The following is a 57,671-nucleotide window of genomic DNA, read 5'->3' on the forward strand; positions in this document are numbered from 1 at the left end:
GAGGCCTGGACCCGCCACCGTTGGGACACTCGACCGGCCCGACGACCCTGACCTACCGGCGGAACCTCTTACCCCCAAACCGGTGTAGCTGATCGTGGCCGTGTGCCGGCTAGGCAATTCCGCGTCATGCCGGAATCGTGCCGAGTCCCAAGTTGTGCGCCACTCCTGACCCGGGACGAGAACAGGCATGACCTCGGGGAGTTGCAGGTCCTTGAGCTCATCCCCACCATTCCAGGGAGCGCGTTGCGGTGCTGGGTCGATGCTGACTTCGACGTCATGGGCTGCGGTCTCTCCCACGTTCCGGAACGCAAGCTCCAGCATTTCGGGCATGTGGGGGTTGGACTCCATCACGGCCACTACATACGGTTGCGACTTCTCGTCCTGGAGGCGTCTTGCCTGAATAATTGCTACTACTGCTATTGCGGCAGCGATGATCGCTCCCATCCCGGCAACGACGGTCGCTACGTTCGCCCAGTCCTCGAGAGTCATGACAGCGTCTGTCCCTCATCGCCTTCGACACGCTCAAGGGCGCTGAGCAGGTAAGTGCGTATCTCGCCCGTATCTTGATCGGCGAGGGAGACCACGCTGACGTTGAGCTCTTCGGCGATGGTTCGGTACTCGGCGGGGTGGCCCATGTGGCCGTGGCGGGCAACGGCGTCCATAACCTGGCCAGTAGCCCTAACCCGAAATTTGAACGGCCCCTCATTGGGGCCGTCGTTGATGACTCGAAGGTGGGGGGACATGGGGGTGTCCTTTCGTGGGGGACTCCCATCGTCCTCCGGGGTGGGGGTACTGGGAAGTCCTCCACAACGGGGACGGCCTCGGTCCGACCGTCCTGGTCCCTGGGCGACATGGCTGCCTCGCAAGGCATGGGATGCAAGACGTCTCGTCCGGAAAATTTGCACTCGCATGATTGCGCGGTTCGGCCTGTCTCGCATCCTTGTGCTTTATCTGTGCCCCTAGAATCGGATACTCAACGTTAGTTGCGAGACAAGTGAGGTGGACATGGGGAAGCTGATCGGGTATGCGAGAGTGTCGACGCGGCAGCAGGATGCAGACCGCCAAGTGTCTGACCTCCTGAACGCCGGCGTGCGGCGTGATGACCTCTATGTCGACAGTGGAGTGTCTGGAGGCCGTGCCTTGCGTCCGAAGTTCGACAAGGCGGTGTCTGCACTGGAGGAGGGCGACACGTTGGTCATCACCACGCTGGATCGGCTGGGGCGGTCGACGCAGAACATGCTGGTTTTCGCCGAAGCGCTGCGAGGGAGAGGTGCTGGGCTACGGGTACTCAACCTCGGTGGGGGAGACGTGGACACAGCCACCCCTATGGGCTCGATGGTTTTCACGGTCATGGCCGCCCTGGCGCAGATGGAGCTGGAGATCAAGCGGGAGCGGATCACCGACTCGGTGGCCAAACGCCGGGCCGCCGGCAAAGACCTCGGCGGGCGCCGCCAGACCTTCACCGACTCTCAGATCCGCAACGCTCTCCGGTTGATCGAGGGCGGGGAGCCAGCCACTCAGGTTGCCCGCGACCTCGGCATGTCCAGGGCCACTCTCTACCGGCGGATCCGGGAGCTGCCGCAGGCGACGACCATCTAAGGCCGTCGTTGCCTGGGGACGGTGTGATGCACATGCCGCGCCACCGCTACTACCAGCAGACGAAACATGACGCTCTAAACAAGTGCGATAGCAAAAACTGCTACGTTCGGGTCTGATGGTGCGGAGCCGGAACGTATCGAGAGGAATCTTCGAAGGTGACCTCACGACACGTTGCGGCTGAGGCCCAACGACGCCCCGGCTACCATTCGCCCCACTCTGCGGCCACAGCACGTGCGTATCGTTCGGATCTGCGCGATGTGTGTGACTTTTGGGAGGGTCTCGGTGTCACCGGCGGCCTCGAAGAGCTAGATGAACGGCACGTGTTCGCTTACCTTGTAGGCCTGGTCAAGGCAGGACGTTCGCCGTCCACCATCCGGCGTCGGTTGACAGCTCTCCGAGCTCGGGTGGCCGACCAAGGGCATCCGGTCATCACAGTGGACGGTCTTCACGGGATCGAGGATCGGCTCCTTCGTGCTGCAACGAGTCGAACCGCAGTGATGGTCGCATCCGACGACGCGATCGTTCGGGAGGGTCTGGCCGCTATCCTCTCGCAGCAGGGAATCCTCACGTGGGCGGGCCACACCCGTGAAGCCCTCCTAGGGTCCATGGCTGTTTGGGATTACGTCCTCGTCTGGTTGCCTTCGCGGCAGGGCGTCGACCCATATTCCAGTGTCAACTGGATCGCCGAGGCCGCCGCTTCGGGAGTTGTGGTCGTAGCTCTCTACCCCAGTCGAGTCACTGATCTATTTCGCCTACGCCTGGCCGAGGCCGGGGCTCGATATGCACTGCCTCAGTGGTGGCTCTCGGACCGGGTTGAGGATCTTCCGCAGATGATTGCTACTGCCACTCTTCCCACTCGTTTCCATCTCGAGACGCCGCTTGCCCTACGACAGGAGCTCGGACTTCAACTCTCTGGGCAACTAGCCCCTCTGTTGGCCGCTGCGATGGAGGTGCCGGACCGGATTTGGCGATCGTCTGGCGCGGATGAAGATTCGGCGCTGACTCGATCCGAGATCCAAAGATTTCGGAAGATTGCCGGGTTTGAGGCCGGCATTCCACCCTCAGCTGATCGCTACTCGACTGGCCTGCGAAACGCGCCCAGAGTCCCCGACTGGCGCGAGGTGCGCAGGGTTGTTCGCCAGTCCTTCAACATCCAGCCCTAGATCGCTAGTACCACAGGTGGGTGAGCGGCACCAGGTGTAGTAATGCGTCACTGTCCCGGGAAAAATCTGGACCGTAGTCACACTGTGGTGTCCCTTCACATGAGGAGCGTTGGAATGTCGAAGCAGGAAGAAAGCTGGTACTCGACCAGCCTCGATCTTGGCCAGATCAAGCAGGTTCTCGGGTCGGTGCTGGCACGGGCTGAGATCAGTCAGTTGCAGGGCGGACCCTTGAACGACATGCCCGAGTTCGCGATCCTCGCCGAACAACCGGGGGGGCTTTTCAAGAAGCCCAACTTCGGCAAGGGCTTAGCTGCAACTCAGATTCTCGTTCATGACAACGGCGACCACCGTCGTATCCAAATGATCGCTTTGGGAACGAGCGCTGGTGCCACGCTGAGCATGGCGTGGCAGGTCCGCAACGAGGGCATCATGGACAGGCAGGCGGCGGGGGCCTCTCAGCCCGTTCTTAGGTCCAGCCAGAACATGGTTGCAGCAGTGGTCGAGGGCTTGAACGCAGTTGACCCGCAGGTTCAGCGCGTCGGCTGACCGGGGCCGCAGACATGGCAAAGGCGATCGGCATCGATCTCGGCACGACCTATTCAGCGGTCGCGGTGTTGCAAGACTCGGGGGAACCCAAGATTTTGTCCAACCGCGACGGTGAGGACATCACGCCCTCGGTCGTTCTCTTTCAGGCCTTCGGTGCAGGTGACGAACCGCTGGTGGGAACGATGGCGAAGCACTCGGCTGCCAGCGCGCCGGATGACGTCGTCCAGTTCGTCAAACGCCACATGGGCGACTCGTCGTGGAGATTCGACTCCACTGCTGGTTCCTCTTACACCGCTGAAGAGGTGTCGGCCATCATTTTGAAGCGCCTCAAGGAAGACGCCGAACTGGCACTGGGTGAGCCGGTCGTTGACGCCGTAATCACCGTACCCGCCTACTTCGATGACGCCCGCCGGACGGCAACCAAGCACGCTGGAAAGATCGCAGGACTCAACGTGCTTCGTGTGCTGAACGAGCCGACGGCAGCGGCACTGTCCTTCGGTCTCGACACCGCGGCCGAAGGGACAGTACTTGTTTATGATCTCGGCGGTGGAACGTTCGACGTCACGCTTATGAAGGTTCACGCCGGCGAGTTCGAGGTGCTCGGGACCGACGGTGACCGGAACCTGGGGGGGTTCGATTTCGACAATCGGCTCATCGAGTACATCGCCGAGAAGATCGAGGACGATGGCGGCCCCGATCTTCTGAGTGACCGGGCCCAGGTCCCGGTCCTCCGGGAGAAGGCCGAGATGGCCAAGCGAAGTCTGACGACCGTCGCGACCACCATGGTCCACGTCTCAGCCAATGGGCAGCACTTTCGTGTGCAGGTCGAGCGCAGTGAGTTCGAGCGCATCACCGCTGACTTGTTGCGCCGTACGGAGGACCTCACCGAGCTCGTTCTGGAGGAAGCCGGGGTTTCGTGGCCGGACGTTGACCATGTCGTGCTGGTGGGGGGATCCACCCGTATGCCGATGGTGCGAGCCCTTGTCGAGGGATTGGCCGAAAAGCCTGCGGACCGTTCGGTCCATCCGGATGAAGCGGTGGCACTCGGCGCGGCAATCCAGGCCGCGGTGGAGCAGTCGTCGTCTGTGGTGGGTGATTTGGCCATCTTCGAGGGCAAGCCGCTTGTAGTGGAAGACGTGACATCGCAGTCCCTGGGGGTGATCACTGTAGGGGACGACCTGCGGACGAAGATCAACACGATCGTGATTCCGCGCAATACAAAGATCCCCGCAAAACTGAGTCAAGACCTGCAGACGATTCGTGACAACCAACCGGCACTTGATGTCGAAGTCACTCAAGGCGATGACACGAACCCGGATTATGTCGTCGTCGTCGGGACAAAGACTTTGCCCATCCCGCCCTATCCAGCAGGTGCTCCTGTTCGTGTCACCTACGCCTACGACATCGATCAGACAATTTTTGTGGAATTGACTGACCTCACGACGAACCAGTCCCTCGGCACCGTTGAGATCGACCGCCTGGCTAACCTCAACGACGAGCAGTTGAACGCAGCCGTGGCCAAAGTCTCCGGCTTGCCCGTTTTGTAGCACCAATCACTGAATTATCTAGAGGGAAAACACCGTGGCTTTCGTCAACTATTACGAGCTTCTGGACATTCCGCATGGCGCGGATAGTGAGTCTGTCAGGCAAGCTGTGCGCAAGCATCGTCGTGAATGGCGCAACCGTTCTGCGCATCCGAAGGCCGAAACCCGGGCGCTTGCCGAGAAGATGACTCAGCACATTTCCGACGCCGAAGGAGTGTTGGTCGATCCTGCGCGTCGCGCCGACTACGACCGGCAACTGGCTGCGCAACTGGCCGCCCCGGAGCGCCAAGACACGGGGCCGGTCCCGGCATCGGGTGGCCGCGACTGGGCGTCCATCATTCGCCAGTATCTAGCCGCCGGCGACCCGTCCCGGGCGAACTACGCGGCGCGTGAAGCAACCATCCAAGAGCCGGACAACGCTGAAGTGTGGTATCTGCGTGGTGCTTCGTCTGCGCTGCTCCAGAACCAGGACGAGGCGAAGTTCGAGCTGGGTGAGGCACTACGTCTGGATCCGAGCAACGCCGCATATCACGCGGAGTTGGGGGACCTGTACGCATCAGCGGAGCAGTGGGGTCGCGCTCAGGAGCACTATCAAAGGGCGAGCGAGTTGGAGCCGCAGAATAAGTACTACCAGGTCGGTGTGGCGTCGATGTACAGCGCCCAAGGCAGGCCGGACCTCGCATTGCCGACCCTTGAGGCGGCTGTCGAGGAGAGCCCCGATACCGAGTTCTTCCGTTATCACCTGGCTGTCGCGCTGACGGACCATGTGACCGACCAGTGGTCGAAGTTCGGCGACGGTTCCCGGACCATCCTTACCGAGGCTCAACTTCAAGCGAGCAAGAAGGCGTTGGCTCGTGTCGAGGCGTTGCACGTCGATGACCCGCAACTACGCGTAGAACTCTTCGATATCCGTCGGCTTGTTGAAGATGCTGAAGAAGTCAGATGGCGGTGGGAATCCAACTCCTGGATTGCTTACCTAGTAGGACTGTGGATTTCGTTCGCGCTTACGTTTGCTATCGTCGAGTCCTTTCTTGTTGGTTTAGTCGGTCTCGCGGCGGGCGCGGCAGTCGTTTACTTCGCCATCCAGCGGCATCGAGGGCCAGGCTGGCAATGGAACCGCCGTGGAGCGTCCGACTTCGTCCGATCCACTGGGCTTCAGTGATGACGGCACCTGATTCACCTGCCAGCCAGGACACGGCACTCGAGGACATTCGAACTGAGCTAGCCAACCTCACCGATCTGTTCCGACGGCGCCTCATGGACGACAAGGCACGGAACTCGCTGTACGAGTCCCTTCAGGAGCAGGTGCGCGTGTCGCAGGACCTGCTGAGGTATCGCGCCTTCGAATCCCTTTTTCGAGAGACCCTGCTGGCGATCGACAGGCTCCAGTCCGAGCCCACAACCCGGGAGCTGGTCGAGTCGGCCGTGGAGGAGCTGCTGGAAGTCTTCGCACGTCGCACTCTCCTGCCGATCGATGACGCTGAGGACTTCGATCCACGCCTGCACGAAGCGGTCGGAACGATCCCCGCGACTGAACGAGCGCCGGCTGGTTCGATCGTCGCCGTGCATCGAACGGGCTACACCCTCGACGGCCGGCTGTTGCGGCCAACGCAAGTGACAGTGGCGGCAGCGGGCAACGTAGCTGACGTCAGTGTCTCCCAGGAGCCTGATGACAACGAGGGTTGAACTAGCCGCCGAACAGTTGAAGCGGGCCCACGCCAGCGCACTCGGTGCACTGGACGCTGCCTCTGCTCTTGTAGCCGGCGCACGGGCAGAAGCAGAACGCGCTGCGAAGACCGCGTATGAGAGACAAGTTGCGATTGCTCGAACGCGTGCCGCCCAGCAGGTCGCCCAACACAGCAGTGCAGCACGCGATCTGGGGATCGAGTTGATCGGCAATGCCGGCAATCTTCTGGCCGTGGCGGATTACGTGACAGCTGGCACTTTGTGTCTTCCCGGGGCTGACAGCGGCGTCAACCGGGACATCGTGGCGCCATGCATATTGCCCCTGATCGGCCGGGGCAACGTTGTGCTCGACCTCGCCGGGGAGACAGGCACCCACCTCATCCGGCACTTGATCTGGGGGGCTTACTCGGGAACTGCACCAGGGCAAGTGGACGTCATCGGGTACGACCCTTCCCTCACCGGTTTGCTGTCGCCGTTCGCGGGAATCAAGGCCGGGTCCGAGTCCGCTTTCACGGTTCTGAACCGCCCACAAGAGCTCTCACAGGTCGTGGATCGACTTGTCGGAGATGTTCAACGGGTGAACGACCTCCTTCGCGGAACGGGTGACACGCTGCTCGACCTCCGCGCCCGCACGGGGCACCCCGTAGAGCGCTGGCAGGTCCTTGTCCTGCTGGATTCCCCCGAGGGGATCGATGAGCAGGCTTACCGGCAGTTACTGTCGCTGGGCAAGGTGGGACCATCAGCCGGTATCTCTCTCGTGTGGCTCACAAATCCGGAGGCGGACAAGCCTGACTGGTGGAACCAGGGAAGCGTGGAAAAGTCCGCCCACGTTCTCGAGGCAAACGACGGGGAAGTCCGGTGGCGTGCGCATCCCCAGTTCACCCTGAAGATCGCCCAGCCCGCAGCCTCCGACCTGGTGAGCAAAACCGACTCCCTCGTTGCCGACATCACCTCGGCCTCAGCGCTGAGTGTCCCCTTCGAGCGCGTCCAACAAACCGAAACGCGCTGGACCGAATCTTCTGCCGACGGTCTGACCTTCGCTGTCGGCATGTCAGGACCGCGGGTCGTTGAGATCACACTGGGCGACGAACGCCAGCAGCGCCACAACGTCCTCGTCACCGGTGCGGTCGGTCAAGGCAAGTCCAACCTGCTCAAAGTCATCGTCCATAGCCTGTGTCAGCGCTACGCGCCGGGGGAGCTTCAGCTGTACATGCTGGACTTCAAGGCAGGGGTCACGTTGTTCCCCTTCGCCTCCACGCCAGGCGCCGTTGACTATCTGCCGCACGCGCGAGTACTCGGGCTGGAAAGCGACAGAGACTTCGGGCTCGCGGTACTGAAGCACCTGGATGACGAGCTCGGGAGACGATCAAGGCTTTTCCGGCCCTATGGCGACAACATCTCGAAATACCGGGCCGCAGTTCCTGAGCCGCCCCTGCCTCGCATCGTGTTGATCATCGACGAGTTCCACATGATGTTCGAGCCGACAGACAAAAACGCCGAGGACGCGGCGCAACTGCTCGAAGGGCTGGCGCGGCGAGGCCGGGCCTGCGGGATACACACCATCTTGGCCTCTCAAACGATCTCAGGGATCACTGCCCTCATGACACGTGAGAACGGTATATTCGCTCAGTTTCCCATCCGCGTTGCCTTGAAGAATGCCTTGGCTGAGTCCTTCGCCACGCTCAGCCAAGGCAACGACGCGGCGGCTCGGCTCCGCGTGCGCGGCGAAGCGGTTCTCAACCAGGACTACGGAGTCGACTCTGCCAATCAACAGGCTGTCATCGCTGTGGCTGACGACTCCGTGCTGGCTGATCTGCAGCGAGCATGGTGGGAAGCTGCCCGCCAGTCCATCACGGCGCCGTTGGTGTTCGACGGCGCTCATCTCATCCGCCCGAGCGAAGCAGTCCCCGCGATCCAGGCTCTGCGGCGCCGCGTGGTGAACGAGGGCACGGCCCCGGCAGCACTGGTGGGCTACCCAATCGACGTCTCAGGGGCTCCGCTGGCAATCTCGTTGCCTGACGATCCCGGCAGGCACCTGGCGGTGCTGGGTGCCGGAGAAAGAGGCGGTGGCATGGAAGGAGGCGAGGACGCCGCCAACAACGCCGTCGGAATCCTGCAAACGGCCAGCGTCAGCCTGGCGCTGCAACACCCCGACGGGGACGCGAACTTCGTGTGCTTCGACCTCCTCGATCCTGTCACCGCCCGACGCAACAACCACTCTGAGTGGCTGCATCTGATGGAGCGTCTGGGTTACCCGGTACAACGTGTGGAGAAGGCCGATGTTGGTACCTATCTCCAGAGACTCGCAGGCGAACTGCTTGAGGGAGCCGCAGTACAGCGGACATATCTCGTCGCGTTCGGTTTAGATCGGGCACCCAACCTGGAAGTGCCCGACAGTTTTGCTCACAGGCCGGTGGAGGACCTTCAGACGATTCTGCGGGATGGGCCGGTTCGGGGCGTCCACCTTCTCGGGTGGTGGTCCAACGCCGCAACCCTCAAGAACCACCTGGGCTTCGGTGGTGAGGGCTTCATCGAGAGCATGATCATGCTGAGACTTGATCAAGCAGCCGTGCAGGAGTTTCTTGGCCCGTTCGTGACGTGGTCTGTGAGAGACAACCGCGGCCTCGTGGCAGACCGGACGCAGCTGTCTGAACCGACCACTGTGGTCCCGTTCGCGCCGCTACTCCCTCGGGACTCCAAGACCTTGCTCAAAACGGCCTGGGAGAGCTGAGATGGATACTCCAGCACCCATGGACGGGAACGAATTCTTCGCCAGGTATGAGGCCGCGCTGGCCGGGCTTCTTCAGGTGTCTGATCGGCTGGAAAGCGAGTTGTCTTCAGCACGGGATTCGCGTGAGGCAGCGCTGTCCTCCGCGGCCGCTTCAGTGGACAGCGAGGACGAACGTCTCGCCAAGCTCCGCCGGACGATGCTGACGAGATACCGCGCCTCAGCCGAGGCTCTCCAGGCAACCAACGTACTGATACCGGTGCACGTTCGACCAGCGGCAGGACAAAGCGGCGACGCCAACTCACTGTCCACGGCGATCAAAGCGCAGCAGAAGGCGGAGGAAGCCGTCGCACTGGAACTCCAGGCCGTCGCCAACGCGCTAAAGCAGCAGGCAACCGATGACCAGGCTCGCGCAACAGCCGGCCATGAAGCGACAGAGGCTCTCAAGAAACGACAAGAGCAGCTGCGGAAAATACGACAGGAGGCTGAGCGCAGACGTGGCGAAGAAGAGCGCGCAAAGCGTTCCCGTCAATTGCTCATCGGCGGAGGCAGCGCAGTGCTCGTCCTTCTCGTTGTCGTTGTACTCCTACTCAATCCGTAAGCATTCCCACCCCCGGAAGAAAGAAGATCGACAATGTCTCAGCTCTCTCAGGTGAAGCAACAGCTCACCTCCATCGGCAGCGACGCCAAGACCACAGCCGCTGGCCTTCAGGGATTCAAAAGCAAATTCTCGCAGGCCATCAACCAGGTCCAGGCAACCATCGGTGGAAGCGCTCAAGGCGTGGACAAGGACATGATCCAAACCCTGCAGGCCGCCGAGAAGCAGGTCGACGCCGCCGTCGCAGCCCTCCAGCAAGCATCACAGGCCGCGACTCGATTTGCCTCGTCCATATAACGACGCCCCACCCACTCTCGTGACTCCAATTACGCCTCCTCTCTCCGAGGCCTTCGGCCACCGAAAATATCCACGGACATGCGGAGCGGGGTTGTTCACCACACCGTTTCCTTCTACTGCAGGGCTGCCCATGGCGACAGCGCACTATCACCACTCCCCGGAGGGTGTGTAGTGAGTGATCTCCTGCAACTGTGCCAGACGCTGGAAACTATGAATCAGGACGCGGACCGACTTGCGGCCGAACTGAGTCAGCGCGCTCAACGCCTGAGTCAGGCCGCAAGCCAAGCGGCAAGTGTCGGTAACGGAGCAAAGCGAGTGGAAAGCGCGCAGACAGCTCAAGCCCTCCATGCTGCCTCCAAAGCCACTCGCCAGGCCGCACAGATGCTCCACCAAGTCGCGGTCGCAGGCAGGGGCTTCGTGTCCCGCTATGCGGGCGCGGGAACCGGAAGCCCACAAAGTCACACGCAGGGTGACGTCGGTTCCACGCCTGGTCTCGGAGGGAACTCGCGCTATGTTCCCCCGACCCCCGAAATTGAGTCGACATATCAGCAACTCGTAGAAGAATTTGGTCCTGACAATCCCGAAAGGTGGATCGCTGCCGGAAACCCTCACTACGCGACGGGGCTCAAAATGTGGACCAATAACTGCGGGCCGTGCTCACGATCTTTCGCAGACACATTCCATGGCAAGAGCGCCAGGCCGGCACTGGGAGACTCAGAAATACCTCCCGGTGAGTACCAAGAAATGTGGGATGCCGTCGGCGTACAACCAACATCCAAAATGACGAACCGGGGGTTGGATTCAGCCGGCTTCACCACAAATGCCTACGCTGCTCTCGAAGCCAATCTCAGGCGGGAGGGGCCAGGTGCCGTTGCCATCATCGGGGTCGACTGGGACATTAGCGGGGTTTCACGTAAAGATAGCGGGGGACACTGGTTCAATGCCTATGTCGACCGCGAGGGTAACGTGCGGTGGGCAGACGAGCAGAGCGGCGAAACCACAGGGTGGCCACCTGGTTACGAGACCGCCATCTGGCAGATCGAGGCAGTGGTAAGGCCATCGGCTGACTCAAATTGGAAGGAAATTATGCTGTGAATGATCGATTTCAGGCTTTAGCAGTTCTCAACGTTTGGCTCTCTGACCAAGGAAACGACACTTCCGCATCTACGGAAGAATCATGGAACATCTCCGAGTATCGCGATGCCTATCTGTTCAGTCCATCAGGGGGGCGCCGCTCCAATGTCCTCTACCTCGTCCTTGGAGACTCCGTGGCGTGGTTCTCACCAGCACGCACCACCATCGAGAAGACGTACTCGGCGCTCTCCAAAGCCCCTGACACGAACGGTTAACTGGAGCTGACTATTTTTTCGGCCATTGACACCCAAGTGTTCGCGGACCATGGCCCCATGCCGCAGAACATGGCGCGCCTATACCGGGACACCGTGGGACGTGGCAGATTCGGCAGGCGATTCCCCGGCATTGCTCCGTGTTTTTCGCTAGCATGAGTTTCGGACGACCGCATCCAAACGTGAGGAATCTGATATGGCATACACCGACAAGGTTCAACGATTCATCGACGATCCGCTGTGCGGATTCACCGCGGAGCAGCTCCAGGAGCGAGTCTCCGGCGAGCTGGCGAAGGTAGCCTTGGCGCACGAGCCTGAGGACTTCCTGATCGAAAAGTTCTGTCAGGATTACGGTCATAGCGAGGCCGACGCCCGTAGCCTTTTCGAGGACGTCAAGAAGTTCCTCTTCCTCGGCAGCATCGTCGCCGCTTCTCCTGCACCCAGCTACTGGATCGACCAGATGTGGCACGCTTTCATCCTCTTCACAAAAGACTACGCGGACTTTTGCAACAAGGTCGGCGGATTCATCCACCACCGCCCGCTGCCCCAGACGAGCGAGGCTCAACCGCCGCTTGATCCCACACTCACTCTCATGACGGCGGCGTACGGACCGCTCTCCGAGCAGCACTGGCCTGCGCCGATGGGCGCGTTTGGAATCATGGACTGCAAGGCCGGGGTCTAACCCAACGTTTCCCAGGGTGTCCGGGCAGCCATGCGCATCGGCTGCCCGGACACCTGCGGTTTCTGGAGAGATTAACGTGGAACCTAGATTGGCCCCGCCCGAGTGGAAGCTGGTTCATTGCGCGCCCTACATCGACTGGGACGAAGCGCAGCTCATAGGTTTGTCACCTGAGGCGCCTCGCGCGTCTGGTTCTCCTCGTATTCTCCTCGTTGGGTTGAGTCACGATCTTGAGCTGGCGAACCTCGCTCGAAGGCTCTCACACACGGCGGCAGTCGTCCGTGTCCTCTTGCTCGACAAGCTCCCTACTCTGCCCACTTGGCGGTCGTCCGCCGGTCCCCTAGAGGAGTTCGACATCGGCTACAGCCGGGCGTACCGGTCCGACCGCCCGGTGAATTATCACTTCGATCAGACCCTCCGGCAGAGTGAGTCATGGGGCTTAGTGGACGTCCATATTCGCCGCTATGCGGCCGAGCAGGTCGACACCTTGTTCTGGGCGCTGATGGCCAGGTATCGAGTGGCACGTTGGGTGAACTCACCGTGGAGCGTTCGCGCGGCGGAGAATAAGCTCTCGCAGGTCGACGCGGCCGCGAGCTGCGGCTTCGCAGTGCCCCAGACGCTCGTGTCGTCCCGTCGTGACGAGGTGCTCTCCTTCATGAGCGGGCATCGTAACGGTGTCGTCTCTAAGTCCCTCGACTCGCCCATCACGAACCCCGGAGAGGAAGTGACCCGCTTCCAATACACGTCCCCTGTGGATTCTGCTTCGGTCCAAGACACGCGCTTTCCTCGGCTCTATCAGGAAAAGGTTGCTCACCAAGAAGAGTTTCGAGTTACTGTCGTGGGCCGTCAAATTTTCGCCGCCAAGGTGGATGCGAGTGGGGACGCCGGCTCGGCTGACTGGCGGATATTAGCTGACAACCATGCTGCATTCGAAGCAACCCTCCTGTCCGACGCGGTGCGCGCGCAGATCTTTGACCTGATGGATCGCCTTGACCTTCAGGTCGGCGGCATAGATTTGCTACACGCAGGCGACGGCATCTACTTCCTGGAGGTCAACCCCTCGTGCGCCTTTCTTTGGCTCGAACGTTCGCTAGAGATCGAAATTTCCAGCGCCGTAATCCGACTCCTCCTATCATCTTAGCGACGACTCATCTGCAACATGCTAAAAACTCTGTAGTCTACCCAGCAAATACGATTGACGTAAGAATTTCGGTGATGGGTCTGTTTGGCAGCAAGGCGGCAAAGAGGCCGAAGGAAAACATTTTTCCGAACTGGTCGACCGTCTCAATTATTGGCGTTCAGTGAGGTTGCCCGTATCCATCGGTCAGCGACCTCAGCTCCGTCTCTGTCAGCTTCAACCTTGCCGCCTCTTCGAAGGCATGTAGTTGCTGGGGCGACGTGACGGACGCGACGGGCGTCGCCACAAAATCATGACTTGCCACCCATGCGAGCGAAACGGCGGCCATCTGGACCCCATGATGCTCCGCAATCTTCTGAACTCGATCTAAGATCATGTGAGACCGAGGGTCTGCATACCGTCCGGTCGCGTACTTCTGTCTGTGACCTACGCGACCTATCACTCCCCTGAACTTGCCGGTCAGGAATCCCTGCGCTAAGGCCCCTGTAGCCATAAGGCTGAGCCCGAACTCCTCTGCGACATCGTGCAGCGCACTCCCTCGGAAAGCTCGCGCCATCAAGCTGAACTCTTCTTGGATTACACCCAGCGGCTCCAGTGATTGCGCCAGCGCAGCGTCCGCGACATCTCTAGCACGCAGGTGGCCGAAGTTGGACATACCGATCTGTCGAGCCTCTTGACGGCCTGCGACCGCGGAAAGGGCCACTGCGATTTCACCTGCACCGACCTCGGGATCGTCTGCATGTGCAAGCACCGCTTCGAGTTGGGTCACCCCAAGTCGTTCTATCGACCGCTGTACCGCCTCACGGACTAGGGCAGGTCGAAGCCCAGGAGCGTCAGTACTTAGACCCACTTTTGTGCAAATCTTGACCTGCCCAGCTACCCCCGCTCCGCGCACCCAGTCTCCGATGATGGTCTCAGAATCGAGGCGAGCCTCGCGTTGTGAACTTGAGTACGCGTCGGAGGTGTCGATGAATCTGCCACCGATCTCAAAGAACCGGTCGAGGACTGCCCAAGACTCTGGCTTGGAGATCAACCAACCGAACACGCTTCCGCCGAGGCAGATCCGTGGGCCTTCCGTGCCCGTTCCGCATCCGCTAGTCATAGGCGGACCTAATGTGACGCCGATACTGAGCCGCCAACGCGCGCGAGTCCTCAACGGCACCGATATGCTTAGATTCGGACAGCATTGGCACTACCTGGTCAACGAAGCGGGGAAATCCAGTGGGAAGGACCGCCGGCATGGTAATCCAGCGGTCCGCCTCCGCGACCGTGAAATTCCTACTATTCCGACTGGCGAAGGTATTCATCTAGGATGTGTAACTTTCTTAGGGTGATGCTCATGCGCGGATCCGTGGGATTTTCTTCTTTGGGTACCGAATGCTCGTGGGTTGCCTGAACTCCAAGATCCATCACGACAACGGAGCCTTCCTCCATCGTGAATGTTTGTGCATCTTTCGGATATTCATAGGAGCGGATAGATAAGCGACGTGGCGCCCCGAAACTCACGATGGCAATCTTGGAGCCATCCAAATGAAGCGCCGCTTTGTCGGAATGCCATCCCGTGTAGTCGTCCCCGTTGCGGTATAAATTCGCAAGCGCATAGTTGAAATTCAATGAGAAGACAGAAGCCACGAGGTCTCGAAGTTCTGCGAGTTCGGGAGTCCAGGTCCGACTGCTCTCCATGCCCTCCAGGCCCAGCACTGTGTCCGAAAAGGACGACACGAGGCGCGGCGCGGGGTGGCGGACACCCTCGATGAGGATGTCCGCGCCCGAGTGAGCGTTGGCGTCCATGAGCGCGGTCTTGACCCGCTCACACAAGCTGTCATCGACAACTGCCGGGTAATAGCTGACGCCGTTGATGGGTTCAAATGCGGTGGACACAATCACAATCTATCGTGATGCGGTGGCCTTCGACCAAGGAACCTGGATGCTCCCGTCGCACACGTCGTGGCGTACGCGCCGCCTATGTCTGTCTGTCCGCTCAGAATGTCCTCGGCGACAGGTGATTCCATGGTGAGCCATAGTCGGATCAGGTGTCGCCTGAGGGCAGGGTCGTCGTAGTCCTCATACGCGTCGCGTGCGTGCAAAACTGTCGTGTTGTTCAGGAACTGAACATCACCTGGGCCGAAGTCCATGACCACCTGCAGTTCCGGAGAACTCATTACGTACTCCATGAGATCCAGCGCCGCCAGTTGCTCAGAGCTCAGACGCGGAGCTGTGGGATGAGCCTGAGACTGGCGGATGAACCACGGAATGATCGAGACACGGGGCGTTCCACGCACAAACGCGATGGGCGCGAGCTCGAAATAGGGCGATTCACCGGGCCGCTGCTCGGTGTGTCTACTCCATGGAAACGGCTCAAAAAGCAACCCAGTCAGGTATGGATCGTGTTGGAGCATTTCGTTGTACACCGCATGCGTGCTGATGATTCTGGACGAACCGCCAGACTTTGCAGGATGCAGACACAGCAGCCCCACGATGTCGGAGGCGTCGCTGTGGAAATTCTGACTCTGGTTGGTCTGGTATTTCCGTACGCCAGGCCCTGCCGGGAGGCGCTCGTCCCTGATATGAGTCGTCAGGCTTCCTTTACGGTCCTGCCCCACGAGCGTGCCGACCAATCTTCCGAGCGCTAGGTAGGCAACCTCAGTTTGTTCAGGCGTGAGTTCGTGGACCGGGAAACCACGAAGGAGTAGGAACCCGGGGCCGGCAACCAACACGTCGAGCCATCGTGACGCCACGTCCTCCAGGGCGCCTCGAAGGTCGAGGTCTGAGGGATTTTGGCCGTAGTCAGTGATGACTCGTTGCTCGGGCGGCGATAATTCGAAGGTCCATGATGCGCGGTCTATGAAGTCTGCCGATGCCCACACGGTCGGGGCGTCGGTCGCTACCGGCGCCAGGTCTTTTCGTGAGCCTTGCATGTGGGAAGCCTAGCGGTGTTTACGAGGTTGGGCGCCCACGCGGTTTTGCGCGGCTACTGGGGGATCGCAACGACCTCGAGCATCGCCGTCATTGCTCGGTCGGTGGCATCCAGGTATGGATTGAATCCGATATGGACCTCGACATCGGCACTGGCCGCGAAGAACGCGGACTTCACATCTTCAACTGTTGGCTTCCCTGTTGCAAGGGTTGCCAAGCTTTGCACAAACACTCCACCATAAGCTGGGAACGCGCCCGCCAAGTCCCTGAGCAGGGTCGGTGCGGCGACGAGTACGGAGGAAGCGACGCGACCCCCTGGGAGAGCCACCGCGCACAGTTGGCGAGCGGACATCGCCAACGTGTTCGGTCTCTGGAGGGGTGGTAGGCCGTTCGCAACTACTACGTCGAAATATCGCTCAGCGAATGGCAGTTTCGATACGCTTCCAATGGCCAGCAGGGCCGAGGGGCACGCGGTCGCGGCAAACTCCAAAAGGTCTGGCCGAGTGTCAATGCCCACTACAGTTGATGTGCCGCCTGAAAGGTAAAACGCCACTCCCAAATCGGTGCCCGCCCCACATCCAACGTCCAGAAACCGAATGGGCCCCAATTCATCAATACCCCGCCAGACGTTACCGAGTCCAAGGAAACGTTGCGTTACCTGGAGTGGGAGGCTTTCCACCGCGCCTAGCGGATAGCCATGAGAACGTAACGCCTCAAGGCCGCCGACGAACGACTTCTCTCCCGCATGCCCGCTGCGGGCACTCACATAAAAATTGTCCACGATCGCTGGGGTGTATCGCCGAGGTCTCAGCAGTTCGTCGGCGAGATTCGCAATCGACTGGAAAACAGCCTGGTCCGCAGTCAATCGCAGATCAGATGGGGTATCCAAGACGCGGCAGACTTCGCCGAGGGGGAGTGAAAGCCGCGCTGCGGCAACTGCGAGAAATTCGTGCGCTTGAGAAGGGGTAATTTTGTCTCCCGTTATGACAGTCATCTTTGCCATCGTAGGGGAGGGACTGCCGCGCCGATAGGTCAGTTCAGGGTGTCACCTATTCGTGCGGCAGTCCCGGGTGGTTTCTGAAATCCCGAAGTCGCGGGCGATCTGGGACAGCGGGTCCTCGTGCTTGCTGGTCACCGCCGCCACGTCTGGGCGGAACTCCTCGGGGTAGGGCTTGGGCACGGTTTCATCCTCGCTGTGAGGAAGGATCCTCACAAGGAGCCAAGGAAACCCGGGGCAGCCCCAGTGTCATTTATTAGTGCTTATAGTTGCGGCAACTGGCCGTACTGTTTGGTGCATTCGTTGCAGGTTTCTAGGCCAACATGGTCTGCCGTAGGAACAAACCAATATCCGCAAAGACTGAGAACGGAAGATCCCTCTACTTGAGCATCCACAAGACCGTGCTCTTTCGCGTAGTGTGCGCGAACTCCGAGGCGGAGACTACCGGGGGCTGAGTCTGAAGGAAGAGTTCCTGACCGCTCAAGTTCACGTGCGTGTTGCCGAGCGGAAGGATCGATAAAAGCGGAAAACGCGAAGGAGTTTTCCGTGTATATTGTTGAGTGCCATTCCTCCGCATTATTTTTTAGTGCAGCCCGGGCAATCTGTGCAGCTACATCAACAGCTTGAACTTTGCTACGGTCGAGGATTGTGGCTGTTAGAAATGCTTCGGTTAATTTGGTGCCGTCAACGTCTACATAATCAACGCTAAGAGATATTTCTCCAACGGCCGGTGTGTCGGTGCCCCGGGAGGGGGCAGGGAAACGCACAGTCACAGTTTCCCCAGGATTTTTCTCGGCTTCAAGTAAAAGTGCCAAGGTGCAACAGTGGATCTGTAGCTTCCAGGCATCAAGAGCGGAAACTTTTTCATCGATTTTGACAAGCACGCGGTCCTCAGCGGCCGGTAGCCATGGACCCGATCCTTCGCGCTTCACGTCTCTCATGAATGCTGTGTAAAAATCGTTGCTGTCACCTTTCCTGCGGATTCCCGCGGCGCACAGCCAAACTTCATTGTTCCCCACCATGGTGTGGTCGGTGGCCGCACCGCGCCATTGCATGGTTTTCTGCTTCCACCAGTGGGGCCCTGTAAGTCCAGAGATGCTTTCGCGCGAAGTTCGATCTTCCTCGCCTCTGAACGATTCGTTGAATTGCTGGATCAGAGGGTGTTCGAGGACATTAACTCGAGGAATAGCCTTCAGGTGTTTAGCGACATCAGCATCCTGCGCCTCATTGGCCAGACGTTTGCCTATCACGGCCCGTAGCTGTTTTACGCAACGGTAGTGATCCGCGTTGTTCCATCCAGCAGTCAGGTCGTCGACCAAGCACCGCAACGTGACTCTTCTGTCCAACACCATCCCCTCAGACTAACTAAGGGTCATGAAAATGGAGGTCTACTCCATCGAGTTGAGCAGCTCATCCTCAAGCTGTTGACGCTTGGCGATCGACTGAGCATCCGCGGCACGGAATCTCATCGAACGCTCCAGATAGTCGCGCAGATCCGCCATCAAGATCCGACGGTCGCGTTCGCCGACGACATGGAACCGCAAGGCTCCGGCATCGAGAACCTTGTACAGGTGCGTGCGGCTGATACCCAGAATCGCAGCAGCGCGAGCCGGTGTCAGCTGATCATCGTCGCGTGCCACCGTCACGCCGACACCATGGCGTAACCCGTCGCTCATCGCACCCAGAACCCTGCCCAACTCCGACCCCTCCGGAAGCGATGCCCGGAAGTCACTCAGAGCGTCGATCTGAGTCGCGGGCACGGTAGAGGAAGTCAAGGTGGTAGCCATGAGAGGTCGCCTTCAGTCGGGGAACGCGGGAGCGCTGGTGCTTTGGAAGCTCGGTTCCTAGGTGTCACAAGTGTCACGCCGGAGGTTGCGTGTGTCAAGCCCTTGGCCAATGACCTGTTGCGTGTCTTCACGGAGGCGTGGATTGCGCTGTATGGCTAGGGGCGAGAAAAGCTGTGGTCCTCATGCTGTGCCGTAGCGCTGTTGGGCGCCCTGCTTGCTGATTTCCAGAGCCTCGCCCACCGTGGACCACGACAGGCCTGCGTCACGGGCGTCCTGTACAACCCATCCGCGGGCTCTCTCTGCTCCCCTCACGAGCGCGTCAGCGCCCAAGAGTGCTAGATGCGCCCTGCGTTGGGCCTCCCCGGCCTGTGCCTCGGCAAAGCCTCGTGTGATGGCTTTCGCGACGTCGGCGAAGCCTCCCGAACTGGCCAGCATTCGCCCGAGCTCTTCCGCCTGCATGATGATTTGCTCGTCTCCGCTCATGGGTCAATGCTGGTTGACGCCAGAGCACATCGTCAATCGGGGTTGACGTTGATAACCCATCCGGGCGGGCTCACTCACAGTGAGTGGTGAAGCCAGGCAATGCCGATATGTTGACATATCAACATAATGGGTGTTGGCTGGTGCGTGTTCTCGAAGATGGTCTTGGAGTGGCTGGGTAGCGTGTGAGGGAGATTCCCGATCGCAATCAGGAGATCCCCCATGGCCCGAGCCCGCAAGAGGATGCAAGTCGAGGGGCAGCTGAGCATTGATGCCTTTCTCTTCCCGGAACCCGAGGAGGTTCGTGATGAACACGTACGGCAAGTTCGCGCAGGAAGCGTGGAGGACGACCGCGCCGGCGGAGTACGCCCTGATCCCGGACCCGGATCAGTGGTTCGAGGCGCTGGGGGAGGAGGCCTCGATCAGGGTGGAGGACCTGACGAGGGAACTGGCCGGCCCGGACCCGGTGGGGGAGAGTTTCCTGGAGAAGTGGGGGCGGTTGAACGCGGCGAAGCTGCAGGCCGAGGAAATCGTGCGCGCGGAGATGCTGACCCCGGATCCGTCCGTGCAGGAGGAACCGGAAGAGGAGGACGAGGAGGAGTCCGGGGTGGCGCGGATGCTCCAGGCGATCCAGGAGTCGAACCGGGAGGACCGGGAGTACTGGGAAGAGGTGAACCGGCTGGACGCGGAACAGGCGTAACGCCTGACGCTGTTGGGCCTGCGGGTCCGGGGCGCTTCGTCCCCCGTGCCCAGGACGATTTGGCTCCGTCTGGGGCGCAGGCGAGGTTCCGGGCCAATCTGGCAGCGCTGCGCGTGCTTCGCACCCTGCAGGCCGAGGAGCGGGCCGCCACCGAGGCCGAGCGGACCACGCTGGCCCGGTGGGGGTCCTGGGGTGCCAGTGGGGTTGCGGAGGTCTTCGACGAATCCCGCACCGAGTACGAGGCCGAACGGGCCGAGCTGCACGAGCTGCTGAACGAGACCGAGTACGCCGCGGCACGGCGCACGGTCATCAACGCCCACTACACCGACCCGGCGATCGCCACCGAGGTCTGGGGCGCCCTGACCGGGCTGGGCTTTGCGGGTGGACGGGTGCTGGAGCCCGGCTCCGGTGCCGGCACCTTCATCGGGTTGGCCCCGGAAGGTGCCCAGATGACTGGGGTGGAGCTGGACCCGGTGACCGCGGCGATCTCCCAGGCCATCTACCCGGAGGCCACCATGCGCACCGAGTCGTTCGCGGAAACCCGGATGCCCGGTGGCGTCTTCGACGCCGCGGTGGGCAACGTCCCGTTCTCCCGCAACTCCCTGCACGACCCGCGGCACAACGCGGGCGGGCACTCGATGCACAACCACTTCATCCTCAAATCCCTGGCCCTGACCCGCCCCGGTGGGGTGGTCGGGGTGATCTCCTCGGCCTTCACCCTGGACGCGCAGAACCCCGCGGCCCGCCGGGAGATGGCCGAGACCGCCGACCTGCTCGGTGCGGTGCGCCTACCCACCGGCGCCCACCGTCGGGCTGCCGGCACGGACGCGTTGACCGACGTGCTGATCTTCCGGCGCCGCCTGCCCGGGGAAGAGCCACTGAACCGGACCTGGGTGGAGACCGCTCCGATGGAGCTGGATGGCCAGCAGGGGCGGATGAACACCTACTTCTTGGAGCACCCTGAGCGGGTGCTCGGTGAGCCGGTGATCGGCAACGGCATGTACGGCTCCGCCACCCTCACCGTCCGGTCGGAGGACCTGGCGGCCACCGGGGCCCGGCTGCACGAGCAACTGGCGGACATCACCGAGCAGGCCCTGACAGCCGGATACGGAATGGCCGAGCGCACGGGTGAGCAGGAGCTCGAGGCGGCGGCCCTGGTGCCGGCCACCGACCAGGAACAGGTCGGACACATCACGGCGCGAGGGGACGGGACGTTCACTCAGGTCACCCTCGAGGGTGTGCACGCACCGTTGCCGGTGCCGACCACCCAGCAGGCCGAACTCCGGGCCCTGCTGGGGCTGCGTGACCAAGGACGGGCCGTGCTCACCTTGGAGGCCGCCAATGTCAAGGACACTCCGGAGCTCGACGCCATGCGCGAGCAGCTGCGCACCACCTACCTGAGCTACTACGACCGCTACGGGGCGATCAACCGGTTCACCGAACGCCGCACCGGCAAATACGACGAGGCGGGGGAGGACATCCTGGCCCGGGTCACCCCGCCGGCGGTGCGTTTGCTGCGCGGGGATCCCTTTGGGCCGTTGGTGAAAGCGTTGGAGCACTTCGACGAGGGCACCGGCACCGCCGCCCCCGCCGGTCTGCTGTCGCAGCGGCAGGTCCAGCCACGCCGACCCGTGCTCGAGGTCGACACCCCGGATGAGGCCCTGGCCGTCACCCTGGACACGCTGGGGACCGTGGACCTGTTCCACATCGCGGCCCTGCTGGGCACCGACGAGGAGTCCGCGCGCGAGACCTTGGGGGAGCTGGTCTACGAGGTCCCGGGAGAGGACGGGGTCTACGAGACCCGGGCGGAGTACCTGTCCGGAGACGTGCGCGAGAAGCTGGACACGGCCCGGGCCGCGGCGGCCGCCGATGGCCGGTTCCAGACCAACGTGACCGCCCTGGAGGCGGTGTTGCCGGCCCCGTTGGGGGCAGATGAGATCGAAGCCCGGATCGGCGCGGTGTGGGTGTCACCTCAGATCCATGAGCAGTTCCTGCGCCACCTCCTTAAGGACCCCAGTGCGCGGGTGGACCGGATCAGCGGCGCGAACTGGGATGTACGGGCCAGTCGTCACGTCTTCGCGGCCCGCAATGACTGGGGTACGGAGCGGATGGCGGCTGGGGACATCTTCAAGAAGCTGCTGGAGCAGCGCCGGGTGCAGGTCACCGACCCGGACCCGTCGGATCCGGAGGGTAACCGCCGGGTGGTCAATGCCACCGAGACCACCGCTGCCCAGGAGAAGGCGTCCCTGATGCAGGAGCGGTTCGGGGAGTGGGTGTGGGAGGACCCGGGGAGGGCGGCCGGGTTGGTGGATGAGTACAACCGGCGGTTCAACTCCATCGTGCTGCGCGACTACACCGTCGAAGGGGAGCGGCTGAGCTTCCCTGGGCTGGTGAAGAACTTCACCCCGCGCCCGCACCAGCGGGCGGCGGTGGCGCGGATGCTCTCGGAGCCCTCGGTGGGGCTCTTCCACGAGGTGGGGGCGGGCAAGACCGCGGAGATGGTCATCGGTGCGATGGAGCTGCGCCGGTTGGGCATGGCGCGCAAACCGGTGATCGTGGTGCCGAACCACATGCTCGATCAGTTCTCCCGGGAGTGGTTGCAGCTCTACCCCCAGGCGCAGATCCTGGCGGCGTCCTCGGAGGATCTGGCCGGGGACAAGCGGCGGGTGTTCGTGGCCCGGGCCGCGGCCAGTGACTGGGACGGGATCATCATGACCCGCACCGCGTTCGAGCGCATCGAGCTCTCCACGGACTCCCGGATGGCCTACCAGCTGGCGGAGGTCGAGCGTCAGCGTTCCGAGCTGCAAGCGGCCAACGAACGGGCCGCGGCAAGCGGGGCGGACACCATGTCGATCAAGCGCATGGAAGCCCGCCTGCAGGCGAGGGAGGAGAAGCTCAAGGCCAAGTCCGACCGGGCGACGGATCCGGGGATCACTTTCGAGCAGACCGGCATCGACTACCTGCTGGTCGATGAGCTGCACGAGTACAAGAACCTCGACACCGCCTCGAACATCTCTGATGCGGCGATCGATGGGTCCAAGCGCGCCAGCGACCTGCACTCGAAGGTGGAGTACCTGCGCTCGGTGCACGGGGACCGGGTGGTGACCGGGGCCACGGCGACGCCGATCGCGAACTCGGTCACGGAGATGTACGTGATGCAGCGTTACCTGGGCCCGGAGTTGTTGGAGCGGGCTGGGATCCACGACTTCGACTCGTGGGCGGCGACCTTCGGTCAGGTGGTGTCCGAGATGGAACTGTCGGTGGTCGGCGGGGACAGCTTCAAGATGAAGGAGCGCTTCGCGAAGTTCCAGAATGTCCCGGAGCTGTTGAAGATGTTCCATACCTTCGCCGATGTGAAGACCGCCAAGGACTTGCAGCTCCCGACCCCGGATTTGGTGGTTCGGGAGGACGGGAAGCGGCTGCCGCGCATGGTTCCGGTGGAGGCCTCGGCGGAACTCGAAGCGTACATTGCGGAGATCGGGAGGCGGGCCGAGGCGATCCAGGCTCGGTTGGTGCCCCCGACCGAGGACAACATGCTCAAGATCAGCTCCGACGGGCGCAAAGCCGCCCTGGACCTGCGCCTAGTGGATCCGGAGCTGGGCTCGGTCGTGGGGGAGACCAAGATCAGCGCCGCCGTCGATTTGATGGCCCGCGTGTACGAGGAGCACCGCGGGGACGTGTTCACGGATCCCTCCACCGGGGAGGAGCACCCCACCCGGGGTGCGTTGCAGATCGTGTTCTGCGACCTGGGCACCCCCTCGGAGTCCTGGAACGTCTACGACGAGCTGAAGCTGCAATTGGCTGAGCGTGGAGTGCCGACGGAGAAGATCCGGTTCATGCACGAAGCCCGCAACGATGCGGAGAAAGGCCGGCTGTTCTCCGCGGCCCGCACCGGGGAGGTGGCGGTGCTGATCGGCTCCACGCAGAAGATGGGGGTGGGCACTAACATCCAGGCCAGGGCGGTGCACCTGGTGGACCTGGACGCCCCGTGGCGCCCGGCCGATGTCGCCCAGCGCCACGGGCGGATCATCCGGCAGGGCAATCAGAACCCGGAGGTCGCCATCTCCCAGGTGGTGACGAAAGGGTCCTTTGACACCTTTATGTGGCAGACGTTGGAGCGGAAGTCGAAGTTCATCGATCAGATCATGCGCGGCCGATTGGACGTGCGCGAGATCGAGGATGTCGGTGACAACACGTTGTCTTTCGCTGAGGTGAAGGCGATCTCCAGCGGCAACCCGTTGATCTTGGAGAAGTCGAAGGCTGATCAGGAGCTGTCCCGGTTGGAGCGGTTGAACCGGGCCTGGCACCGCAACCAGTCCTCACTGGTGTTCCGCAAAGACGCCTCCCAGGCGCGCGCCGACGCACTGGAGAGACAGCTCCCTACGATCCGTGCTGCGGCCCAGCGCACCACCGATGAGCTCGGCGGTGAGAAGTTCCGGATGACCATCGACGGGGCCGTCTATGACAAGCGCAGCGAGGCGGCGCAGGCGTGGCAGCGGTGGGCTGGGGTGCATGCTTCGGCGCGTCCGCCCCGGGCTGGGGAGGTCGACCTCGGTATCGCCGGGAGCATTGGTGGCCACGACATCCGGGTCGTGCAGCGTCCAGGGAACCTGGCCGATCTCAGCGCGTCGCCGGTGGAGCTGCGCATTGATGATGCTCCCGGTGTGGCTGTGGAAGTCACCCGGGCGACGTCGTTGAACCCGAGCGTGGGGATGATCCAGCGGCTGGAGAACCAGGTGCGGGCACTGCCTGAGGAAGTCACCAAGCGCGAAGCGAGACTGGCTTCCGCTCGGCAGGAAGTCGTCGACGCCCGGGAGGCGCTGGAGGTGCCGTTCAAGCACCAGGAGGCACTGGAAGCCGCCCGGTGGGAGGTCGAACGGATCGGGCGCGCCATGCGCGGAGAGGACACGCCGCAACCAACCCTGGACCCGGAGCTGGAGGCGTTAAAGAAGCGGATGCGGATTAATTTCCCTGATGCTCCCACTGCCGGTCGTAGTAATGGTGACCGTGGTGGGAACACCTCCGGGCGTCCGCCGGAGGTGGCGCGATTGCATGACGAGCAACGTCCCCGCGAGGGGGGACTGGAGATGTAAACGTTCGCTCACCTTGATCTGTTGAGACAAACGGTGCCCGCTCCCCATTGGGGGAGCGGGCACCGTTGTTGCGTGGTGACAATTCGCTGAGGAAGCCGTCCACAGGCGGCGGTTATGGAAGTGTCACGTGCGTGTGTGAGGTGAGCTGCCGGCTGTGGTCGGGTGGTCGGTTGGGGTCCCCGTGTCCATCATGGGTGCGGGAAAAGCCGCGCAGCGATTGGAGCTTTTGCCGTGCACATGTGGGCACGGGGCTAGTGCCTGCACCACGTCCATGTCGAGTCAGTTGATTAGGAGCTGAGCTTCTCGACCAGATCCAGGACGCTGTTAAGCCACGCCGGGAATACGCCGATCAGCGCCACGGCGAGGGCGCCCCAGACTAGCTGGCGCGGAGGCATAGTGTCTTCCCACTCTCGCCCTAACGCAGCGGCTTCGTCCCGAGCTCTGGTAGCCCTATTGTTGGACTCATTGCAGAACTGGATTGCGTCGAAATGGCGCTGTTCCAGCTGAGCCCACTCCGGGTCATCCTTAGACACTCCCGCGCGGTATAAGTCGTTCATGCGGTCAGTGATCACGTACATCCGCTTTCGATCCTCCTGGGACTGCTTGAAAAGCTCGTCGGCGACCTTTTCCAGTCGACGCAGTCGCCGGTGCCTAAGCATCCATCCAATGAACTGATCGGTGTTCACTACCCCCACCGCAGAAACAACGCCTTGAAGAAAGTAATTCGTACCGAGCGTGCGGTCATCATTGGACTACCTGTGGCGAGTTTTCCTCCCGTGCTGGCTCAATCGGTGAAGATTGGGTACCCCGCGTCGTCTTGCGCCGCCGCTGCACACGCTGCAATTTCTCGGGTGTGGTGAGTCCGATCTTGCGCAGCTCTTCGGCGGTCCAGCCACCAGTGGTAACGGCAGCCTGGAACGCTGCGGTGTCGTTCTTCTCGGCCTCTTTGAGTGCTTCGCGTGCCTCATCGAGGACCCCGCGTGCGGTGATCGCCGCCCGCACATAGTCCATTCGGTCGTTGAGCAGCCGCTGCGCGGCTTCTTCTGTCTGTTGGGGGTCAGTGAACTTCACCATACCTCCACCTTAACGGACGCACACGATCCTTTCCAGAAACCACACATGCCCAGCTGCCACTTCGTACCCGTGGTGCTCCAGCGGAGCCAGCTGCCACTTCGTACCCGTGGTGCTCCAGCGGAGCAAAGCTATGTTCTATGTGCCATAGAACGGGTTTCCCGCTGGCCCTGCGGGCTGTGCGGTGGCACACTGGTCGTGTGGGGCCCACAAAGTGGGGGCGCTGCGCTGGGCCGAGAAGGAAGGGAGGTGCTGTGGTGGAGCAGGAGAATCCGCGTCGAGTGTGGACGTCGAGACGGAAGAAGATCGAGGGCAAAGCCCAGTACGTCCGGGTGTCGATGTCGGAGTCGGAGCGTGCTGCGTTGATGGTGTTGGAGCAGCAGACCGGGTTGTCGCCGTCGGCGTTGATGGTGCAGGCGGTGTTCGGGTCCGCGGATCCGGTGGCGGTGCAGTTGCGACGGAGTCAGCTGGCGGAACTGATTCAGATGCGGCATCTGATGGCCACGATCGCCAACAACGTGAACCAGATCGCCCGGCATGCCAACAGCACCGATGAGGTGCTGCCGGAGACGGTCGAGACGTTGCGGGAGGCCCGCCGGTTCGGGATGGATGTGCTGGCGAAAATTGACGAGTTGATCCCGTGATCCCGAACATCACCAAGGGTGACAAGCCGGTGGGGCTGATGAAGTACCTGGCGGGTCCGGGCCGGGCGAACGAGCACACCGACCCGCATCTGATCAATGGTTCGCCGTTGATCATGGCGTGGTACGACGACGTGCAGCTCAACGAGGAAGCCGCGGTGTCGGTCGCTCGTGAGGTCGATCTGAACCGACGTTCCTTCGGTGTGGACGCCGAGACCAAGCACATCTGGCACTGTTCACTGTCGGTTCCGTACCAGGATCGGGAGGTCGCCGATCAGGAGTGGTCGGACATTGCTCAGCGGTTCATGGACGAGATGGACTTCACCGACGCCGGTGCCAAGGCCCCGTGCCAGTGGGTCGCGGTACATCACGGGCGCTCCACCAAGGGCAACGACCACATCCACATCATGGCCTCCACGATCCGTGGGGACGGCACGAAGTGGGCCGATGGCAATGACTTCTCCCGGGCGCAGAAAGTGGTGCGCGGGATCGAGAAGGACTTCAACCTCATCCAGCTGGGCAATCACTCCGAGCGGTGGTTGAAGCAGGGCGAGATGCGGCGGGACAGCACGCGGGAACCGGCACGGTTCACGCTGGAACGCACGGTGCGGGCGTGTGCGGTGGCCGCTGACACCGAGGCGCAGTTCGTCCGGCAGATGCGCCGGGCGAACATGTTGGTGCACCCCCGATTCGCGGCCGGTACGGATTCGGTGGTGACCGGGTACTCGGTGGCGGAGCGTCCACCGAAGGGCATGCGGCCGTTGTGGTTCGGTGGCGGCAAGCTCGCTGCTGACCTCACCCTGCCGTCGTTACGCACCCGGTGGCCGGACATCCCGGACTCGGCCCAGGAGGCGGCGGAGGAGTGGATGGCAGCCAAGCGGCACCGCCGCATTGTTCACCCGGATCCGCCCGGTGCGGCTCTGGATGAGGAGACCGCACGGCGGCTGGCGGATGAATTGAAGGAGGTCCGCCGGCGGTTGGTGAAGATCGCTCCCGATGATCGCCAGTTGTGGGCGCATGCGGCCCGGGAGACTTCCGGGGTGTTCGCCGCTTGGTCGTACGTGACCGAGGACGGGCAGGGGCCGCTGGGAAGGACTGCCCGGGTGCTGGCCCGGTCTGCCCACCGGAACGGGCTGAAGATCACCACCGCGCTGGAGGCGCCGCTGCGCACCAGCGGCACCACCGCGTTCCTGCTGGCGGTCACCCAGGCGCCGTCCCCGATGGCGCAGGCGCTGATCATGAACCAGATGCTGCGGATGACGCAGGCGTTCTACGAGATGCACCAGGCCAACCAGGAGTTGCGCGAGGTGCAGCTGATCAACGACGCCTTCGAGCAGCACCTGGCGGTGGTGGCTGAGCCGCTGCCGGAGGTCGAGCCGGCCACTTCGAAGCGCAATATCTCTCATGCTGGTCCGGTCCGTGAGCGTGGTGCGCTGCGCGAGACTCAAGGCCCCACAGTTACCCCCCGACCTTACGTCGACCACACCACCGGAACCGAGCATGGAATGGAGCTGTAGTGATGAGCACACAACCAGATGGCGTGAATGACCTGATCGGCCGTGACCTCCAGGCGATGATGGCCGTGGCCGGTCGCTGGGGGGAGATGATGGCCCGCCAGCGTGCCGAGCAGGTGCGCCAACGACTGATGGAGCAGCAGCAGCGTCGGCGCGAGCTGGAAGAGCGGTTCGAGGCCGAACGCGCGGTGATGCGCACCGAACTCGCCTCCGTGGACCAAGACCGGTTCTGGGAGAACGCCAAGCCCGAAGATATCGCTGGCCACTACGGGTTGGCTTGGCAGTGGGAGCACCACGACGAGGTGGCCCGCGCGGTGCGTGGGCGCATCGAGACGAAAGTGCACACCCGTCACGGGCTCAGCGTTGAGGACTACCTCGAGCAGCGCACCCCCCAGCAGCAGCGCACCGATACCGTCGTGCAGGACAAGTCCGCCCGCGAAGCAACAGACGCCCAACGTGATCACGCCGAAGCCGCCCGCCACGCCGCTGTCGCCGCGCAGGGCAACCTGGACAACGACACCGATACCCGCCACTCGACCGCCGACGCCGAAGAACTCTGGGACTCCGGAGACCGCCGAGCCCGGCTGACAGAGACGCTCATGGCCGCCCTCGGCGGCACTGAAGAAGGTCGCGATGGTGTGCAGGCCCGTCTGGCCGCCGAACGGGATCAGGGCACACCCCCAATTAATGCGGTGCGCTCCACCAAGCGCGGCCCCAAGGCCCGCAAGAACACCACCGGACGCGGCGCAGGGCGCGAACGAGACATGGGCCTGGGCTGAGGGCAGTTGGATCTGATCTCATAACTGAAGGGGCCATACTCCCGGACGATGACAGTGCCGGGCTGATCCCCGACTATTATCGTTCCCGTCCATAGGGATTGACGGATGCTCGCGCCCGCTCACTCTCAGGCCCCGCTGATCGTGACCACATCGGTGTGGTTAATCACCGCCCTGCGGTAGTCCCGACGGCGCCGTGGTGGACTCGCCTGGCAATGACTGAAATCCACGGGCGTCTTGGAGTTGGGCGCGTGGGTACTTGCTAGGCGATGATGAAGCCATGTCGAACGTTGAGGATGCCAAGCGTAGGGTGAGCCGGTTTCGGGACGAGCTGCGCTCCTATTACAAGGACGACTCAGGGGCCATCAATTTCATTGCTGGTGCACTGAATGAAGAACAACGAGTGTATGTCTCCGATTACCTTATTGATCTGGTGCAGACAATCGATAACACGCTTGGCGACATGCGGAAAACTCTTGTCGAGTATAGTCGGGCGCGGGATAATGAAGAATTTCAAATGAAAAATCGACTGAGAGCTGAAAGTTCGGTCGGAACTCCGCAAGAGCACTCTGAATCAGAGGTGAGATTTAGGTTTCATAGGGAAACCTTCGAAAATTCCTATTTCTTTAAGTTCGGAGGTGTCATTGATCTCTTGGCCGCATGTCTTATCGTCTCTAGCGGTGTAAGTAAGGATGTAAGAACGGTAAGTCACGCCGACCTCACGGCGGGTGGGCGAATCGACCAAATGGCCAAGGGTGCCAGGAACAGCCTTGGCCTCTCCGAAGATCCTGAAGTGAGAGCGTCTCAGCTATCCATTCTTCATTCTATGCGGCCCCTGACATCAGGCGAGGAAAATAGGAACTGGTTTCCCTGGTTGAGCCACTACAGAAACCGTATTGTGCATAGAGCGCAGGGCGTTGAGTTCACCATAGTGCGAAACGGAGCAGTCAAGGGGGCCTATGACATCTTGCGCCTTCCGGGAAAATATCCGGAAGAAGGGATGATTTCTGGCTTTGCCCGCCCGGATGGTATCCGTGCTACGTCAGTGCATGAGGATATGCGGGATGTGATGAACGTCAGCTTTTCCCGCCTATGTGATGTCGTCATAGCGACAATCGACGCATGTTCTCCGTTCTGTGGACGCCGATCCGCAGGGGAGATCAATATCACGCAACAGGCTGGTCAGTGGCCCACCGAGGCCAGCTATGACTATGAATTCAACGGATTCTCTCCGGACGAATCCATCAAGCGGTCCCTTAAAAAGGCGGACACCATCGTTGCTCACGGGAGCCTACTGGAACGTATGGAAGCAGCATCGGCGCTCATCAAGAGAAAGGCATACCCAGACTCCGGGCACGAGCACTAGAGATATCAATCGAAATGTCCGGCTGGCCGTGGTTCCAGTGGAGGCGATGTGCGCTTGGGACTGTGTGCCCTAGGTAAGCACCCGAGGAAGGGGCATATTTCGTCGAAGAGTGCTTGCATGGTGGGGTCGGCGCGCCGCAAGATTTCCCAGGCGCGCCAGAGGCTGGTGAGGCGCCTGACGGCTTCTTCGTGGCGCTACCAATGGGCGCACCAGTTGAAGGTGGTGGCGCGGCCGGCAAGGTCGAGGTCGCCTTGGGATTGGTATGCCAGGTGCTCGGCGACGAACGCGGCCACGCTCACGTGAGCGAGCTTCCCGGAGGTGCTCCTCATGCAGGGAGGAGCATGGCCAAAATGGTTTAATACTCTGTGAGTGATCCGAAGTCCGGTACAGTCTCGTCGGCCGCAGACCACTACGAAATCGCGGCGAAATCGGTCGGACGGGAGTTCCAACAGATGCGAGAACTCCCGTGGGGTAAAGCGCCGATAAGGATGATTATGTAAAGTAGCCCAAAGCGGAGGCTCCCCTCCGGTGCCTTCCACCCGTCGTGAAGTTCCGGGTAACGGCTCCGAGGCTCCCCCGATGTGCTCCTCACCTGGGCCGATTCCGCGTCAGCACCGTAGGGCGCAGGGTCGTGCATGGCGTGGAGGAAGCCTTCGCCCAACTGGTCCATTCGTCTTCTGACGTCGGCATGCGCTGGCGGTGATTGCGTTGCACGCAATCTGTGTGCGAGGACCGCAATCGATTTCCTGAGCCTGAGGACGGCCTCATGGGCCACGACGGCGCGAACGTACGGTTCGTTCCCGTCGGGGCACACACCCCTGCTCCTGAGGTGTTCCTGGCCCGTGCCATGAACGGACGAGCTTCTCAGCAGCCGGTGCAGGCCTTCCCGCTGGCGTCGATCTGGGCCCGGCGCAATGACGTGATGGGTCCCGTGGACTTCTCTTGAAGTGCCCACAGTCCCGACCACCTGCGATCACTGAAAAACCGGATAACGCGTTTCCCCATTATTCAGAAACAGTCTTCTCTCCTTCCTGCGTCTACGGGTCGATCAGCGGCTGTACAACGACACCTCTTGAGCCTTGCGTTGTGACCGCTGCGCGGGACAGCCGGGCCAGGTGTCACTGGAAAGCGCGGCTGGTCCGGCTTCATTCGTAGCCCAATATTGCCCTATGAGTGCTTATAGGGCTGCAGTCGTCACACCTCTAGCTGGCCGCGGCGATAGCGTAGTTCTCGCTCCGTGTGCGTTAGCGGCGAACCTTTGAATGGCAGTGTCTTCAGGTCTGCGGTCGTAGCGGCTCTCAGCGCCAGGGCGTTAGCAGCCAGGGCGGCGCGCTCAGGCAACCCGATCGCCTGGGCAAATGCGGCCCAGTGCCTTGCCCGTATATTTTTCATTTTTCCGTCTACCGGCAGGGCCTGGGTATCGTCGCCATACAACAATGTGCACGGCACGTCGTAGACCGGGGCGATGACGAATCCACCGTGCCGACCGCCCAGGACGGAGACGTTCTTGGCGTGCAGGTCACCGTTGCCGGTGAGCCAGGCAAAGACGAACTGTAGGTACAGATTGCGGACCGCGACCGCCGGGGCCTTGCATACGGTGGTCAGGGCCTTCACCACGTCTTCGGAGCTCACGTTGTACTTGGCGGCCGGGGATAGGCCCATGATCTGGGCAGCATCCTCCATGGGCAGCCGCACCCAGTCTTCTCCGTCGTGGGCCCGGTCGAATCGTTCCACCAGCAGGCCGGGCCGCCCGTGGCGGTCGATAACTACGGTTGCCTTGGCGATTGGGATTTTCAGCTTCTTGGCTGCGGCCAGATGTATGGCCTCGTTTTCGACCAGGTGCGGATGCCGAGGCGGATTCAACTTCAGGATTAGCCGGTTTCCCTGGGTGGCTAAAGGAGCGGTGAGCATAGAGGCGCTGGCTTTGTCCTGCACCCCCGGCAAAGCGTGTAGATCCACCGCTTCGGCTAGTGCAGTGAAGTCCAGCTCCTGCGGCTTCGCGGAGTCGACCAGGGCCTCCGGCTCGACCGGCGCGTCTCCTGTGGGAACGACCTGGACGTCTCCTGGAGCGTCAGCGCCGACAGCCAGCAGTAGCGAGAGTTCGTCGTCCAGGCTGGTCTTGATCGCGTCCTTCAGGACGGTCAAGCGGTGGCCTTCGGGCAGCAACCCCGCAAAAAATGGTGGAACCCCACCCGAGGATGCGGTGACGGGCTCTCCGGTTAGGGGAAGAGTCAAAGCCACCGGAGGGTGACCGGCATTCAGGTAGGCCGGGTCATAGGTGAATGCTGTGCCCGCGTCTTCGGCGCGTTCTAGTCGGCCGGCCAACCGGCCAGCCTTGTAGACGTCGGCCACGTCCACGAACCGCAGTCGGTGTAGGTCGGCCATTACTCGGCCACCAACCGCAGGCCGAGCACGTTGGCCGCGGCGGCCACGGCCGCCAGTGCGGGATTGCCGGTACCGGTTTCGATAGCGCGGACCGTCCGCTCGGAGATGCCGGCCAGATCGGCCAGGTCTCTTTGAGTCAGTCCAGCCTCCTTGCGGGCGGCGCGAATTGCCCTACCCACAGCTTCGACTTCACCCATGACCATCTCCTTCCGGCAGAATCCTGCCGATATCGCCTAGTTCAACGTCATTGTGTCGAAGAAGGGCGTCAATCGGCAACATCTTGCTGGTTCAGTTCTTATTGGGCGCTAGAGGTGCTGCTATCAGGAAGAGCGGCAGGATACTGCCGGTACATGCAGACCGGTCCGATGGACCTAGCAGCGTTCTGTGTCCCTGAGGGAACACAACCAACTGGAGATGGGACCTGGCGTAGACGGGTCAATCAAACAGCCCTTCAGGCGGAGGATCCATCGGCAGCGGTATCCCCTTCGGCTGGTGTGCTCGAGGGGTGCAACCGTGGAAGGGTCCCTTCTCGTCGAAGAGTGTCCGCATGGTGGGGTCGGCGTAGTCGCGCCACCATACTGCCAGCCCGGTGGTGGGGTCGGTGCGCAGGTTCTCCCAGGCGCGCCAAAGGCCGGTGAGGCGGCTGACGGCTTCTTCATGGCGCCACCATTGGGCGCACCAAGTGAAGGTGGTGGCCCGGCCGGCCAGATCGATGTCGCGCCGATACTGGTAGGCCAGGTGCTCGGTGACGAACTCGGCCACGTTCGCGTAGACGAGCTCCCTCTCCCCCTCCTCCGGTTCGGTTTCCTCGAGGGGTTCGCCGTCGATGTCGTCGTGACTGTTGGTGCGGCGGGCACCGATGTCCATGGCCTACTCCTTCACCAGGGCCGCCCACCGGTTGCCCGTGGGCGCGGCCGGGCTCGGCTCCGCGACCTGTGGCGCGGATGCGGACTCTTCTGTAGCAAAGGTGTCGGAGGGTGTGTTGTGTGCGGCTTCGGAGGCCGCGGCCGCGTCGGCGTAGGGGCGGGCGCTGACCGGGACGGTGCGTAGCAGCACGGCCCGTGCCCCGGAGCCGAGCATCACGGCCCTGCCCTTGGGCATCGCGGCGAGGTCGGCGACGGAGAGGATGTCGTCGGTGGCGTCTCGGCGGGAGGTGGACCCGGAGTCCTTTTGTCGCGAGGAGCTATTTGGCGTCTGCGTAACTGGTGACCACGCTGGTTGTTACTGGAACCTCCACCGGCACCCGACCGAACACGGTGCGCACCGCCTGATTCGCGGCGTCCAGGACCACTTGTTTGACCTGCTCGGCTTCTCCTTGCGCGCAGTGCACCATGACCTCGTCATGCAGGAAGAAGACGAGGTGAGCGTCCAGACCTTGCCGATGCAGTCCCTGCCGGATGTGACCGAGCCAGGCCAGAGCCCACTCCGCAGCCGACCCCTGCACCACAAAGTTGCGCGAGAACCGGCCATGGGTCCGTGCCGCCTGGGCCGCACGGCGCTCGCCGGCGGCGGTGTCCGTGGCACGCTGGATCTCGAACCACTCAGGTTCCGGAAGTGGCGACCAGCGCCCGAGATAGGTGCAGACCTGCTCTCCCCGTTCGCCCACGCGGGCGGCGTGTTCCACGTAGCCGACCGCTCTGGGGAACATGCGGGTGAGATGCGGCATGAAACGCCCGGCTGCGCCCTGGGTGGCGCCGTACATGGCTCCCAGCAGGGCGATCTTGGCGTGAGGGCGTTCCTTCAACTCGGAGCCGCGTTCCTGCCCTTGCTGGGCGATGGATTCGTACAGATCTCGGTCCCTGGAGGCCTGGGCCAGGGCATCATCGCGGGCCAGGATGGCCAGTACGCGAGGTTCCAGTTGGGCGGCGTCGGCGACGACCAGGGTGCGGCCGGGATCGGCTCGGACGGCGTCGCGAATGAACTTGGGGATCTGCAGGGCACCGCCGCCGCGTGCGGCCCACCGGCCGGTGACCACCCCGCCCACCACGTATTCGGGATGGAAGCGACCGTTGGTGACCCATGTGTCGAGCCAGTGCCAGCCGGTTGCGGAAAAGATGCGCGAAAGCTTCTTGTATTCGAGCACCGGGGCGAGGATCTGTTGTCGATGGGGATCGGGTTTGCCCGCGACCATCGTCCACTCCTTGAGGACCCAGGCGCGGGTGGAGTCGACATCGACGCCAGCGGTGCGCAGGGCCTTGAGCAGCTCGGGTGGTGAATCGGGGTTGAGCGTGGGGGCGGCCAGGACCCGACGGATCTCTTCGGCCAGTTCCTGCATCCGGACGGGGCGATCGCCCTCTTTCGGGCGGGGGCCCATGGCATCGACGAGGATCTGTTCGTGGACATCTGGGTTCCACGGGATTCCCTGATGGCGCATGGTGGCCGCTACCAGCGCGCCCTGTGATTCGAGCCCCAGCAGCATCTCCAACCGTTTGGGGTTGCGCGCTGTGCTCACCGCGCGGATCTGTTCGGCGAGTTCTGCGACCAGTTTGTCGAGACCCGGACCGCGATCGCTGGCCATGGCGAACAGGGAGGTTTGTGAGTCCTCCACCGGGCGGGGGCGTGGCCCCGGAACATGCCGGGGGTCGGCCGGCTCGATGACCGGTGTGTACTGCATGGGCCGAGCCTCCCCGGAGCCGGGGTCTGGTGCTCCGGAACCGGGGGCGTCAGAAGCGGTGGCGAGGATCGTGGCGCACAGTCCCAAGTCCCGGCATTTGGTGGCCCACACATCCGCCTCACACAACAGTGCGGCGGGCACGGAGGTGTCCATCCAGGTCCAGACGGGAGGTTGCACGCCGGCTTCCAGCGCGGCGGCTTCGCGCGTGGCCACGACGCCCGGGAATTCCTGGTCCGTCACCGTCAGCGGTTGCCCCGCCCGTTGACCGTTGGCCGTGACCACCTGAAGGGTCCAGCCTCCGGCCCCGGTTTCCGCGGGAGCCACCACTATGTGCATGCGCTCATTATCGCGCGGGGCACCGACATGCTCCGGGTGGGGTCAGCGATCCGCAATGAGTTCGATCTCGAAGCCGTCCTTGCCACGTGCACTTTTCACGACGGTGACCCAGACGACTCCGCCGCTTCCAGCAGTTCCGCGACCTTTCGGACCGTGCGTATATTCCGAGCGGTGATGGTCATGCCTGGCAGCTGTTTGCCGAGAGCAGCCGGCAGTTTGGACGCGTGGATTCCTTTGTTACTGCCGTACCAGATGTAGATCTCCGATCCATTGACCACAATGCGTTCGTCCTCGTGGATCGGTAGCGCTGCCAGGTTCAGCTCGGGAACGGGCCGGTCGCAAAAGTGCACTTGATACAGCTTCTCGTCGGTGGCGATGTCGCGCAGCGGATCTGCCGCGAGCACGGCTGACAGATCTTCGCGTGTCCGGTGAACGACCGGGCTGTGGACGCCGAATTCCATGTCGATTACCTGTGACATCGTTTTGGCGAAATCATCGGGGTCCCCCGGAGGAACAGCCACCACATTTCCGCTCTGCAGGTAAGTCTTCACCTGTTGGGCACCGAGCTTTTCCGCGAGGAGGGCGCGCAGCTCCGCCATGGGAACCCTGTTGTTGGCTCCCACATTGATGCCACGCAAGAAGAAAGCCGTTGGGTGGTCCATGGTCAGATCCTACGACCCAGGCGCGCGCCGCTTCTTCTCTCCCACGGGTGATAGAGCACGGTCCAGAACTGACTTCACCGCGCCGTGAACGGGCGGGTAAATCACGCCGAGCGTTTCCGGTTTCAACGGTTTGGAAAGCACGGCGCGCTGGTGGGTAAACGTATCGCGGGACCATTTGCCGTGGTACGTCCCTTGGCCGCTCGCGCCTTTGCCGCCAAAGGGCAAGTAGGGACTACCCACATGGGCCACCGGTATTCCGATACTGACTCCACCGGACGGTACCTCATCCATGATGTAGTTCCGCACGGACTTGTCCGTGGCGAAGACATACAAAGCGAGGGGAGTGTTCCGGGTGAGCATTCGTTGCACGGCTTCTTGTGGACTTCGAACCGGCAGAATAGGCAGAACCGGGCCGAAGATTTCCTCGCTCATCACGGGATCGGATTCGGCCACGGGGTACAAGACAGTGGGTGCGATATAGCGATCCTCGCGATCGACATCGCCGCCACACATAATCTGCTCTGAGCCCTTGGGCGGGATCATGGCACTCACGCGATCCACCGCGCCGGTGTGGATCATGCGCCCAAAGTCTTCCGATTCCTGCGGCCGGGCTCCGAAACTCTCGCGCACAACTCGTGCGAGTTCCTCCGCCAATGACGCCGCAATGTCCTGGTGAGCATAGATATGATCCGGTGCCACACACGTCTGACCGGCATTGACGAATTTGCCCCATGCGATCCGCCGGGCGGCTGCACGAAGATCGACATCGTTGTGCACATAGGTCGGGGACTTTCCGCCCAGTTCGAGTGTCACTGGAACGAGATGGCGCGCGGCGCGCTCGGCCACGGCGGTACCGGTACGGGTGGAACCGGTGAAGAACACGTGATCGGGGTGGGCATCGATGAGGGCAGTGGCGGTGTCGGCCTGGCCTGTGACCACCGCGACAGCTTCCTGGTCCAGGTAACGCGGGGCCAGCTCGGCAACGAGACGCTCGACTGAGGAACTGATCTCACTGGGCTTGATGACCACGCAATTGCCACCGGCGAGTGCGCCCATGAGTGGCGAGAACTGTAGTTGTAGCGGGTAGTTCCACGGCGAGATGATCACCACGACGCCCAGTGGGTCGTACCGCACCCAGGAACGGGCCGGGAAGAACTGAAATGGAGTGCGAACCGGCTGATCCTTGTGCCACTTCTTGAGGTTGCGCCGCGTGTGTTTGAGCTCGGTGATCACGGGATAAATCTCGGTCATCACGGCCTCGAACGGGGATTTTCCCAGATCGTGTTTCAGGGCCAGCTGCCATTGCTCGCGATGGTTCAGCAACATGGCCTCCAACGCGTTCAGCTGGCCCCGGCGCCATTCCAGGGAACGGGTCCGCCCGGTGTGAAAGGTGCTTCGGAGCCTGGTCACAACGTCAGCGTTCATGGATTCAGGTTACGGTCGGCTCCTGACAAGCACAGCAGAACCTGGACTGTGGGGGAGTTCGTTGACCGCGTGGCACAGTAGAAAGATGTCCGAGCAGATTCCCGATGATCACGACATTCCCTGGGCCATGCAGTTGGTGGTCTACAGGGATCGGCAGTCTCCAGCGCGGCAGGTGGACGTGGCCGAGACCGCGGCGCGCGCCGTCGTCGCTCTGCTCGCCGACCCCCGTTGTGCACCGGACGGTCCCTGGTATCCGGCCGTGAAGCACTGGCGGGACGCCCGCATTCGCAAGCTGGTGCGCCGCGCGGACGGCAAGCGCTGGACCGATGTTCAGGCACTCGATGGGGTGACGGTCACCCAGCCGGACGCCGGCGATTACGGCGGCGCCGCAGTCCGTGCCTTCGTGCCCGGCCCGGTCAAGCCTCTGCCCAAGGAACTGAACAAACTCCAGGTTTCGGGAACCACTTTTCCCGACGACGGCGCTTCGCGGACCTCCGGTGCGATGGTCACCGTGGAGGTGCGGCCGGGACTCGAGATGACCAGCGGCAAGCTCGCTGCCCAGTGCGCCCATGCCGCGCAATTGGCGTGGGAGGCCATGTCCGGAGTTGAGCGGGAACAATGGCGGGCGGACGATTTCCGGTTGCGGGTCGACTACCCGAGCCGGGCGGAATGGGTTGCTGCCACGCGGCCTGTTGCCGTGGTGGATGCCGGCCTCACCGAGCTGGACGGCCCCACCGAGACGACCCGGGCGTGGTGGTGACGTAACGCGTTGAACGTGCACTCGCGGTGACGTAACTGCACAGGCCTGATGACTGCCGTGGAGGGTTGTTCCCGACTCCACAATCCGTGTTCCGGCTGATCCCATGAGTTGGTGAACCGACGACTGTAAGGGGCATGACCCCTCCAGCGCACAGGTCCCCGAATACGGCGGTGATTCCGCGGACGCGCAGAGCCCAGCGCACCGCTATTGACCGTGCGTCCGTCGATCGTCGTAGTTCCGGTGAACCGGCAGCTACCTTGACCAAGACGGTCCATCTCTTGAGTACCGAACCTCAGCTCATTGCATCCGTTGAAGCCGTCTGCGTGAGCTGCCGTGTGGAGTTGACGGTCGTGGACAGGGTTGCGAACGCCAAAGACGCGGAGACGCTACTGGTCGACGCGACGTCCAATGTGGAACGCGTTCCCCACGGTGCGATCATCGTCGCTCTGTCTTCTCAGCAGGCGGCTTGGGAACTTGCTGCTCGCAGCGCGGCAAGCGCCGTCGTCGTACTTCCAGAGGCCGCCGAATGGTTGGCGGAGATGCTCTCACGGGCCGATCAGGACGCGGGTGCGATCGAACTCGGACGCATCATCGGTGTGGTGGGTGCTTGCGGAGGCGTGGGCGCGTCGACTTTTGCATGCTGGTTGGCCCAGGAGTTTGCGGACGGCGGTTCGATGACCGCAGTCGTCGATGCCGATCCAATCGCGGCGGGACTGGATCTCGTGTTGGGAACCGAATCCGAAGACGGCCTGCGGTGGCCTGAGCTGCACCAGTTCTCGGGTGCGGTAGCGGCGGATCAGTTGTGGGCGGCCATGCCGAGCACGGGAAAGCTGCGTTACCTCTCGTGGGACCGCCAGGGGACGCACGCCTCGCAAGTCCCAGTGGGCACCGTGGTCCACGCGTTGAGGAGTGCCGCGAGCCACCTGGTGGTTGATCTGAACGCGGACCGTCTTGAGGAGCAAGCCCAGTGGTGCTCCACGGTGCTGGTGCTCACGCCGCGCACCGTCAGGGGAGTGCTGGCTGCGACACTCGCGGCCCAGCGTTGCGGCGAGACGCCCGTGATGACCGTTCTGACCGGACTCAATGTCGCGGATGTGGATGCGGCCATCGTGGAGTCCGCAACCGGAGTCGGTTGTGCAGGTTCCCTCAGTTTTGATTCGCGTCTGCCGCAGGAACTCGACAATGGCGCGGTCCTGCAACGGGGCAAACGCTCCAAGCACGCCAAAGCCGTACGGGGCATTGTCCAGCGGGTGGAGGCGCTGTCATGAGCGTGACGGAGCTCGACACCCAATTCATGGAAGAGGTACGTAGCCGCTTACTGCAGGAAGGCGGGGCCCTCACCGAGGCGCGGATTGCCCGTGCCATCCAGGACACGGGACGCGTACTCGGGGCGGTCGGCTCCATCAGGGCCGTGCAGCACATCAAAGCCGAGCTCACGGGGCTCGGCCCACTCGAATCGCTATTGCCCACCCAAGGACTCAGCGACGTGTACGTCAACGGGCACGAGAACGTGTTCGTGGAGACCCTCGGCGGTGTGAACCGGGTGCCATCGCCCTTTACACAAGAGGCGGACGTCCGGGCGCTCGCGGTCCGCCTCATCACGGCGGCCGGCCGCCGACTGGACGATGCCAACCCCTGTGTGGATGTGCAGACGGCCACGGGACTACGTGTCCACGCGGTGATCCCACCGGTCTCCACGAGCGGCACCCTACTGTCGATCAGATTTCAGGCTCCCCAGCGGTTGTCGCTATCTGATCTGGTGACCACGGGGTCCATTCACCCGCACATGGCAGACGTGCTGTGCTCCGCCATGTCAGCCGGGGCCAACCTCATGATCAGCGGCGCCACGGGATCAGGCAAGACCACTGTCCTGTCCGCGTTGTTGTCCCAATGCCACCCGTCGGAGCGCTTGGTTCTCATTGAGGACGCCGCAGAGCTGAACCCTGAGCATCCTCACGTGGTGGGTATGCAGGCCCGCCACGACAACGTGGAGGGCAGCGGCGCCGTGGACCTGGCGGAGCTGGTGCGGCAAGCGTTGCGCATGCGACCCGACCGCCTGGTGGTCGGGGAATGCCGCGGGGCCGAGGTACGTGAGCTGCTCACGGCGCTGAACACAGGCCACGCCGGTGCCGGAACCGTGCACGCCAATTCAGCTCAGGCCGTTCCGGCTCGCTTGGCGGCTTTGGGATCGCTGGCAGGGATGAATCGCGAGGCCGTGGATCTGCAGGCGGCCAGCGCACTCGATCTGATCGCGCACGTCAGCAGGGGCGCGGACGGGCGACGCTTGGAAACCCTGTGCACGCTTGAGCTCTCAGATGGGCAACTCATCACTCGTCCCGCGATGAGCTGGAACGGCGGGGACCCGGTCAGGGGACCGGGGTGGCCCCGCGTGTCAGAGCTGCTGTCCCGAGCCACGCCCCGGGAGACCGAGCCCCGAGCTGGGCTTCCCGCCCCGGACCATCAGCGAGGTGCATCGTGATCCTCGCCTTGTCCGTGGGAACCATCATCGCCGCAGCCGGGTTGCTCTGGGCCGGCGGTACCGGAAGCCGCGTGCTAGCCACTCACGGCGCGGCCGGCACCGGCCACAACGGAGATCACCCGCGCTCCTCCCGGAATTCCACGTCGTTCATGGCCCGTCACTGGAGGCGGAACCGAGCGGTCGAAGCGGCCCTGTGGGTCACGTTGGTTCGCCGGTTGGCCGCGCTACTCAACGCCGGTCGCACCCCGTCCGCGGTCTTCGGTCAAGCCTCCCGAGCTGTCGGCCAAGGCCCGGCCAATCCCACAGCGGTCTGGATCGATCGGCTGTGCCGGGAGGTTCACGCGGCCTCGGAATTGGGTGTCCCCGTGTCCGTCACCCTGGGTCGGATCGCGCACACCACGCCGGACGTGTCCGATCACGAACTCGCCCGGTGGGCCCGCTCCGTCAGCGTCCAGCTCGCCGCGTGCTGGGAGATCTCAGAACGCTCCGGGGCTTCGCTGTCCAAAACCCTGAACGGCTTGGGGGATTCCGTGGAGTCGCAGATCGACGCTCAGGCTGCTCGGGAAAGTGCCCTGGCCGGCCCTCGGGCCACGGTTCGTGTCCTGGCCTGGTTGCCGGTGCTCGCGCTGGGTCTCGGAATGCTCATGGGAACCGATCCGATAACCACTCTGATCACCACGCCGTGGGGTCGAATTGCGCTGATTGCGGGGGCCGTACTCACGGTGGCCGGTCGGCTGTGGACCCGCCAACTCATGCGGCACGCCGAGGGGGTGGACGGGCCATGATCATCGCCTTGAGCGCTGGACTCCTGGTGGCCGCGGCCTTCTTCATCTGGTCATCGCCTCGCGCGGTCGCCTTGACCGCGACGAATTCCAACGCCGCTTTCTCATCCGCCCCCGACGACGCCGCCAGCTCGGGTTCGCAGTCCAGCTCACCCGGGCTTCCCGCGGTCACACTCGTCGAGCTGACGGCAACTCAATTGGACGCGGGCCTTCCTCTCGCTGAAGCCGTATCGGTGCTTGCTCACAGCGCCGCCGGCGCTGGCCATCCGGAGCTGCAAAGGGTCGCCGCAGCGCTTCGACTGGGTCTGGACTGGGACACCGCGTGGTCCTCGGTCACCGAGTCACCCCGAGCGTTACTGGATTACCGCGATGCGCTCGAATTCACGGCGACGTCCGGGGCGGCGTCGGCGACGGTCTTACGCGGCCAGACGGAACAGGTGCGGCGCGCCCAATTCCGCCGCGCCCAGCGAGCCGCGGAAGCCCTCTCCGTTCGACTGGTGCTGCCGCTCGGACTGTGTTGTCTACCCGCCTTCATGTGCTGGGGCGTGCTGCCCGTGCTCATGAGTTTGCTACCCAAGGTGTTCGGCTCATGACCCGCGACCGAGCGCCGCCCCCGGAACCGCAATACCAACCATCCAACCCAACGCAACACCCATCACACAGGAGAACGTCATGTCCAACACCACCATCACCACCGCCGCGTCAACATCCCAGGCCATTGAGCCCGACGCCGTCTTGGAACCGCACGGCACCGAGCTCGCCTTGAACTCGGACCACCCCGACCTCGGCGCGTCCACCGCGGAATACGCCGTGATCGTTCTAGCAGCCGCCGCGTTCGGCGGGGTCATGGCCGCAGTGCTGTCCTCCGACTCCGTGTCGGGGCTGCTGCTCGGCATCATCCAGAAGGCCCTGTCGGTGTAATCCGATGGGGGAACAACGTTGGGCGCGCATCGAAGGTGAAGCGCGCCCAACGGACCCACCTGAGTTCTCAGAAAGGTACCGACGTGAGAACACATCAATCTTCAACCGGGTCTTCCACCGACAGATCCGGAGCAGGCCGAGATACCAAAGGCCTTCGCGACAGGGGTGCCGTCACCGTGGAAACCGCGGTCGTCATGCCAGCTCTGGTGCTGTTGCTCGCGGTCATGTTGGCTGCAGCGGCAGCTGGGATGACCCTGGTGCGGTTCGAGGAAGCGGCCCGGGCATCTGCGAGGGCCGCCGCTCGAGGCGAAACCGTGGCCGTGGCACAAGAACGCGCGCGTGAGATTGCCGGTGAAGAATCCACGGTAACCGTGGCCTCCGGCTCCGACCGCGTCAACGTGACGGTCAGCGGGCCGGCGCCGGGGATCCTGGGCCAGTGGAGTGATTGGACGCTTCACGCAGAGGCCATGGCCGTGACCGAGGGAGCGAGGAACGCAGATGTGGGCCCGTAGTGTCCCGCCCGCGGACTCTCGTCATGTCGTCAGGTCCGGCCTGTATCGGGATCACCAGACATCCGATGGTGGGAGTCCCACGAGGGGGAACCATCCCGATGAAGGGTCAGGAACCGTCCACGGGATGACCATCGCCGTGGTCATGTGTGTGCTTCTCATGGTGATCCTGCTGCTCGGGCAGGCGGGTATTTCGATGCACCGGGCTGCCAAAGCCGCTGACCTCGCTGCGCTCGCTGCAGCCGACACGGCTCGGGGCTTAGCGAGCGGTGTGCCTTGCGACGTGGCCCGGGCCGTGGCTCAAGAGAACGGCGCGGTCTTGGACCACTGCGACCTGGTCACTCCCGAACAAACCACCGTGGATGTCCGCACGAGCATCGCCCTGTTCGGTCCGTTGGAACCGCTCGGCCCCGCCGTTGGAGTATCGCGGGCAGGACCGCCGCCGGGAGAGTCGTGATGCAGTTCGTTATCGGTGAGGTGAGTTATCCGTACGCTCTTGGAGACTGCTCAGCGCTTACCCCGTTGATGTGGCAGCCGGAGCGAACCGTAGCATTCCGTTCAGCAGCTTGAGTGCGCCGGCTTTATCCAGCGGATTATTGCGGTTGCCGCACTTGGGGGACTGCACACAGGACGGGCAGCCCGTCTCGCATTCGCAGGAGGCAATGGCATCCCGGGTGGCTGTGACCCAACGGTGAAACATGTCGTAACCACGTTCGGCGAAACCCGCGCCACCGGGGTGCCCGTCGTGCACGAAAATGGTGGGCAGCTCGGTGTCCGCGTGCAAAGCGGTGGACAAGCCACCCACGTCCCAGCGGTCACACGATGCCAACAGCGGGAGTAGCCCGATCATGGCGTGCTCGGCCGCGTGTAGCGAACCGGGTATGTCCGGTTCTTCGATCCCCATGGCAGCGAGTTGCGGCTGGTCCACGGTGAACCATGTGGCCGTGGTGGCCAATTGACGCGGCGGCAGCTCCAATGGTTCCTCGCCCACCACCTCGTTGGATGCGGCGAGTTTGCGCTGGAAACTGATCACCTGAGTCGTCACGTCCACACCGCCGCGGTGAATCGTGATGGGACCCCAACGCTGGGTCTCGGCCACGGATCGCACGCGAACCTCGGTCACGTCCCGGGCGACCGTGTAGAAATCGGGGAACGCATGTCGCACGGAGGCCACGTTGAACTCTTCGTCCAAGTCCTCGACCAGGTACGTGCGTCCCTGGTGCACGTACACCGCACCCGGATGGGCTTGATAGTGGGATTGTGGTGCACCCATGGTGCCCAGGACAGCCCCGGTCTCCGAGTCCATGATCTGTACCGGACCACCGTCCCCGGAGCGAATGGACACCATGTCGGCCGGGCGTTCGGAGCGAGTCCAGAACCAGCCGCTCGGGCGGCGTCGTAAGTGGCCGGCGGCTTCCAAGGACTGCACTACGTCGTGGGCGGTGGGACCGAACTGCTCGAGCTCCGTGGTTCGGATGGGGAGTTCGGCTGCCGCGGCGCACAGGTGTGGCGCCAGCACGTACGGATTGGAGGCCTCGAACACCGTGGCTTCCACCGGCACATCGAAAATCGCCTCGGGATGATTCACCAGGTAGGTGTCGAGTGGATCGTCACCGGCAATGAGCGCCGCGAGCGCATGTTGACCGGCTCGTCCCGCGCGGCCGATTTGTTGTGTAAACGAGGCCCGGGTGCCGGGCCACCCGGCGACCAGAACGGCGTCGAGCCCGGCGATATCGATACCCAGCTCGAGCGCGGAAGTGCTCGCGACACCCAACAGTCGACCGTCGCGCAGGGCCTGCTCCAACTCGCGCCGTTCCTCGGGGAGGAAGCCCGCCCGATACGCCGCCACGCGATGCGCCAGCGAGGGATCAACCTCTTCGAGTTGCCGGTGGGCGATTTGAGAAATCGTTTCGGCACCGCGGCGCGATCGAATGAACGCAATCGTGCGGATCTGCTGCAGCACCAGGTCCGTAAGCATGTCTGCGGATTCGGCAGTGACCGTGCGCCGCGACGGTGCATTGTTATCCGAGCCACCCGGCGACTGTTCCGGTTCCCATAGCACCACGGTGCGCGATCCGTGCGGCGAGGTATCGCGTTCCACGGCCGTCACCTCGGCGGGCGAGGCACCGATCAACCGCGCGAAGGATTCCTGTGGGGAGGCACTCGTGGCGGAGGCCCCCACGAAAATCGGGTCCGCCCCGTAATGCGCGGCCACCCGCTTGAGCCGTTTCATCAGCACGGCCACGTGGGATCCGAACACACCCCGGTAGGAATGGGCTTCATCGATGATCACGTACCGCAACCGCCGGAAAAACCGCGACCACCCCGTGTGGTTGGGCACCACCCCGTGATGGAGCATGTCCGGATTGCAGAGGATCACGTCCGCGTGCTCGCGGATCCAGCGGCGCTCGCCGGTATCGGTGTCGCCGTCGTAGGTGGCCGCGCGCACGTCGTCGAAGCCCAGCGATCGAAGGGACATCAACTGATCCGCAGCGAGCGCCTTGGTGGGGGACAAATACAGGGCGGTGGCTTCTTCGGGGTGGTGCAGCAGTCCGGGACGGGAAGCGATCGCCAACTTCCCACGATGAACGGCGTTGAGCACCAGCGACTGATACACCAGCGACTTGCCGGAGGCCGTCCCCGTGGCCACGATCGTGTGCCGAGGGGCCGTCATGGCAGCCACCTGATGGGCGAAAGGCTGGTGGATCCCCAGTCGCTCGTAGGCCCCGCGCACTGTCGGGTGGATCCACTCGGGCCATGGTGCGTACTCGGCCTCGCGGGCCGGAAGCTCCCGGACATGACGAACCTGCTCGGGCTGCGGTCCGCGGCCGAGCAGATTGACCATGTCCTGGGAAAAACTCACGTCCCTATTGTTCCGCACGCCGCAACACTCATTCGCCGTTCGCGCTCACCCGGCTACCGGCCAGGCTGCCTTGCAACAACTCAGTCTGCGGCTATGACGACGCCGCCGCCGTGGCCATCGCCCGTGCCCCACGCTCTCCACAGCGCGCGCCGGGTTCGTCACAAGCCCGTGATCTGCGCTTTTTTGGCTGTGGTCTCCCCGGTAACGCGGCACGCATGGAATTATGGGGCTATGAGCACTCCGGAGCAGGGACACCCCATGAACATTGCCAAGGCGCACGATGAGCAGGACGAGCCCAAGCAGCAGCCCATCCAGGAACTTTCCGAGCAGGAGAGCTGGGATTTGCTCAAGCAGGCGCGATTCGCCCGCTTGGCCACCCGCGACGGCGATGAAATCGACATCACCCCGCTGAATATCGTGACCGACGGCGAGCACATCTACTTCCGCTCGGCCAAGGGCACCAAGGTGCTCAAGTTGCAGCTGAATCCCAACGTGACCATTGAGATCGACCGCGCCACCGGTTCTGAGGCTCACTCCGTAGTGGTGCGCGGTACCGCGCGCATGCTGACGGAGACCGAGGATCTCGAGCACGTGGAATCGCTGGGGCTGCGTCCTTGGCTCGAGACCGAGAAACTCGAGTTCGTGGAGATCACACCCACCCGAATCACCGGCCGCAAGTTCCGCCTGGGTCACTGAGCGTTGACTGACTTACCCGCTGCCGCACCATTCAGCGCGGTGGCTGATTCGCCGCGCTCGCAGGATCCCCAACTCGTTCTGGACCTCCACGGGGATCTGGTGAACAGTAACTTCACGGTGGACGGGGTCACCGACTTGCTCGGTGAGCGTGCCATGGACGCATGGTTGCGGGAACAACCGGTCCCCGCGCGCGTTGCCCTCTATCGGGCGGGTGAGACTCAGCCGCGCCTGGCCACGGTGATCGCGCTCTTCCTCCTGGGTGATGCGGTCCCCGCTGCGGACGTCGACGCCGCCCTGCCCACCGTGGGTGCCGCCGGTCTCGCTCGGCTGGGCCTCCTGGAGGACCGAGCCAGTGCGGCCAGGACATTCAGCGCCGCCAACATCAGCGCTAATAACAACCGGGCGGATGGCCACGGTGCCGTCAACCGCGGCCCCGAAAGCAATGGCGCGGCCAACATGGACTTGGTGCGCGCCTCCGTGGACCTGCGCCCCTACTCCACGGACGTGGCGGGCGAGCTCTACGTGGTCAGTGACCTCGGAGCCTTCCAGCGCCCCGGCGTGCTGCGCCGCGATCACGTGTTGGGGATCGGCGGCGCTTCTCTGACCCTGGTCCGGTCCACTGAACGGCGCGAGGTGAACACCGCGCTGGACGTGGGTACCGGGTGCGGCATTCAGACTTTCCACCTGCTCTCCCACGCTCGCCATGTGACGGCCACCGACCTCTCTGATCGTGCGCTGGCCACCACCCGGTTCAACGTGCTGCTCAACGCCCGGGCACTGGACCTTGATCCATTCGACCTGGAAGCCCGAGTCACCCTTGTGCAGGGCAGCCTGCTCGAACCGGTGGCGGGCCAAGAATTCGACCTGGTTGTTTCCAATCCGCCGTTCGTGATCACGCCTCGCCGCAGCGACGAGACGGACGAGGAACGCTTCACGTACCGCGACGGTGGAATGGCGGGGGACCGGCTCGTCTCCGAGCTGATTACCGCGCTGCCCACGGTGTTGGCCCCGGGCGGTACCGCCCATTTGCTGGCCAACTGGGAAATCCCCGACACGCCGGAGGCCGATCCGGAGAAGACCTGGTCCGAGCGCGTGGCACAGTGGATCGCCCCGGGCACCGGGGCATGGGTCATCCAGCGTGAGATCCAGGACGTGTGCGAGTACGCGGAAACCTGGCTGCGAGACGCTTCGCAGCAGCGAGATCTCGAAGCTTATGAGGCGGCCTACCGCGATTACGTCGCGGATTTCACGTCGCGTCGTGTGGGCTGGGTCGGCTTCGGTATGGTCCGGTTGTCTCGTCCGGAGACGGGCCGGCAAGAGGCAGAGCCGTTGCAGATCTTCGAGCACATAGATCACCCCATTCAGCAACCCATCGCGGCCACCTTGGCCGAGGAATGGCTACGCGGGGAAGTGTTGTATCGCGGGGAGGCCGCGAGCGGCGTGGTTGGTGATGACGCATGGCAGGACAAGCATTACGACGTCGCTCAGGACGTCACCGAGGAACGGCACAGCCGTCCCGGGGCCGAGGACCCGGCTCTGATCCTGTTACGGCAGGGCGGGGGATTGCGGCGAACGGTGGTGCTCAGCAGTGAAGCTGCGGGCTTCGTGGGTGTGTGCGACGGTGAGCTCACCGCGCGGCAAATCCTCACCGCACTGGGCTCATTGCTGGGGTGGGAAGACGGCCCGTCGGAGCAATTATTACGTGAAATCAGGGCGCTCATCACCCACGGCCTGTTGGTGGAAGTGTAAGACTGAAGTCATGAGCACAGGCGAAACCTTCAATCCGATTCAGCCCCTCGACACCGCGGCGGTGTGGGAGCTTCTGGGGGAGCTCCCGTTCGGCCGTCTGGCGGTACAAGCTGCAGACATGGTGGACATTTTCCCAGTCAATTATGTGGCTAAGGACCGTAAGCTGTACTTCCGTACGGCGCAGGGCACCAAGCTTGCGAGTCTCGTGGTCAACAACCACGTGGCCTTCGAGGTGGACCGCGTGGTCGGCGATCATGTGCAGTCCGTCGTGGTGCACGGACGCGCACGGCGTCTGGAAACTCAGGCGGAACGTGAAGTCGCCGAGCAGCTTCCGCTGAAGCCCTGGGCACCCACGTACAAGTACCACTTTGTGGTCATCGATGTTGACTCGGCCACGGGCCGCGAGTTCACCATGACCACCGAACCGGATCACGATCCGGTCTGAGCACCGGAATAAGTGGTAAAACCTCTCTTGTGAGACGGTGAGTAACCACGGGGGTTTCGTGCAGCCCCCATTGGAAGGACCAGACCCGCTCGAATCCACGGGTCATGACGAGGAGTACCGTGCCAACCAAGGCCACCAAGAACGCTGACACCGGCAAGAGCCTGCTGATCGTGGAGTCGCCCTCCAAGGTGAAAACGATCGCGGGTTATCTCGGTGACGCCTACGAGGTCGAATCCTCCATGGGTCATATCCGGGACTTGCCGCAGCCTTCTGAGCTGCCCACGGACATGAAGAAGGGCCCGTACGGCAAGTTCGCGGTGGACGTGGAGCACGGTTTCGACCCGTACTACGTGGTCAATCCGGACAAGAAGAAGAAGGTCACGGAGCTGCGGCGCAAGCTCAAAGAAGCCGACGCCCTCTACCTCGCAACCGATGGCGATCGCGAAGGCGAGGCCATCGCGTGGCACCTCATGCAGGTGCTCAAGCCCAAGGTTCCGGTCTACCGCCTGACCTTCCCCGAAATCACCCGTGAAGCCATCGAGCGTGCCTTCGGCCAGTTGCGCGAGCTCGACAAGGACCTCGTGGATGCCCAGGAGACGCGCCGCATCCTGGATCGCCTCTACGGCTACGAGATCTCCCCGGTGCTGTGGCGCAAGGTCTCCTCGGGCCTGTCCGCCGGCCGTGTGCAGTCGGTGGCCACCCGCCTGGTGGTGCAGCGCGAACGTGAGCGCATGGCGTTCGTCTCCGCCGACTACTGGGATCTCACCGGCACCTTTGCACGTCCCGAGGGCCAGGATGCGGGCCGCGGATTCACCGCTCGCCTGTCCTCCCTGAACTCCCAGCGCGTGGCCACGGGCAAGGATTTCTCCGACCGCGGTGAACTCAAGTCGGCTCGCGACGGCGCCCTGGTCCATCTCGGTGAAGCCTCGGCAACCGCCCTGGCTGCCGGCCTGCAGGACGCCGAGTTCACGGTCCGCTCGCTCGAGACCAAGCCCTACACCCGCCGCCCCGCAGCCCCGTTCACCACCTCCACGCTGCAGCAGGAGGCCGCGCGCAAGCTGCGTTTCACCTCCCGCACGACCATGCGCGTGGCCCAGCGGTTGTACGAGAACGGTTACATCACCTACATGCGTACGGACTCCGTGGCGCTGTCCGATCAGGCAATTAATGCCGCCCGTCGCCAGGCCAAGGAACTGTACGGCGAGGACTTCGTCCCGGGGAAGCCGCGCGTTTACTCCTCCAAGTCCAAGAACGCGCAGGAGGCCCACGAGGCCGTGCGCCCCTCCGGTGACTCTTTCCGCACCCCCACGCAGGTGCGCTCGCAGTTGTCGGTGGATGAGTTCAAGCTCTACGAACTGATCTGGAAGCGCACCGTGGCCTCCCAGATGCAGGACGCCAAGGGTTCCACCGCCACCGTTCGGCTGGGTGCCGCCGCGACTTCGGCCGCGGGTGAGCTTTCCGGGGCCGACGCCGAGTTCTCGGCTTCGGGTACGGTCATCACCTTCCGTGGCTTCTTGGCCGCGTACGAGGAAGGTAAGGACGAGAACCCGGAGACCGCGGGGTCGTCGTCGAAGGCCAAGGACGAGGACAAGCGACTTCCGGTCATGGCCGAGGGCGATGCCCTGGACGCCACCGACGTCACTGCGGACGGCCACACGACCACTCCGCCGGCCCGGTACACCGAGGCCTCCCTGGTCAAGACCCTGGACGAGCTGGGCATTGGCCGCCCGTCGACCTATGCGGCGACCATCTCGACGATCATGGATCGCGGTTACGTGCAGGTGCGTGGTTCCGCGCTGATCCCGTCGTGGCTCGCTTTCTCCGTGGTGCGCCTATTGGAAGACCACTTCACCGACTACGTGGACTACGACTTCACGGCCGAGTTGGAAGACGACCTGGACCGCATTGCCCGCGGTGAGGAAGATCGGGTCAAGTGGCTGACCGGTTTCTACTTCGGCGATGGCCAGACCGAGCACGGCCTCAAGCCCATCGTGGAAGATTTGGGCGAGATCGACGCCCGCGCCGTGAACACCATTCCGATCACGGATGAGATCATGCTGCGCGTGGGCAAGTTCGGTCCCTACCTGGAAGTGGGCGGCACGGTTGACCCGGAGACCGGCGAGATCTCCGATCCGGTGCGCGCCAACGTTCCTCTGGACCTGGCCCCGGATGAGCTGGACGCCGCCAAGGCCCAGGAGCTCATGGAGATCGGTAAGGCCGACGGTCGCGAGCTGGGAACGAACCCGGAGACCGGTCGCATGATCGTGGCCAAGGACGGTCGTTACGGCCCCTACGTCACGGAGATCGTCCCCGAGCCGACCCAGGAAGAGCTCGACGCGATCCCCACCGAGTACTACAAGAACGGCAAGCCCAAGCCCAAGAAGATCGAGAAGCCCAAACCCCGCACCGCGTCCTTGTTCTCGTCCATGAAGCTTCAGGACGTGACCTTGGACGACGCCCTCAAGCTGTTGTCGCTGCCGCGCGAGCTGGGCGAGGACACGGATGGTGAGACCATCACGGTGCAGAACGGTCGGTACGGTCCGTACCTGAAGAAGGGCTCGGATTCCCGGTCGATCGGCTCCGAGGAGCAGATCTTCACGATCACCCTGGACGAGGCCAAGACCATCTACTCCCAGCCCAAGCAGCGCGGACGCCAAGCGGCCAAGCCGCCGCTGGCTGACCTGGGAGCGGATCCGATCACCGAGAAGCACATGGTGATCAAGGACGGCCGCTTCGGCCCGTACATCACGGATGGTGAGACCAACGTGACGGTTCCGCGAGCCGAGAGCATCGAGCAGATGACCAACGCTCGTGCGTCTCAGTTGTTGGCGGAGAAGCGCGCCAAGGGACCCGCTCCCAAGAAGACCACCTCGCGTGCCCGCACCACCAAAACCGCCACCAAGTCGAAGACTGCGAGCAAGGCCAAGTCCGGTACCAAGACCAAGGCCACCACCACGCGCAAGGCCTCGACCACCAAGAAGTAGTCCACAGCGGGTCACGGCCCGCGGCCCAGCGAAGGAAGCACATGCGGCTCTCAGTCTTGGACGTCGGCTCCAACACGGTTCACCTGCTCCTGTTGGATGTGTACCCCGGTTCGAAACCGGAACCGTACGCGTCCCACAAAATGGCGCTGCGTCTGGTGGAGCACCAGGACGAACAAGGCCGCATTACCGATCGCGGGCGCGACCTGCTGACGTCGTTCGTTGTCGAGGCGCGGGACTTCGCGGTCGAGCACGACGCCGAGGATCTCCTCGCCTTCGCCACCTCCGCAATTCGCGAGGCAACTAATGGTGCGGACGTGCTGGACCACGTGCAGTCCCGGTCCGGGGTTACCCTCACGGAGATCTCTGGCGACCAGGAATCGGCCATCACGTTCTATGCGGTGCGCCGCTGGTTCGGGTGGGGCGCCGGTCGCATCATGGATTTCGACATCGGTGGCGGCTCCTTCGAAATGGCCGTAGGCACCAATGCACTGCCCACGGTGGCCACTTCGGTTCCGTTGGGCGCCGGGCGCATGTACCGCACATTCTTGGGCGGCAGCGACGTCGCTTCGCCGGCCGACGTGAAGAAGTTGCGCCGGCACGTGCGCGCCACGTTGAAACCAGCGGTGGAGAAAATTGAGAAGGGCGGCCGCCCTGATCTTGCCGTGGGAACGTCCAAGACGTTCCGGTCGCTGGCGCGCATCTGCGGTGCAGCGCCGTCGGCACAGGGACCCTACGTTCCGCGCATCATGCACGCCGAGGATCTGCGATTGTGGACCCGGCGCATGGAAGCAATGACCGTCTCTGAACGCGCCGAACTACCGGGCGTCTCCGAACACCGCGCGGCCCAGGTGCTCGCGGGCGCTATCGTGGCGGAAACCGCGATGGATATGCTGGATATCGGAACCCTGCGTATCTCGCCGTGGGCACTGCGCGAAGGGCTCATTCTGCGCCGACTGGACCGGTTGACCACCGGGGCAGCGATCCACACCGTCAATCCCAAGAATTTGGTGGCCAAGTAATGTCCCAAGCCGAGGGCCTGTACCGACCGCACGTGGCGCTGTCCACCAGCTCGCTCTACCCCAAGGGCGTGCCCGAGACGTTCGACGCCGCTCAGCGGTTGGGCTACGACAGCGTGGAAGTGCTCGTCACTCACGAACGCATGAGCCAGTTGACGCACCAGCTCCGGGACCACATCCAGGAGTACCAGGTGCCCATTTCCACCATCCACGCGCCCACCTTGCTGTTCACCCAGCAGGTCTGGGGCAAGGCCTGGACCAAGATTCAGATGGCCGCCAAACTCACCGAACAGGTGGGCGCCGAGGTCGTGGTGGTGCACCCTCCGTTCAGATGGCAGAAGAAGTATGCGCGCAACTTCGTGCAGGGTGTCCGTGAGGTCTCCCGCATGACCGGCATCAAGATCTCCGTGGAAAACATGTACCCGTGGCGGGTGGCCGGCCGCAAGGCCGTGGTGTACTCCCCGCACTACAGTCCGCTGGGTCAGGACTACGACTGGGTCACGTGGGACTTCTCCCATGCCGCTACCGCGCACATGGATTCGCTCGAGGCCGTGAAAGAACTCGGATCGCGCCTGGGCCACATTCACCTGACGGATGGATCGGGAACCACCATGGCGGATGAACACCTGCTCCCGGGCCACGGTGTCCAACCGGTGGCTCAAACGCTGGAATACCTGCGCGATACACGCTGGCAGGGCGTGGTGGGCGTTGAGGTATCCACCCGGAAATCCAAAAATGCCGACGAGCGGGACGCCTGGTTGTCCGAATCCTTGGCGTTCGCTCGCCGGCACATGGAGGAAACGAACTAGGGGATCGTTTCCTGTATTCACTCGCACCAATTGAGGTGTGATCAGCATAAGAAGCCAGGCGGGGAACGAACAGGGCAGAGCCTGAAGAACAACTGGTAGTTCTGTTCCGCTGCGCCTCGGGACGTGAGAATTCAGCGGTTTCTTTGCCTCCGCGGGCGCGATACGGTCGAACTAAGCCCAGATTTGCCTACGAAAGGAACTTTCGCATGAGCGAGCTCGTCCTGACTTTCCTCGGTTCGGGATCCATGAACGGATCCATCCTGCGCGGTGTCCTGGCCGGTGGTACGCCCGCCGAGCGAGTGCGCGCGACCACCAAGTCCGCATCCTCCGCTGACAAACTGCGCGAGGACACCGGTGTCACCGTGCTCTCCGGCGAGGAGAACGACAAGGCCAATCTCGAGGCCGTCAAGGACGCGGACGTGGTGCTGCTGGGCGTGAAGCCCTACGCCATCCTGGACCTCGCTCGTGAAATCGCGCCCGCCCTGCAGCCCAAGACCGTGGTTGCCTCCGTGGCCGCGGGCATCACGCTCGATGCCCTCGAAAAGGCACTTCCCGAGGGCCAGCCCGTGGTGCGCACCATGCCCAACACCCCTTCGAGCGTGGGCCGCGGCGTCATCTCTGTGACTCCGGGTACCCACACGACCCAGGACCAGCTGGAAGCGGTCAAGGAGGTGCTGTCCTCAGTCGCCACCGTGGTGGAGGTCGAGGAGCACCTGGTCCGCGCCGTCACCGGCGTGTCCGGTTCCGGCCCGGCCTACGTCTTCTACCTGGCTGAAGCCATGCAGCAGGCGGGCGAAAAGCTCGGTCTCCCGAGCGACGTCGCGCGCGTGCTGGCCAAGGAAACGGTCGCGGGCGCGGGCGTGCTACTCAGCCCGGACGACGCCGATCCCGCGGCCCTGCGTAAGGCTGTCACCAGCCCCGGTGGCACCACGGAGAGGGCCATCAACACGTTTGACGATCGCGGCCTTCGCGACGTGATCGCCGCCGGTGCTACGGCGTCCGCCGAGCGCGGCGACGAGATGGAGAAGGAGTACTGCGGGGACTGACCCGGCAGTTAAGCGGCCCCGGACCACTGCACTGTGGTCCGGGGCCGCTCTGCATGCGGAGTCGAGTCAGGGCCGTGCGGCGAAGCGCTCCAGGAGATCCACGTGACCGGAGACGATCAACGTGTCTCGCGAGGTCACCATGGTTTCTGGACGGGCGTACGTGAAATCCTCCCCGGGGGATTTCACGCCCACCACGGTGACGCCGTACTTGGAACGCACGTTTGATTCGCCCAGTGTGAAGCCCTGCGTCTCGCGGGGTGGGTACATTTTGACGATCGCGAAGTCATCGTCGAACTCGATGTAGTCCAACATCCGCCCGGACACCAAGTGGGCGGTGCGGCGCCCGGCGTCGGCTTCCGGAAAGATCACGTGGTGGGCGCCGATACGCGCCAGGATCTTGCCGTGCGCGGGGGAGATGGCCTTGGCCCAGATACGGTCGATACCCAGGTCCACCAGGTTGGCGGTGATCAGCACGGAGGACTCGATCGACGTGCCCACGCCCACGACCGCCGCGTTGAAGTCTGCGGCACCCACCTGACGTAACGCATCGATGTCCGTTGCATCGGCCTCGACCACGTGGGTGAGCTGGCCGGACATCTTCTGCACCAGGGCGGTGTCACGCTCAACACCCAGGACCTCGCTGCTCTGGCGCACCAATTGCATGGCGGTGGCTGACCCGAAACGGCCCAGGCCGATCACGAGCACCTGTGTGGCATTGGAGGAATTCTTAGCCAATGATGGGCCTTTCTTCCGGGTAGGAGTACAACCTGCGCCGTCCACGCAGCGCGAGCGCCGTGGCCACCGTGGTGGTGCCGATACGGCCGATGAGCATGATGATCGCCAGAACGTACTTTCCTGCATCCGGTGCGTCAGCGGAGACGCCCACACTGAGCCCGCAGGTGGCGTAGGCGGAAATGACTTCGAACAACACCAGGTCCAAGGAATGACCGGTGAGGGTCACCATGATGCCGCAACCGGTCAGCACAACCGTGGCACCCATCATGATGACGGAAATGGCAATGCGCAGCACAGAATCCGGGATGGTGCGGAAGAACGCGATCACGGACCTGTCACCGCGTGCCTCGGCCAGGATAGCTAAGAACACGACCGCGAGTGTGGTCACTTTGATACCGCCGGCGGTGGAGGCTGAACCGCCGCCGGCGAACATGAGCGCGTCCGTGAACAACAGGGTGACCTGAGAGGTGTCCGTCATCTCCACCAGGTTGAAGCCTCCGGAGCGCATCATCACGGACGCGAAGAAGCCGTGGAAAATGCGGTCGCTCACGGGTTTCTCGCCAATGGTGTCAGGGTTGTCCCATTCGGACGCGGAGAACAGGAGCCAACCGATCAGCATCAGGATGCCGGTGGTGACCAACGTGAGTTTGGCGTTGAGGTTCCAGCGCGTGAAGCGGAATCCGGCTTCGCGCAGGACCAGGATCACGGGGAAACCCAGGGATCCGATGAGGACACCGATGCAGAGGGGCAGCAGAATGAGCCATGAATCTAAGCTCGTGTGGTCGTACGGCACCAGCCCGTCACTGTGCGGGGTGAAGCCCGCGTTGTTGAAGCTCGAGATCCCGTAGAACGCTCCGTGCCACAGGGCCGTGTGGAAGGGTTCGCCCGAGACCAGGAAGCCCAGGGTCAGAACTACGGTCAACGCGGCCTCGATGGAAATGGAGGTCACCACAATGATGCGCAGCAGCGAGCCCACCTCGCCCAAACGGCCGATGTTGAGTGCCTCCTGGGTGATCAGCTTGGACTTCAGGCCGAGTTTTCGTCCGATGGCCAGCGCCAACAGCGAGGTCATGGTGAGCGTTCCCAGGCCACCGATCTGGATGGCCACCAGGATGATCACCTGACCGAACAGCGACCACTGATCCGCGGTGGAGACCGTGGTCAACCCGGTCACGGTCACGGCGGATGTTGCAGTGAACACGGCGTCTGCCACGTCAGTGTGTTTTCCCGGAGCGGAGGAAACGGGCAACAACAGGAGGGCGGCGAAGGCCAGGTCCACGATGACGAAGACCATGATGGCCAGCCGTGCGGGTGAGGAATTGGCGATTCCATCGACGAAATCGCGCATACCTCGCGCGACACGCGTGAGGAAAGGATCGGTGGAGGTTTCAGGGTGATCCGGGTGTTCGGGTACCGGATCGGCCTGTTCCAGTTCGCTCACCGCACCTCCTCCAACGTCACAAGCAATGAGTTCATAGTGGCTGCACGCGGGGCAGTCAGGACATTATTGCCCTAATTTCTCCGTCACAGTGCAATGCAAGGCCCAGCGGGGCGTGGTCAATGGTCTAATGGGAGTGTGAGCCCTGCAACAAACGGTAAAGGCGCCGTGTACCCCACCAGTGTTTATTGGGATCCCCAGTTGCTCAAGTACAACTTTGGGGACTACCACCCCATGCGTCCCTCCCGCCTGGACGCCACCATGCGACTGGTGCAGCAACTGGGTCTGGACACGGCGGAGAACGTCCGGGTCGAAGTACCGGAAGTTCCCGATGATGAGGTGCTCCAGCTGG

At 63.1% G+C, this 57,671-nt stretch carries 57 protein-coding genes and 2 pseudogenes (1 of these 59 running past the window's edge); 35 read left to right on the forward strand and 24 right to left on the reverse strand.

Going from position 1 to position 57,671, the window contains the following annotated elements; translation table 11 throughout:
* The coding region (locus ABD283_RS10710) for a hypothetical protein (RefSeq protein ID WP_344224998.1) at positions 1–489 on the reverse strand (489 nt) is incomplete at its 3' end.
* Entirely contained in the window at positions 486–743 is a 258-nt protein-coding gene (locus ABD283_RS10715; protein ID WP_344225000.1) for a hypothetical protein, read from the reverse strand. The genes ABD283_RS10710 and ABD283_RS10715, both read right to left, overlap by 4 nt.
* Positions 744–1,005: 262 nt before the next feature.
* Here ABD283_RS10715 and ABD283_RS10720 point away from each other — a divergent pair, with 262 nt between their 5' ends.
* From ABD283_RS10720 to ABD283_RS10775, 12 genes are all read left to right on the forward strand, one after another.
* A complete protein-coding gene (locus tag ABD283_RS10720) occupies positions 1,006–1,599 on the forward strand; it encodes a recombinase family protein (protein ID WP_344225002.1) in 594 nt (197 codons plus the stop codon).
* A 155-nt stretch (positions 1,600–1,754) separates the two neighbouring features.
* Positions 1,755–2,762, forward strand: a complete 1,008-nt coding sequence (locus ABD283_RS10725; RefSeq protein ID WP_344225003.1) for a site-specific integrase — start codon at positions 1,755–1,757, stop codon at positions 2,760–2,762.
* 114 nt (positions 2,763–2,876) lie between these two features.
* Positions 2,877–3,308, forward strand: a complete 432-nt coding sequence (locus ABD283_RS10730; protein WP_344225004.1) for a hypothetical protein — start codon at positions 2,877–2,879, stop codon at positions 3,306–3,308.
* Positions 3,309–3,322: 14 nt separating this feature from the next.
* Entirely contained in the window at positions 3,323–4,855 is a 1,533-nt protein-coding gene (locus tag ABD283_RS10735; protein WP_344225006.1) for an Hsp70 family protein, read from the forward strand.
* Between the two features lie 34 nt (positions 4,856–4,889).
* On the forward strand, positions 4,890–6,014 hold the full coding sequence (locus ABD283_RS10740) for a J domain-containing protein (RefSeq protein ID WP_344225007.1): 1,125 nt from the start codon (positions 4,890–4,892) through the stop codon (positions 6,012–6,014).
* Entirely contained in the window at positions 6,014–6,538 is a 525-nt protein-coding gene (locus ABD283_RS10745; protein ID WP_344225008.1) for a nucleotide exchange factor GrpE, read from the forward strand. Before ABD283_RS10740 ends, ABD283_RS10745 begins: the two co-directional genes overlap by 1 nt.
* Positions 6,522–9,269: an FtsK/SpoIIIE domain-containing protein gene (locus ABD283_RS10750; RefSeq protein WP_344225010.1), complete on the forward strand. Its 2,748-nt coding sequence runs from the start codon at positions 6,522–6,524 to the stop codon at positions 9,267–9,269. Before ABD283_RS10745 ends, ABD283_RS10750 begins: the two co-directional genes overlap by 17 nt.
* 1 nt (position 9,270) lies before the next feature.
* Positions 9,271–9,867 (forward strand): hypothetical protein, encoded by a 597-nt coding sequence (locus ABD283_RS10755; RefSeq protein WP_344225011.1) that lies wholly within the window; start codon positions 9,271–9,273, stop codon positions 9,865–9,867.
* Between the two features lie 33 nt (positions 9,868–9,900).
* The gene (locus tag ABD283_RS10760; RefSeq protein WP_344225012.1) at positions 9,901–10,161 is read left to right on the forward strand and encodes a hypothetical protein; all 261 of its coding nucleotides are present in this window, start codon (positions 9,901–9,903) and stop codon (positions 10,159–10,161) included.
* A gap of 171 nt (positions 10,162–10,332) precedes the next feature.
* Positions 10,333–11,256: a toxin glutamine deamidase domain-containing protein gene (locus ABD283_RS10765; RefSeq protein WP_344225013.1), complete on the forward strand. Its 924-nt coding sequence runs from the start codon at positions 10,333–10,335 to the stop codon at positions 11,254–11,256.
* Positions 11,257–11,703: 447 nt separating this feature from the next.
* A complete protein-coding gene (locus tag ABD283_RS10770; RefSeq protein WP_344225014.1) occupies positions 11,704–12,189 on the forward strand; it encodes a glycine-rich domain-containing protein in 486 nt (161 codons plus the stop codon).
* Positions 12,190–12,475: 286 nt separating this feature from the next.
* A complete protein-coding gene (locus ABD283_RS10775; RefSeq protein WP_344225015.1) occupies positions 12,476–13,327 on the forward strand; it encodes an MvdC/MvdD family ATP grasp protein in 852 nt (283 codons plus the stop codon).
* A gap of 157 nt (positions 13,328–13,484) precedes the next feature.
* Here ABD283_RS10775 and ABD283_RS10780 read toward each other — a convergent pair whose 3' ends face one another.
* From ABD283_RS10780 to ABD283_RS10815, 8 genes and pseudogenes are all read right to left on the reverse strand, one after another.
* The gene (locus ABD283_RS10780) at positions 13,485–14,426 is read right to left on the reverse strand and encodes an aldo/keto reductase (RefSeq protein WP_344225016.1); all 942 of its coding nucleotides are present in this window, start codon (positions 14,424–14,426) and stop codon (positions 13,485–13,487) included.
* A gap of 179 nt (positions 14,427–14,605) precedes the next feature.
* Positions 14,606–15,205 (reverse strand): alpha-ketoglutarate-dependent dioxygenase AlkB, encoded by a 600-nt coding sequence (locus ABD283_RS10785; protein WP_344225017.1) that lies wholly within the window; start codon positions 15,203–15,205, stop codon positions 14,606–14,608.
* A gap of 2 nt (positions 15,206–15,207) precedes the next feature.
* Positions 15,208–16,242, reverse strand: a complete 1,035-nt coding sequence (locus ABD283_RS10790) for a TauD/TfdA family dioxygenase (RefSeq protein ID WP_344225018.1) — start codon at positions 16,240–16,242, stop codon at positions 15,208–15,210.
* Positions 16,243–16,295: 53 nt separating this feature from the next.
* Entirely contained in the window at positions 16,296–17,234 is a 939-nt protein-coding gene (locus ABD283_RS10795; protein ID WP_344225019.1) for a class I SAM-dependent methyltransferase, read from the reverse strand.
* A gap of 81 nt (positions 17,235–17,315) precedes the next feature.
* Positions 17,316–17,420: pseudogene (locus tag ABD283_RS10800) on the reverse strand (transposase); the annotation flags it as partial.
* Positions 17,421–17,500: 80 nt separating this feature from the next.
* Positions 17,501–18,556, reverse strand: coding sequence for a DUF3039 domain-containing protein (locus ABD283_RS10805; RefSeq protein ID WP_344225021.1), 1,056 nt, complete (start codon positions 18,554–18,556; stop codon positions 17,501–17,503).
* 69 nt (positions 18,557–18,625) lie between these two features.
* The gene (locus tag ABD283_RS10810; protein ID WP_344225022.1) at positions 18,626–19,024 is read right to left on the reverse strand and encodes a helix-turn-helix domain-containing protein; all 399 of its coding nucleotides are present in this window, start codon (positions 19,022–19,024) and stop codon (positions 18,626–18,628) included.
* 180 nt (positions 19,025–19,204) lie between these two features.
* Complete coding sequence (locus ABD283_RS10815) at positions 19,205–19,507, reverse strand: hypothetical protein (protein ID WP_344225023.1); 303 nt, start codon at positions 19,505–19,507, stop codon at positions 19,205–19,207.
* Positions 19,508–19,811: 304 nt separating this feature from the next.
* Here ABD283_RS10815 and ABD283_RS10820 point away from each other — a divergent pair, with 304 nt between their 5' ends.
* Together ABD283_RS10820 and ABD283_RS10825 are read left to right on the forward strand one after the other, a co-directional pair.
* On the forward strand, positions 19,812–20,204 hold the full coding sequence (locus tag ABD283_RS10820) for a TnpV protein (protein WP_344225069.1): 393 nt from the start codon (positions 19,812–19,814) through the stop codon (positions 20,202–20,204).
* A 59-nt stretch (positions 20,205–20,263) separates the two neighbouring features.
* Positions 20,264–25,297 (forward strand): helicase-related protein, encoded by a 5,034-nt coding sequence (locus ABD283_RS10825; protein ID WP_344225024.1) that lies wholly within the window; start codon positions 20,264–20,266, stop codon positions 25,295–25,297.
* 287 nt (positions 25,298–25,584) lie between these two features.
* Here the strand turns inward: ABD283_RS10825 and ABD283_RS10830 are convergent, their stop codons facing one another.
* Together ABD283_RS10830 and ABD283_RS10835 are read right to left on the reverse strand one after the other, a co-directional pair.
* Positions 25,585–25,983 (reverse strand): hypothetical protein, encoded by a 399-nt coding sequence (locus ABD283_RS10830; protein ID WP_344225025.1) that lies wholly within the window; start codon positions 25,981–25,983, stop codon positions 25,585–25,587.
* Between the two features lie 58 nt (positions 25,984–26,041).
* A complete protein-coding gene (locus ABD283_RS10835; RefSeq protein ID WP_344225026.1) occupies positions 26,042–26,371 on the reverse strand; it encodes a hypothetical protein in 330 nt (109 codons plus the stop codon).
* A gap of 251 nt (positions 26,372–26,622) precedes the next feature.
* On the opposite strand from ABD283_RS10835, the gene mobC reads away from it, so the two are divergent.
* The 4 genes from mobC (at position 26,623) to ABD283_RS10855 (ending at position 30,665) form a co-directional block, all read left to right on the forward strand.
* Complete coding sequence (gene mobC / locus ABD283_RS10840; protein ID WP_016996871.1) at positions 26,623–27,012, forward strand: plasmid mobilization relaxosome protein MobC; 390 nt, start codon at positions 26,623–26,625, stop codon at positions 27,010–27,012.
* Positions 27,009–28,526: a relaxase/mobilization nuclease domain-containing protein gene (locus tag ABD283_RS10845; protein WP_344225027.1), complete on the forward strand. Its 1,518-nt coding sequence runs from the start codon at positions 27,009–27,011 to the stop codon at positions 28,524–28,526. The genes mobC and ABD283_RS10845 overlap by 4 nt, the downstream gene beginning before the upstream one ends.
* 2 nt (positions 28,527–28,528) lie before the next feature.
* Entirely contained in the window at positions 28,529–29,302 is a 774-nt protein-coding gene (locus tag ABD283_RS10850; RefSeq protein ID WP_344225028.1) for a hypothetical protein, read from the forward strand.
* A 277-nt stretch (positions 29,303–29,579) separates the two neighbouring features.
* Entirely contained in the window at positions 29,580–30,665 is a 1,086-nt protein-coding gene (locus ABD283_RS10855; RefSeq protein WP_344225029.1) for a hypothetical protein, read from the forward strand.
* A 5-nt stretch (positions 30,666–30,670) separates the two neighbouring features.
* Here ABD283_RS10855 and ABD283_RS14375 read toward each other — a convergent pair.
* Together ABD283_RS14375 and ABD283_RS10860 are read right to left on the reverse strand one after the other, a co-directional pair.
* A pseudogene (locus tag ABD283_RS14375) lies at positions 30,671–30,847 on the reverse strand (DUF4913 domain-containing protein); the annotation flags it as partial.
* A gap of 12 nt (positions 30,848–30,859) precedes the next feature.
* A complete protein-coding gene (locus ABD283_RS10860) occupies positions 30,860–30,994 on the reverse strand; it encodes a hypothetical protein (protein ID WP_344225030.1) in 135 nt (44 codons plus the stop codon).
* Positions 30,995–31,431: 437 nt separating this feature from the next.
* Between ABD283_RS10860 and ABD283_RS10865 the strand changes: the two genes are divergently transcribed.
* The gene (locus tag ABD283_RS10865) at positions 31,432–31,611 is read left to right on the forward strand and encodes a hypothetical protein (protein WP_344225031.1); all 180 of its coding nucleotides are present in this window, start codon (positions 31,432–31,434) and stop codon (positions 31,609–31,611) included.
* Positions 31,612–31,859: 248 nt separating this feature from the next.
* On the opposite strand, the gene ABD283_RS10870 is transcribed toward ABD283_RS10865, so the two are convergent.
* From ABD283_RS10870 to ABD283_RS10900, 7 genes are all read right to left on the reverse strand, one after another.
* Positions 31,860–33,050, reverse strand: coding sequence for a type II toxin-antitoxin system HipA family toxin (locus tag ABD283_RS10870; protein WP_425552833.1), 1,191 nt, complete (start codon positions 33,048–33,050; stop codon positions 31,860–31,862).
* Positions 33,050–33,247, reverse strand: a complete 198-nt coding sequence (locus ABD283_RS10875; protein ID WP_016998323.1) for a helix-turn-helix transcriptional regulator — start codon at positions 33,245–33,247, stop codon at positions 33,050–33,052. Before ABD283_RS10875 ends, ABD283_RS10870 begins: the two co-directional genes overlap by 1 nt.
* 238 nt (positions 33,248–33,485) lie before the next feature.
* Positions 33,486–33,917, reverse strand: coding sequence for a DUF4913 domain-containing protein (locus tag ABD283_RS10880; protein WP_344225033.1), 432 nt, complete (start codon positions 33,915–33,917; stop codon positions 33,486–33,488).
* A gap of 3 nt (positions 33,918–33,920) precedes the next feature.
* Positions 33,921–34,151, reverse strand: coding sequence for a hypothetical protein (locus ABD283_RS10885; RefSeq protein ID WP_344225034.1), 231 nt, complete (start codon positions 34,149–34,151; stop codon positions 33,921–33,923).
* Positions 34,152–34,233: 82 nt separating this feature from the next.
* Entirely contained in the window at positions 34,234–36,000 is a 1,767-nt protein-coding gene (locus ABD283_RS10890; RefSeq protein ID WP_344225036.1) for a bifunctional 3'-5' exonuclease/DNA polymerase, read from the reverse strand.
* Between the two features lie 95 nt (positions 36,001–36,095).
* On the reverse strand, positions 36,096–36,662 hold the full coding sequence (locus ABD283_RS10895; RefSeq protein WP_344225037.1) for a DUF1697 domain-containing protein: 567 nt from the start codon (positions 36,660–36,662) through the stop codon (positions 36,096–36,098).
* A 9-nt stretch (positions 36,663–36,671) separates the two neighbouring features.
* Complete coding sequence (locus ABD283_RS10900) at positions 36,672–38,087, reverse strand: aldehyde dehydrogenase family protein (protein WP_344225038.1); 1,416 nt, start codon at positions 38,085–38,087, stop codon at positions 36,672–36,674.
* An 85-nt stretch (positions 38,088–38,172) separates the two neighbouring features.
* On the opposite strand from ABD283_RS10900, the gene ABD283_RS10905 reads away from it, so the two are divergent.
* The 8 genes from ABD283_RS10905 to ABD283_RS10940 all read left to right on the forward strand — a co-directional run bounded on the left by ABD283_RS10905 (position 38,173) and on the right by ABD283_RS10940 (position 43,995).
* Positions 38,173–38,847 carry a peptidyl-tRNA hydrolase gene (locus ABD283_RS10905; protein WP_344225039.1) on the forward strand — a complete coding sequence of 225 codons (675 nt, stop codon included), beginning with the start codon at positions 38,173–38,175 and terminating at the stop codon, positions 38,845–38,847.
* A gap of 278 nt (positions 38,848–39,125) precedes the next feature.
* The gene (ssd, locus tag ABD283_RS10910; protein WP_344225040.1) at positions 39,126–40,115 is read left to right on the forward strand and encodes a septum site-determining protein Ssd; all 990 of its coding nucleotides are present in this window, start codon (positions 39,126–39,128) and stop codon (positions 40,113–40,115) included.
* Positions 40,112–41,326, forward strand: coding sequence for a TadA family conjugal transfer-associated ATPase (locus ABD283_RS10915; protein ID WP_344225041.1), 1,215 nt, complete (start codon positions 40,112–40,114; stop codon positions 41,324–41,326). Before ssd ends, ABD283_RS10915 begins: the two co-directional genes overlap by 4 nt.
* The gene (locus ABD283_RS10920) at positions 41,323–42,111 is read left to right on the forward strand and encodes a type II secretion system F family protein (protein WP_344225042.1); all 789 of its coding nucleotides are present in this window, start codon (positions 41,323–41,325) and stop codon (positions 42,109–42,111) included. The genes ABD283_RS10915 and ABD283_RS10920 overlap by 4 nt, the downstream gene beginning before the upstream one ends.
* Complete coding sequence (locus tag ABD283_RS10925) at positions 42,108–42,701, forward strand: type II secretion system F family protein (protein ID WP_344225043.1); 594 nt, start codon at positions 42,108–42,110, stop codon at positions 42,699–42,701. The genes ABD283_RS10920 and ABD283_RS10925 overlap by 4 nt, the downstream gene beginning before the upstream one ends.
* A gap of 79 nt (positions 42,702–42,780) precedes the next feature.
* A complete protein-coding gene (locus ABD283_RS10930; RefSeq protein WP_344225044.1) occupies positions 42,781–43,029 on the forward strand; it encodes a DUF4244 domain-containing protein in 249 nt (82 codons plus the stop codon).
* Between the two features lie 176 nt (positions 43,030–43,205).
* A complete protein-coding gene (locus ABD283_RS10935) occupies positions 43,206–43,541 on the forward strand; it encodes a TadE family type IV pilus minor pilin (protein WP_344225045.1) in 336 nt (111 codons plus the stop codon).
* Between the two features lie 40 nt (positions 43,542–43,581).
* The gene (locus ABD283_RS10940) at positions 43,582–43,995 is read left to right on the forward strand and encodes an Rv3654c family TadE-like protein (protein ID WP_344225071.1); all 414 of its coding nucleotides are present in this window, start codon (positions 43,582–43,584) and stop codon (positions 43,993–43,995) included.
* 57 nt (positions 43,996–44,052) lie between these two features.
* Here the strand turns inward: ABD283_RS10940 and ABD283_RS10945 are convergent, their stop codons facing one another.
* The gene (locus tag ABD283_RS10945; protein ID WP_425552834.1) at positions 44,053–46,401 is read right to left on the reverse strand and encodes a DEAD/DEAH box helicase; all 2,349 of its coding nucleotides are present in this window, start codon (positions 46,399–46,401) and stop codon (positions 44,053–44,055) included.
* Positions 46,402–46,632: 231 nt separating this feature from the next.
* On the opposite strand from ABD283_RS10945, the gene ABD283_RS10950 reads away from it, so the two are divergent.
* The 7 genes from ABD283_RS10950 to proC all read left to right on the forward strand — a co-directional run bounded on the left by ABD283_RS10950 (position 46,633) and on the right by proC (position 55,146).
* Positions 46,633–47,097, forward strand: coding sequence for a pyridoxamine 5'-phosphate oxidase family protein (locus ABD283_RS10950; RefSeq protein ID WP_344225046.1), 465 nt, complete (start codon positions 46,633–46,635; stop codon positions 47,095–47,097).
* Between the two features lie 39 nt (positions 47,098–47,136).
* A complete protein-coding gene (locus tag ABD283_RS10955) occupies positions 47,137–48,846 on the forward strand; it encodes a DUF7059 domain-containing protein (RefSeq protein ID WP_344225047.1) in 1,710 nt (569 codons plus the stop codon).
* 10 nt (positions 48,847–48,856) lie between these two features.
* Positions 48,857–49,291 (forward strand): pyridoxamine 5'-phosphate oxidase family protein, encoded by a 435-nt coding sequence (locus tag ABD283_RS10960; RefSeq protein WP_344225048.1) that lies wholly within the window; start codon positions 48,857–48,859, stop codon positions 49,289–49,291.
* Positions 49,292–49,410: 119 nt separating this feature from the next.
* Positions 49,411–52,275 carry a type I DNA topoisomerase gene (gene topA, locus ABD283_RS10965; protein ID WP_344225049.1) on the forward strand — a complete coding sequence of 955 codons (2,865 nt, stop codon included), beginning with the start codon at positions 49,411–49,413 and terminating at the stop codon, positions 52,273–52,275.
* A 41-nt stretch (positions 52,276–52,316) separates the two neighbouring features.
* Positions 52,317–53,294 carry a Ppx/GppA family phosphatase gene (locus ABD283_RS10970; RefSeq protein WP_344225050.1) on the forward strand — a complete coding sequence of 326 codons (978 nt, stop codon included), beginning with the start codon at positions 52,317–52,319 and terminating at the stop codon, positions 53,292–53,294.
* Positions 53,294–54,100 carry a sugar phosphate isomerase/epimerase family protein gene (locus ABD283_RS10975; RefSeq protein WP_344225051.1) on the forward strand — a complete coding sequence of 269 codons (807 nt, stop codon included), beginning with the start codon at positions 53,294–53,296 and terminating at the stop codon, positions 54,098–54,100. Before ABD283_RS10970 ends, ABD283_RS10975 begins: the two co-directional genes overlap by 1 nt.
* Positions 54,101–54,306: 206 nt before the next feature.
* Positions 54,307–55,146 (forward strand): pyrroline-5-carboxylate reductase, encoded by an 840-nt coding sequence (gene proC / locus ABD283_RS10980; RefSeq protein WP_344225052.1) that lies wholly within the window; start codon positions 54,307–54,309, stop codon positions 55,144–55,146.
* A gap of 66 nt (positions 55,147–55,212) precedes the next feature.
* Here proC and ABD283_RS10985 read toward each other — a convergent pair whose 3' ends face one another.
* Positions 55,213–55,881 (reverse strand): potassium channel family protein, encoded by a 669-nt coding sequence (locus ABD283_RS10985; protein ID WP_344225054.1) that lies wholly within the window; start codon positions 55,879–55,881, stop codon positions 55,213–55,215.
* Entirely contained in the window at positions 55,874–57,322 is a 1,449-nt protein-coding gene (locus ABD283_RS10990; RefSeq protein WP_344225056.1) for a TrkH family potassium uptake protein, read from the reverse strand. The genes ABD283_RS10985 and ABD283_RS10990 overlap by 8 nt, the downstream gene beginning before the upstream one ends.
* 135 nt (positions 57,323–57,457) lie before the next feature.
* On the opposite strand from ABD283_RS10990, the gene ABD283_RS10995 reads away from it, so the two are divergent.
* On the forward strand, positions 57,458–57,671 hold the beginning of the coding sequence (locus ABD283_RS10995; RefSeq protein WP_344225058.1) for an acetoin utilization protein AcuC. 998 nt of this gene lie beyond the right edge of the window; 214 of the gene's 1,212 nt are visible here — the first part of the coding sequence; it begins with the start codon at positions 57,458–57,460; its stop codon lies beyond the right edge, outside the window.

This window comes from Kocuria atrinae (assembly GCF_039531425.1).
Lineage (GTDB): Bacteria > Actinomycetota > Actinomycetes > Actinomycetales > Micrococcaceae > Kocuria > Kocuria atrinae.

Bases quoted from the DNA above. Each gene is read 5' to 3' on its own strand.
- ABD283_RS10715 (WP_344225000.1), bottom strand. From the start codon at position 743: ATGTCCCCCCACCTTCGAGTCATCAACGACGGCCCCAATGAGGGGCCG.
- ABD283_RS10720 (WP_344225002.1), top strand. From the start codon at position 1,006: ATGGGGAAGCTGATCGGGTATGCGAGAGTGTCGACGCGGCAGCAGGAT.
- ABD283_RS10730 (WP_344225004.1), top strand. From the start codon at position 2,877: ATGTCGAAGCAGGAAGAAAGCTGGTACTCGACCAGCCTCGATCTTGGC.
- ABD283_RS10735 (WP_344225006.1), top strand. From the start codon at position 3,323: ATGGCAAAGGCGATCGGCATCGATCTCGGCACGACCTATTCAGCGGTC.
- ABD283_RS10745 (WP_344225008.1), top strand. From the start codon at position 6,014: ATGACGGCACCTGATTCACCTGCCAGCCAGGACACGGCACTCGAGGAC.
- ABD283_RS10750 (WP_344225010.1), top strand. From the start codon at position 6,522: ATGACAACGAGGGTTGAACTAGCCGCCGAACAGTTGAAGCGGGCCCAC.
- ABD283_RS10755 (WP_344225011.1), top strand. From the start codon at position 9,271: ATGGATACTCCAGCACCCATGGACGGGAACGAATTCTTCGCCAGGTAT.
- ABD283_RS10760 (WP_344225012.1), top strand. From the start codon at position 9,901: ATGTCTCAGCTCTCTCAGGTGAAGCAACAGCTCACCTCCATCGGCAGC.
- ABD283_RS10770 (WP_344225014.1), top strand. From the start codon at position 11,704: ATGGCATACACCGACAAGGTTCAACGATTCATCGACGATCCGCTGTGC.
- ABD283_RS10780 (WP_344225016.1), bottom strand. From the start codon at position 14,426: ATGACTAGCGGATGCGGAACGGGCACGGAAGGCCCACGGATCTGCCTC.
- ABD283_RS10790 (WP_344225018.1), bottom strand. From the start codon at position 16,242: ATGCAAGGCTCACGAAAAGACCTGGCGCCGGTAGCGACCGACGCCCCG.
- ABD283_RS10795 (WP_344225019.1), bottom strand. From the start codon at position 17,234: ATGACTGTCATAACGGGAGACAAAATTACCCCTTCTCAAGCGCACGAA.
- ABD283_RS10810 (WP_344225022.1), bottom strand. From the start codon at position 19,024: ATGGCTACCACCTTGACTTCCTCTACCGTGCCCGCGACTCAGATCGAC.
- ABD283_RS10815 (WP_344225023.1), bottom strand. From the start codon at position 19,507: ATGAGCGGAGACGAGCAAATCATCATGCAGGCGGAAGAGCTCGGGCGA.
- ABD283_RS10820 (WP_344225069.1), top strand. From the start codon at position 19,812: ATGAACACGTACGGCAAGTTCGCGCAGGAAGCGTGGAGGACGACCGCG.
- ABD283_RS10835 (WP_344225026.1), bottom strand. From the start codon at position 26,371: ATGGTGAAGTTCACTGACCCCCAACAGACAGAAGAAGCCGCGCAGCGG.
- ABD283_RS10850 (WP_344225028.1), top strand. From the start codon at position 28,529: ATGAGCACACAACCAGATGGCGTGAATGACCTGATCGGCCGTGACCTC.
- ABD283_RS10855 (WP_344225029.1), top strand. From the start codon at position 29,580: ATGTCGAACGTTGAGGATGCCAAGCGTAGGGTGAGCCGGTTTCGGGAC.
- ABD283_RS10860 (WP_344225030.1), bottom strand. From the start codon at position 30,994: ATGAGGAGCACCTCCGGGAAGCTCGCTCACGTGAGCGTGGCCGCGTTC.
- ABD283_RS10865 (WP_344225031.1), top strand. From the start codon at position 31,432: ATGGGCCACGACGGCGCGAACGTACGGTTCGTTCCCGTCGGGGCACAC.
- ABD283_RS10870 (WP_425552833.1), bottom strand. From the start codon at position 33,050: ATGGCCGACCTACACCGACTGCGGTTCGTGGACGTGGCCGACGTCTAC.
- ABD283_RS10875 (WP_016998323.1), bottom strand. From the start codon at position 33,247: ATGGGTGAAGTCGAAGCTGTGGGTAGGGCAATTCGCGCCGCCCGCAAG.
- ABD283_RS10880 (WP_344225033.1), bottom strand. From the start codon at position 33,917: ATGGACATCGGTGCCCGCCGCACCAACAGTCACGACGACATCGACGGC.
- ABD283_RS10885 (WP_344225034.1), bottom strand. From the start codon at position 34,151: ATGCCCAAGGGCAGGGCCGTGATGCTCGGCTCCGGGGCACGGGCCGTG.
- ABD283_RS10890 (WP_344225036.1), bottom strand. From the start codon at position 36,000: ATGCACATAGTGGTGGCTCCCGCGGAAACCGGGGCCGGAGGCTGGACC.
- ABD283_RS10895 (WP_344225037.1), bottom strand. From the start codon at position 36,662: ATGGACCACCCAACGGCTTTCTTCTTGCGTGGCATCAATGTGGGAGCC.
- ABD283_RS10900 (WP_344225038.1), bottom strand. From the start codon at position 38,087: ATGAACGCTGACGTTGTGACCAGGCTCCGAAGCACCTTTCACACCGGG.
- ABD283_RS10905 (WP_344225039.1), top strand. From the start codon at position 38,173: ATGTCCGAGCAGATTCCCGATGATCACGACATTCCCTGGGCCATGCAG.
- ABD283_RS10915 (WP_344225041.1), top strand. From the start codon at position 40,112: ATGAGCGTGACGGAGCTCGACACCCAATTCATGGAAGAGGTACGTAGC.
- ABD283_RS10925 (WP_344225043.1), top strand. From the start codon at position 42,108: ATGATCATCGCCTTGAGCGCTGGACTCCTGGTGGCCGCGGCCTTCTTC.
- ABD283_RS10930 (WP_344225044.1), top strand. From the start codon at position 42,781: ATGTCCAACACCACCATCACCACCGCCGCGTCAACATCCCAGGCCATT.
- ABD283_RS10950 (WP_344225046.1), top strand. From the start codon at position 46,633: ATGAGCACTCCGGAGCAGGGACACCCCATGAACATTGCCAAGGCGCAC.
- ABD283_RS10960 (WP_344225048.1), top strand. From the start codon at position 48,857: ATGAGCACAGGCGAAACCTTCAATCCGATTCAGCCCCTCGACACCGCG.
- ABD283_RS10970 (WP_344225050.1), top strand. From the start codon at position 52,317: ATGCGGCTCTCAGTCTTGGACGTCGGCTCCAACACGGTTCACCTGCTC.
- ABD283_RS10975 (WP_344225051.1), top strand. From the start codon at position 53,294: ATGTCCCAAGCCGAGGGCCTGTACCGACCGCACGTGGCGCTGTCCACC.
- proC (WP_344225052.1), top strand. From the start codon at position 54,307: ATGAGCGAGCTCGTCCTGACTTTCCTCGGTTCGGGATCCATGAACGGA.